Annotated in this window: 52 protein-coding genes and 1 tRNA gene (1 of these 53 cut by a window edge); 25 read left to right on the top strand and 28 right to left on the bottom strand. The window is 71.7% G+C overall.

The features are described from left to right. A protein-coding gene (locus ACIBEJ_RS41025; protein ID WP_397188363.1) for a MerR family transcriptional regulator crosses the window boundary here: on the bottom strand, window positions 1-208 show its 5' portion. Its footprint begins 161 nt before the window's first position; 208 of the gene's 369 nt are visible here — the first part of the coding sequence; it begins with the start codon at window positions 206-208; its stop codon lies off the left edge, out of view. Between the two features lie 69 nt (window positions 209-277). Between ACIBEJ_RS41025 and ACIBEJ_RS41020 the strand changes: the two genes are divergently transcribed. Then, entirely contained in the window at window positions 278-1,201 is a 924-nt protein-coding gene (locus ACIBEJ_RS41020; protein WP_397188362.1) for an aldo/keto reductase, read from the top strand. Here the strand turns inward: ACIBEJ_RS41020 and ACIBEJ_RS41015 are convergent. Further along, entirely contained in the window at window positions 1,198-3,063 is a 1,866-nt protein-coding gene (locus tag ACIBEJ_RS41015; RefSeq protein ID WP_397188361.1) for an ABC transporter ATP-binding protein, read from the bottom strand. The genes ACIBEJ_RS41020 and ACIBEJ_RS41015 overlap by 4 nt on opposite strands. 142 nt (window positions 3,064-3,205) lie before the next feature. Between ACIBEJ_RS41015 and ACIBEJ_RS41010 the strand changes: the two genes are divergently transcribed. The 7 genes from ACIBEJ_RS41010 (at window position 3,206) to ACIBEJ_RS40980 (ending at window position 12,902) form a co-directional block, all read left to right on the top strand. Next, complete coding sequence (locus ACIBEJ_RS41010) at window positions 3,206-5,614, top strand: LuxR C-terminal-related transcriptional regulator (RefSeq protein ID WP_397188360.1); 2,409 nt, start codon at window positions 3,206-3,208, stop codon at window positions 5,612-5,614. Between the two features lie 20 nt (window positions 5,615-5,634). Next, a complete protein-coding gene (locus ACIBEJ_RS41005; protein ID WP_397188359.1) occupies window positions 5,635-7,995 on the top strand; it encodes an ATP-binding protein in 2,361 nt (786 codons plus the stop codon). A gap of 391 nt (window positions 7,996-8,386) precedes the next feature. After that, window positions 8,387-9,166, top strand: coding sequence for an AMP-binding protein (locus ACIBEJ_RS41000; RefSeq protein ID WP_397188358.1), 780 nt, complete (start codon window positions 8,387-8,389; stop codon window positions 9,164-9,166). Window positions 9,167-9,275: 109 nt separating this feature from the next. Further along, window positions 9,276-10,574 (top strand): ABC transporter substrate-binding protein, encoded by a 1,299-nt coding sequence (locus ACIBEJ_RS40995; RefSeq protein ID WP_397188357.1) that lies wholly within the window; start codon window positions 9,276-9,278, stop codon window positions 10,572-10,574. 49 nt (window positions 10,575-10,623) lie between these two features. Next, window positions 10,624-11,505, top strand: a complete 882-nt coding sequence (locus tag ACIBEJ_RS40990) for a carbohydrate ABC transporter permease (protein WP_397188356.1) — start codon at window positions 10,624-10,626, stop codon at window positions 11,503-11,505. Continuing rightward, window positions 11,502-12,329 carry a carbohydrate ABC transporter permease gene (locus ACIBEJ_RS40985; protein WP_397188355.1) on the top strand — a complete coding sequence of 276 codons (828 nt, stop codon included), beginning with the start codon at window positions 11,502-11,504 and terminating at the stop codon, window positions 12,327-12,329. Before ACIBEJ_RS40990 ends, ACIBEJ_RS40985 begins: the two co-directional genes overlap by 4 nt. Before the next feature lie 33 nt (window positions 12,330-12,362). After that, window positions 12,363-12,902, top strand: coding sequence for a hypothetical protein (locus tag ACIBEJ_RS40980; RefSeq protein ID WP_397188354.1), 540 nt, complete (start codon window positions 12,363-12,365; stop codon window positions 12,900-12,902). Here ACIBEJ_RS40980 and ACIBEJ_RS40975 read toward each other — a convergent pair. From ACIBEJ_RS40975 to ACIBEJ_RS40935, 9 genes are all read right to left on the bottom strand, one after another. Then, a complete protein-coding gene (locus ACIBEJ_RS40975) occupies window positions 12,885-13,907 on the bottom strand; it encodes a 2-hydroxyacid dehydrogenase (protein ID WP_397188353.1) in 1,023 nt (340 codons plus the stop codon). The two genes, ACIBEJ_RS40980 and ACIBEJ_RS40975, sit on opposite strands and share 18 nt — an antisense overlap. Next, window positions 13,904-14,497 carry a histidine phosphatase family protein gene (locus ACIBEJ_RS40970; RefSeq protein ID WP_397188352.1) on the bottom strand — a complete coding sequence of 198 codons (594 nt, stop codon included), beginning with the start codon at window positions 14,495-14,497 and terminating at the stop codon, window positions 13,904-13,906. Before ACIBEJ_RS40970 ends, ACIBEJ_RS40975 begins: the two co-directional genes overlap by 4 nt. Next, window positions 14,494-15,984 (bottom strand): FGGY-family carbohydrate kinase, encoded by a 1,491-nt coding sequence (locus ACIBEJ_RS40965; RefSeq protein WP_397188351.1) that lies wholly within the window; start codon window positions 15,982-15,984, stop codon window positions 14,494-14,496. The genes ACIBEJ_RS40970 and ACIBEJ_RS40965 overlap by 4 nt, the downstream gene beginning before the upstream one ends. Further along, a complete protein-coding gene (locus ACIBEJ_RS40960; RefSeq protein ID WP_397188350.1) occupies window positions 15,981-17,432 on the bottom strand; it encodes an FGGY family carbohydrate kinase in 1,452 nt (483 codons plus the stop codon). Before ACIBEJ_RS40960 ends, ACIBEJ_RS40965 begins: the two co-directional genes overlap by 4 nt. Then, window positions 17,432-18,625, bottom strand: a complete 1,194-nt coding sequence (locus tag ACIBEJ_RS40955; RefSeq protein ID WP_397188349.1) for a sugar ABC transporter permease — start codon at window positions 18,623-18,625, stop codon at window positions 17,432-17,434. The genes ACIBEJ_RS40960 and ACIBEJ_RS40955 overlap by 1 nt, the downstream gene beginning before the upstream one ends. Next, complete coding sequence (locus tag ACIBEJ_RS40950; RefSeq protein WP_397188348.1) at window positions 18,622-19,377, bottom strand: ATP-binding cassette domain-containing protein; 756 nt, start codon at window positions 19,375-19,377, stop codon at window positions 18,622-18,624. The genes ACIBEJ_RS40955 and ACIBEJ_RS40950 overlap by 4 nt, the downstream gene beginning before the upstream one ends. A 2-nt stretch (window positions 19,378-19,379) precedes the next feature. Further along, window positions 19,380-20,429: a substrate-binding domain-containing protein gene (locus ACIBEJ_RS40945; protein ID WP_397188347.1), complete on the bottom strand. Its 1,050-nt coding sequence runs from the start codon at window positions 20,427-20,429 to the stop codon at window positions 19,380-19,382. A 68-nt stretch (window positions 20,430-20,497) separates the two neighbouring features. Next, a complete protein-coding gene (locus tag ACIBEJ_RS40940) occupies window positions 20,498-21,439 on the bottom strand; it encodes a sugar-binding transcriptional regulator (protein WP_397188346.1) in 942 nt (313 codons plus the stop codon). 43 nt (window positions 21,440-21,482) lie between these two features. Then, window positions 21,483-22,478, bottom strand: a complete 996-nt coding sequence (locus ACIBEJ_RS40935; protein WP_397188345.1) for an ArsR family transcriptional regulator — start codon at window positions 22,476-22,478, stop codon at window positions 21,483-21,485. A gap of 118 nt (window positions 22,479-22,596) precedes the next feature. Between ACIBEJ_RS40935 and ACIBEJ_RS40930 the strand changes: the two genes are divergently transcribed. After that, entirely contained in the window at window positions 22,597-23,796 is a 1,200-nt protein-coding gene (locus tag ACIBEJ_RS40930; protein WP_397188344.1) for an MFS transporter, read from the top strand. A gap of 57 nt (window positions 23,797-23,853) precedes the next feature. Here the strand turns inward: ACIBEJ_RS40930 and ACIBEJ_RS40925 are convergent, their stop codons facing one another. Beyond that, a complete protein-coding gene (locus ACIBEJ_RS40925) occupies window positions 23,854-24,843 on the bottom strand; it encodes a LacI family DNA-binding transcriptional regulator (RefSeq protein WP_397188343.1) in 990 nt (329 codons plus the stop codon). A gap of 69 nt (window positions 24,844-24,912) precedes the next feature. Between ACIBEJ_RS40925 and ACIBEJ_RS40920 the strand changes: the two genes are divergently transcribed. The 3 genes from ACIBEJ_RS40920 to ACIBEJ_RS40910 are packed head-to-tail and all read left to right on the top strand — an operon-like array spanning window position 24,913 to window position 27,860. Next, window positions 24,913-26,085 (top strand): MFS transporter, encoded by a 1,173-nt coding sequence (locus tag ACIBEJ_RS40920; protein WP_397188342.1) that lies wholly within the window; start codon window positions 24,913-24,915, stop codon window positions 26,083-26,085. A 3-nt stretch (window positions 26,086-26,088) separates the two neighbouring features. Next, on the top strand, window positions 26,089-26,751 hold the full coding sequence (locus ACIBEJ_RS40915) for a hypothetical protein (protein ID WP_397188341.1): 663 nt from the start codon (window positions 26,089-26,091) through the stop codon (window positions 26,749-26,751). Between the two features lie 20 nt (window positions 26,752-26,771). Further along, a complete protein-coding gene (locus ACIBEJ_RS40910) occupies window positions 26,772-27,860 on the top strand; it encodes a glycerophosphodiester phosphodiesterase (protein ID WP_397188340.1) in 1,089 nt (362 codons plus the stop codon). A gap of 7 nt (window positions 27,861-27,867) precedes the next feature. Here ACIBEJ_RS40910 and ACIBEJ_RS40905 read toward each other — a convergent pair whose 3' ends face one another. Both ACIBEJ_RS40905 and ACIBEJ_RS40900 read right to left on the bottom strand, forming a co-directional pair. Further along, a complete protein-coding gene (locus tag ACIBEJ_RS40905) occupies window positions 27,868-28,404 on the bottom strand; it encodes a cysteine dioxygenase (RefSeq protein ID WP_397188339.1) in 537 nt (178 codons plus the stop codon). Further along, window positions 28,401-29,261 (bottom strand): amidohydrolase family protein, encoded by an 861-nt coding sequence (locus ACIBEJ_RS40900; protein ID WP_397188338.1) that lies wholly within the window; start codon window positions 29,259-29,261, stop codon window positions 28,401-28,403. The genes ACIBEJ_RS40905 and ACIBEJ_RS40900 overlap by 4 nt, the downstream gene beginning before the upstream one ends. A gap of 162 nt (window positions 29,262-29,423) precedes the next feature. On the opposite strand from ACIBEJ_RS40900, the gene ACIBEJ_RS40895 reads away from it, so the two are divergent. Then, the gene (locus tag ACIBEJ_RS40895; RefSeq protein ID WP_397188337.1) at window positions 29,424-30,419 is read left to right on the top strand and encodes a LacI family DNA-binding transcriptional regulator; all 996 of its coding nucleotides are present in this window, start codon (window positions 29,424-29,426) and stop codon (window positions 30,417-30,419) included. 576 nt (window positions 30,420-30,995) lie between these two features. Here ACIBEJ_RS40895 and ACIBEJ_RS40890 read toward each other — a convergent pair. The 5 genes from ACIBEJ_RS40890 to ACIBEJ_RS40870 are packed head-to-tail and all read right to left on the bottom strand — an operon-like array spanning window position 30,996 to window position 35,701. Next, window positions 30,996-31,934: a glycosyltransferase family 2 protein gene (locus ACIBEJ_RS40890; protein ID WP_397188336.1), complete on the bottom strand. Its 939-nt coding sequence runs from the start codon at window positions 31,932-31,934 to the stop codon at window positions 30,996-30,998. Further along, a complete protein-coding gene (locus tag ACIBEJ_RS40885) occupies window positions 31,931-33,109 on the bottom strand; it encodes a hypothetical protein (protein WP_397188335.1) in 1,179 nt (392 codons plus the stop codon). The genes ACIBEJ_RS40890 and ACIBEJ_RS40885 overlap by 4 nt, the downstream gene beginning before the upstream one ends. Further along, complete coding sequence (locus ACIBEJ_RS40880) at window positions 33,106-33,822, bottom strand: hypothetical protein (RefSeq protein ID WP_397188334.1); 717 nt, start codon at window positions 33,820-33,822, stop codon at window positions 33,106-33,108. The genes ACIBEJ_RS40885 and ACIBEJ_RS40880 overlap by 4 nt, the downstream gene beginning before the upstream one ends. Then, the gene (locus ACIBEJ_RS40875; protein WP_397188333.1) at window positions 33,819-34,808 is read right to left on the bottom strand and encodes a hypothetical protein; all 990 of its coding nucleotides are present in this window, start codon (window positions 34,806-34,808) and stop codon (window positions 33,819-33,821) included. Before ACIBEJ_RS40875 ends, ACIBEJ_RS40880 begins: the two co-directional genes overlap by 4 nt. Then, window positions 34,805-35,701 carry a GNAT family N-acetyltransferase gene (locus ACIBEJ_RS40870; RefSeq protein WP_397188332.1) on the bottom strand — a complete coding sequence of 299 codons (897 nt, stop codon included), beginning with the start codon at window positions 35,699-35,701 and terminating at the stop codon, window positions 34,805-34,807. The genes ACIBEJ_RS40875 and ACIBEJ_RS40870 overlap by 4 nt, the downstream gene beginning before the upstream one ends. Window positions 35,702-35,975: 274 nt before the next feature. Between ACIBEJ_RS40870 and ACIBEJ_RS40865 the strand changes: the two genes are divergently transcribed. From ACIBEJ_RS40865 to ACIBEJ_RS40850, 4 genes are read left to right on the top strand one after another with little or no spacing between them, the layout of a single operon-like run. Beyond that, entirely contained in the window at window positions 35,976-36,893 is a 918-nt protein-coding gene (locus tag ACIBEJ_RS40865) for an NAD-dependent epimerase/dehydratase family protein (RefSeq protein WP_397188331.1), read from the top strand. After that, window positions 36,890-38,011: an ATP-grasp domain-containing protein gene (locus ACIBEJ_RS40860; protein WP_397188330.1), complete on the top strand. Its 1,122-nt coding sequence runs from the start codon at window positions 36,890-36,892 to the stop codon at window positions 38,009-38,011. The genes ACIBEJ_RS40865 and ACIBEJ_RS40860 overlap by 4 nt, the downstream gene beginning before the upstream one ends. After that, window positions 38,001-38,873, top strand: coding sequence for a hypothetical protein (locus ACIBEJ_RS40855; protein WP_397188329.1), 873 nt, complete (start codon window positions 38,001-38,003; stop codon window positions 38,871-38,873). Before ACIBEJ_RS40860 ends, ACIBEJ_RS40855 begins: the two co-directional genes overlap by 11 nt. Next, on the top strand, window positions 38,870-39,517 hold the full coding sequence (locus ACIBEJ_RS40850) for a hypothetical protein (RefSeq protein ID WP_397188328.1): 648 nt from the start codon (window positions 38,870-38,872) through the stop codon (window positions 39,515-39,517). Before ACIBEJ_RS40855 ends, ACIBEJ_RS40850 begins: the two co-directional genes overlap by 4 nt. Here the strand turns inward: ACIBEJ_RS40850 and ACIBEJ_RS40845 are convergent. Genes ACIBEJ_RS40845 through ACIBEJ_RS40835 form a run of 3 tightly spaced genes read right to left on the bottom strand, consistent with a single transcriptional unit; the run spans window position 39,485 to window position 42,370 of the window. After that, complete coding sequence (locus tag ACIBEJ_RS40845) at window positions 39,485-40,804, bottom strand: aromatic amino acid ammonia-lyase (protein WP_397188327.1); 1,320 nt, start codon at window positions 40,802-40,804, stop codon at window positions 39,485-39,487. The two genes, ACIBEJ_RS40850 and ACIBEJ_RS40845, sit on opposite strands and share 33 nt — an antisense overlap. 7 nt (window positions 40,805-40,811) lie before the next feature. Next, window positions 40,812-41,186 (bottom strand): phage holin family protein, encoded by a 375-nt coding sequence (locus tag ACIBEJ_RS40840; RefSeq protein ID WP_397188326.1) that lies wholly within the window; start codon window positions 41,184-41,186, stop codon window positions 40,812-40,814. Beyond that, a complete protein-coding gene (locus ACIBEJ_RS40835) occupies window positions 41,183-42,370 on the bottom strand; it encodes a cation:proton antiporter (RefSeq protein ID WP_397188325.1) in 1,188 nt (395 codons plus the stop codon). The genes ACIBEJ_RS40840 and ACIBEJ_RS40835 overlap by 4 nt, the downstream gene beginning before the upstream one ends. Window positions 42,371-42,473: 103 nt before the next feature. On the opposite strand from ACIBEJ_RS40835, the gene ACIBEJ_RS40830 reads away from it, so the two are divergent. Next, window positions 42,474-42,749: a hypothetical protein gene (locus ACIBEJ_RS40830; protein ID WP_397188324.1), complete on the top strand. Its 276-nt coding sequence runs from the start codon at window positions 42,474-42,476 to the stop codon at window positions 42,747-42,749. Window positions 42,750-42,753: 4 nt separating this feature from the next. Here ACIBEJ_RS40830 and ACIBEJ_RS40825 read toward each other — a convergent pair whose 3' ends face one another. Beyond that, window positions 42,754-43,524 (bottom strand): FAD:protein FMN transferase, encoded by a 771-nt coding sequence (locus tag ACIBEJ_RS40825; protein ID WP_397188323.1) that lies wholly within the window; start codon window positions 43,522-43,524, stop codon window positions 42,754-42,756. A 106-nt stretch (window positions 43,525-43,630) separates the two neighbouring features. Between ACIBEJ_RS40825 and ACIBEJ_RS40820 the strand changes: the two genes are divergently transcribed. The 3 genes from ACIBEJ_RS40820 to ACIBEJ_RS40810 all read left to right on the top strand — a co-directional run bounded on the left by ACIBEJ_RS40820 (window position 43,631) and on the right by ACIBEJ_RS40810 (window position 45,349). Then, window positions 43,631-44,023 (top strand): OsmC family protein, encoded by a 393-nt coding sequence (locus ACIBEJ_RS40820; protein WP_397188322.1) that lies wholly within the window; start codon window positions 43,631-43,633, stop codon window positions 44,021-44,023. A 289-nt stretch (window positions 44,024-44,312) separates the two neighbouring features. Beyond that, on the top strand, window positions 44,313-45,230 hold the full coding sequence (locus tag ACIBEJ_RS40815; RefSeq protein WP_397188321.1) for a nucleoside hydrolase: 918 nt from the start codon (window positions 44,313-44,315) through the stop codon (window positions 45,228-45,230). A gap of 45 nt (window positions 45,231-45,275) precedes the next feature. Further along, window positions 45,276-45,349, top strand: a tRNA-Lys gene (locus tag ACIBEJ_RS40810). A gap of 239 nt (window positions 45,350-45,588) precedes the next feature. Here ACIBEJ_RS40810 and ACIBEJ_RS40805 read toward each other — a convergent pair. Next, entirely contained in the window at window positions 45,589-46,533 is a 945-nt protein-coding gene (locus tag ACIBEJ_RS40805) for an aminoglycoside phosphotransferase family protein (RefSeq protein ID WP_397188320.1), read from the bottom strand. A gap of 79 nt (window positions 46,534-46,612) precedes the next feature. Between ACIBEJ_RS40805 and ACIBEJ_RS40800 the strand changes: the two genes are divergently transcribed. Beyond that, on the top strand, window positions 46,613-47,140 hold the full coding sequence (locus ACIBEJ_RS40800) for a hypothetical protein (RefSeq protein WP_397188319.1): 528 nt from the start codon (window positions 46,613-46,615) through the stop codon (window positions 47,138-47,140). Here the strand turns inward: ACIBEJ_RS40800 and ACIBEJ_RS40795 are convergent. Then, window positions 47,124-48,092 carry a hypothetical protein gene (locus tag ACIBEJ_RS40795; protein ID WP_397188318.1) on the bottom strand — a complete coding sequence of 323 codons (969 nt, stop codon included), beginning with the start codon at window positions 48,090-48,092 and terminating at the stop codon, window positions 47,124-47,126. The genes ACIBEJ_RS40800 and ACIBEJ_RS40795 overlap by 17 nt on opposite strands. A 51-nt stretch (window positions 48,093-48,143) precedes the next feature. After that, the gene (locus tag ACIBEJ_RS40790) at window positions 48,144-49,103 is read right to left on the bottom strand and encodes an alpha/beta hydrolase (RefSeq protein ID WP_397188317.1); all 960 of its coding nucleotides are present in this window, start codon (window positions 49,101-49,103) and stop codon (window positions 48,144-48,146) included. 165 nt (window positions 49,104-49,268) lie between these two features. Here ACIBEJ_RS40790 and ACIBEJ_RS40785 point away from each other — a divergent pair, with 165 nt between their 5' ends. Next, window positions 49,269-50,135, top strand: a complete 867-nt coding sequence (locus tag ACIBEJ_RS40785) for an SDR family NAD(P)-dependent oxidoreductase (RefSeq protein ID WP_397188316.1) — start codon at window positions 49,269-49,271, stop codon at window positions 50,133-50,135. A 92-nt stretch (window positions 50,136-50,227) separates the two neighbouring features. On the opposite strand, the gene ACIBEJ_RS40780 is transcribed toward ACIBEJ_RS40785, so the two are convergent. After that, on the bottom strand, window positions 50,228-51,217 hold the full coding sequence (locus tag ACIBEJ_RS40780) for an aldo/keto reductase (protein WP_397188315.1): 990 nt from the start codon (window positions 51,215-51,217) through the stop codon (window positions 50,228-50,230). A 70-nt stretch (window positions 51,218-51,287) separates the two neighbouring features. Beyond that, window positions 51,288-52,511, bottom strand: a complete 1,224-nt coding sequence (locus ACIBEJ_RS40775; protein ID WP_397188314.1) for a GNAT family N-acetyltransferase — start codon at window positions 52,509-52,511, stop codon at window positions 51,288-51,290. Between the two features lie 66 nt (window positions 52,512-52,577). Here ACIBEJ_RS40775 and ACIBEJ_RS40770 point away from each other — a divergent pair, with 66 nt between their 5' ends. Further along, a complete protein-coding gene (locus ACIBEJ_RS40770; protein ID WP_397188313.1) occupies window positions 52,578-55,316 on the top strand; it encodes an ATP-binding protein in 2,739 nt (912 codons plus the stop codon). A gap of 122 nt (window positions 55,317-55,438) precedes the next feature. Then, window positions 55,439-55,564, top strand: coding sequence for a hypothetical protein (locus ACIBEJ_RS40765; RefSeq protein ID WP_397188312.1), 126 nt, complete (start codon window positions 55,439-55,441; stop codon window positions 55,562-55,564). The last annotated feature ends 177 nt before the right edge of the window (window positions 55,565-55,741 follow it).

Genomic DNA, 55,741 nt, shown 5'->3' with positions numbered 1-55,741 from the left:
GCATCTCGGCGATGGGCATGCCGGTGTCGCGCAGGCAGCGGATCAGGTTCAGCCAGCCGAGGTCGCGCTGGGAGAAGCGGCGCTGGCCTGCGGAGTTGCGCTCGATGCCGGACAGCAGCCCGATCTTCTCGTAGTAACGCAACGTGTCGAGGCTGAAGCCGGTCTCCTCGACGACTTCCGAGGGTGTGTAGACGCTCACGCTCGCCATCGTCCCACCTGGAGTGCACTCCAGGTCAAACTTGACCTGGAGCGGGCTCCAGCGCCCAGAGTCGTCGCCATGAGAATCGCACTGGGCACGATCGGCTTCGGCACCGCCGTCGGCATGGACGACACCTTCGCGCTGCTCGACCGCTTCACCGAGGCCGGCGGCACGATGATCGACACGGCCAACAACTACCCCTTCTGGGTGGAGGGCCGCACGGGGGACGAGAGCGAGGCGGCCATCGGGGCGTGGCTGAGCGCGCGGAGTGCGCGGGACCGGGTGGTGCTGAGCACCAAGGCCGGCGCCCGGCCGACGGTCCCCGGCGATCGCACGCTCGACTCGATGGAGGGCCTGTCGGCGGCGGCGATCGCGAAGGCCGCCGAAGGCAGCCTCCGGAGATTGCGGACCGACTACATCGATGTGTATTGGTCGCACATCGACGATGCTTCCGTCCCGCTTGAGGAGTCTTTGGAGGCGTTCAACGCGCTGGCCAAGGACGGCAAGATCCGCGGCCTCGGAGCCAGCAACATGCGCGCCTGGCGGCTGGAGCGGGCCAGGAATTTGTCCGCGGCGCACGGCTGGATGCCGTACACCCACCTGCAGCTCCGCCATACCTACCTACGCCCGCGCCCGCTCACCCACCTGGCCGAAAGCGCCCACGTGCTGGTGACCGACGAGACGCTGGAGCACACGGCGGCCACCGGGGTCACGCTGTGGGCCTACAACACCCTCATGTCCGGCTCCTACACCGGACGCCCCGACCGCCCGCTGCCCGAGTCCTACGACCACCCGGGCACCACCCGCCGCCTCGCGGCGCTGAGCGAGGTGGCCGGCGAGCTGGGCGCCACCCCGAACCAGGTCGTGCTGGCCTGGCTGCTGGCCGACGGCCACGTGCCGATCGTCGGCGCGACCCGGATGGCCCAGCTTGAGGAGGCGATCGGCGCCACCGCGCTGACGCTCAGCCAGGACCAGAAGGACCGGCTCGACGCCGCCGTCTAGTCCCGGTAGGCCGACGACTGGAGGGTGTAGAGGTCGGCGTAGAGGCCGTTCAGCGCCATCAGGGCGGCGTGGGTGCCGGACTCCACCACCTTGCCGTGGTCGAGGACGTAGATGCGGTCGGCGTAGCGGACGCTGGCCAGCCGGTGGGTGATGAGCAGGACCGTGCGGCCGTCGGCGTGGTCGCGGATGCGCTCGAACAGGGCGTGCTCCGCGCGGGCGTCGAGGGCGGCCGTGGGCTCGTCGCAGATCAGCAGCGGGGCGTCGCGGTGGAAGCCGCGGGCCACGGCGATGCGCTGCCACTGGCCGCCCGACAGCTCCTGGCCGTCCTTGAAGCGCCGGTCGAGGAGGGTGCGGTAGCCGTGGGGGAGGTCGGCGATGACCGCGTCGGCCCCCGCCACCCTGGCCGCCGCCTCCAGCGCCTCCTCGCCCTTGTCGGTGCCCATGGTGATGTTGTAGCGGGCCATCAGGGGCCAGCGGGTGTGATCCTGGGCGATGACCGCGGTGCGCCCGCGCAGGGCGTCCGGCTCGACGTCGCGCAGGTCGACGTCGTCCCAGGTCACGCTGCCTGTGCCGGGTTCGTAGAGGCCGGAGAGGATCTTCGCCAGCGTGGTCTTGCCCGAGCCGTTCTCGCCCACGAGCGCGATGACCTCGCCCGCCCCGATCTCGACGGAGACGCCGCTCAGCGCCGGGGTGTCCGAGCCCGGGTAGGCGAAGGTGACGTCCTGGGCGCGGATGCGGGCGAAGGACTCGGGGGCCGCCGCCGGGCGGGGCTTGGCCAGGCGGCGTTCGGCGTCCTCGCAGAAGTTGAGGAAGTCGGTGAAGTAGAGGCCCTCCTCGTAGAGGCGGTTGGTGGCGTACATGAGGTTGCCCAGCGACGACTGGCCCTGGCGGATGGCCAGGACCGCGGTGCCCGCCACGGCCAGCGGGATGGAGCCGAGCGCGAGCAGCACCCCGAGCGCCACGTAGACCAGCCCGCTGCCGAGCCCGCCCAGCGCCTCGCCGACGACTCTGGTCAGCGTCTGGCGCTTGGCCAGGCGCAGCAGCACCTCCTGCTCGGCGCGGGCGACCGCGTCGTACATGCGCAGCAGGAAGCCGCGCATCGTGAACGAGCGGACCTCCGCGGCGGGCCGCCGGTCGGCGAGCAGCTCGGCGATGATCCATTTGCGGCGGTTGGCCGGGATGAGGGTGTAGAGGGTGGTGTAGCGCATGCGGGCGCTGCGCACCGCCGCCCAGGCGTCGGGCAGTACGGCCAGCAGCAGCAACGGCAGCAGCACCGGGTGCAGCACGCCCAGCACGCCGGCCACCGCCAGCAGCCCCACCAGGGCGGTGACCACGTCGATGGCCGAGGTGACCACCTCGTCGGCCATCGACACCCCGCGCATCCTGGCCCGCTGCAGCGCGTCGTGGAAGTCGGGGTCGTCGTAGGCGGCCAGCTCGACCCGGCTGGTCAGGCCGTAGAGCCGCTCCTCGGTCTGCCTGCTCACCTGCGGGTCGAGCCGCGACTGCGCCCACCCCGCCCCGGCCTGCACGGCCGTGCGCATCGCCGCCGCCCCCGCCACCAGGGCCAGGCTCGGCAGCGCGGCCATCACCCGGTCGGGCGTGGGACCCTCGCTGAACAGCGCCGTCAGCACCCCGGTCGTCGCCAGCAGCCCGAAGGCGGTGAACACCCCGCCGAGCAGGTTGAGCGTGATCGTGGCGACGGTGTCGCGCGGGCTGGCCCGCCAGGCCAGGCGCATGGCCTGGCCGATCAGCGAGGGCAGCCGCCTGGCGATGGTGAGGAATCCGGCCTCGGCCATCTGGTCGGTGTGGGCGTACCAGTCGGAGATGGTGATCTCGCCGATTTCCAGCGCGTCGTCGGCCATGAAAGCAGTGTGCGGCAGCGCACTGACAATCCGATCTGCCTCCAGGTCAGATAAGCCTGGTCTTGCTGGCCCCAAATTCTGCGTGACGGGTGTAACACTGTCGGTAGTGCTGTTGCCCGCCCCCCCGCGAGGAGTCACGACGGTGCCCACGAACCTTCCGACGGTTCCCAACGCGTTCATCGGCAGGGAGTCCGACCTGGATGAGCTGTTGCGCCTGCTGATGGCGGTGCGTGTCGTGACCTTGTGCGGCACCGGCGGCATCGGCAAGACGCGGTTGTGCCTCAGCGTGGCGCACGAGGCGGTCGAGGTGTTCAGCGACGGCGTCTGGCTGGTGGAGCTGGCCGACCTCGACGCCGGCGACCTGCTCGCCCAGCGCGTGGCCGCGGTGCTCGGCGTGCAGGTCCCGCCCGACGGCGACCCCGCGCAGGCGGTGGCCACGGCGGTCGGCGGCGGCAAGCAACTGCTCGTCCTGGACAACTGCGAGCACCTGATCGAGCACTGCGCCGAGCTGTGCACCTACCTGCTGGGCGCCTGCCCCGACCTGCGGGTGATGGCCACCAGCCGCGAGCCGCTGCGGGTGGTGGGCGAGACGGTCTGGCGGGTGCCGCCGCTGTCGCTGCTGCCGGTGGCGGGCCGGGGCAGCGACGCGGTCCGGCTGTTCGTCGACCGGTCGGTGGCCGGCGGCGGGCTGACCTGGACGGCGCAGGACGACGCCGCGGTCGGCGCGCTCTGCGCCGAGCTGGAGGGCATCCCGCTGGCGATCGAGCTGGCGGCGGCGATGACCAGGGTGCTGTCGGTGGAGCAGATCAGGTCACGGCTGTCCGACCGGTTCAAGCTGCTGACCAGCGGCTCGCGCTCCTCGCCCGCCCGCCAGCGCACGCTGCTGGCCACGGTCGAGTGGAGTTACCGGATGCTGAGCGCGCCGGCCCAGCTGCTGCTGCAGCGCCTGACCGCCTTCCGCGGCGGCTGGACCCTGGAGCTGGCCGAGCTGACCTGCCCGTGCCCGGGACTGGCCGCCGACGAGGTGCTGGTGACGATGGCCGAGCTGGTCGACAAGTCGCTGGTGCTGGCCGACGGCGAGGCGGGCGGCGAGATCCGCTACCGCATGCTCGACACGGTGCGCGACTACGGCAGGCAGCGGCTGCAGGAGTGCGGCGACGAGGAGGAGCTGAGGCAGCGGCACCTGGAGTGCATGTTCCTGATCTCCAAGCGGCTCGGCGACCTGATCGCGACCTGCGACCGGCGCCACTGGCCCGAGATCACCCGGCGGGCGCTGGTCATCGACGCCATGCAGCCCAACCTGTACGCGGGGCTGGGGTACGCCCGCCGTACCGGTCAGGTCGAGCGGGGCCTGCGCATGTGCACCGACCTGCAGTGGGTGATCATCGCGGGCGGCCGGTTCGACGAGGCGGCCAGGCACATCGACGAGCTGCTGCAGGACTCCGCCTCGGTCATGCCCGACCAGGTGGCGCACGCGCTGGCGCTCAGGTCGGTGGTCTGCTTCTTCGGCGGCGACGCCGTCGGCGTGGTCCGCTACGGCCGCGAGGCGGTGCGCCTGAGCAGGGCGAGCGGCCACCTGGTCAGCGAGGCGTTCGCGATCATCATGATGTGCGCGGTGGGCGCGGGCGACGAGGAGCTGACCCTCGACCGGGCCGCCGAGCTGGCGCGCAAGGCCGGCGACAGCTACGTGCGCTCGCTGGTGATCTACGTCAAGGCGCTGCACGCGCAGGGGGCAGGGCAGCTCAGGGAGGCGGCCAGGCTGTACGAGCAGATGATCGACAGCCACCGCGACGCCAACGACTGGGGGATGGCGCTGGCGGTGATCGGCCTGGCCCAGATCGCCCACTCCCGCGGCGACCTGGAGGCGGCGGCGCAGCACTACCAGTACGCGCAGGAGCTGCTCGACCCGATCGACCATCGGGGCGAGCGCATCCGCTGCCTGACCGGACTCGGGCGGATCGCCACGGAGCTGGGCGACTTCGAGACCGCGCGGCGCAGGCTGGCCGAGAGCCTGGCGCTCAGCTCCGGCCTCGGCCAGCGGGCGGTCGCGGTCGAGCTGATCGACGGCTTCGCCGACCTGGCCCTGCGCGAGGGCGAGCACGTGCGGGCCGTACGCCTGATGGCGGCGGCCTCGGCGCTGCGCGAGCGGATGGGCGGCGCGCTGCTGCTCACGATGAGCGGCGCGCGCGTCCAGGAGCTGCTCGCGCCTGCCAGGCGCGCGCTGGGCGAGACGATGGTGGCGCAACTGTGGGCGGAGGGCCGCACGCTGCCCTGGCACCAGGCCATCGACTACGCCGTACGCGGCGAGCCGCCCGCGCGCCGGCGCATGGGCATCCCCGTCCCGATCGCGCCCGACGGCACCCTGACCGAGCGCGAACGCGAGATCGCCGGCCTCATCGCCCGCGGCCTGTCGAACAGGAAACTGGCCGAGGAACTGGTCATCAGCCCGGCCACCGTGGCCAGGCACGTCAGCAACATCCTGGCGAAGCTCGGCTTCACCTCCAGGACCCAGGTGGCCACCTGGGCGATCGAGCATGGTATGAACGAGTAGTCGATGTCACACTCAGAGTGATGATTACCGCTTGGAACCTCCCCGCCGAGCCCAACTTGTTCGTCGGCCGCGAGTCGGACGTCGACGAGCTCGTCCAGCTCCTCGACGTGGCGCGCGTCGTGACGCTGTGCGGGGCGGGGGGCATCGGCAAGACGCGTCTGGCGATCCGCCTGGCGGCCAGGATGGCGCCGCGCTTCTCCGGCGGCGCGCGGCTGGCCGACCTGTCCGACCTGGGGGCCGACGAGAGCGTGTCCGACCACGTGGCGGCCGCCCTGGGGCTGGCCGCCGAGCCCGGCACGCCCCTGGGCGAGCGGATCGGCGAGCGCCGCGTGCTGGTCGTGCTCGACAACTGCGAGCAGCTCGTGGCCGAGTGCGCGGAGCTGTCGCGGCAACTGGTCGGCGCCTGCCCGGGGGTGACCGTGCTGGCCACCAGCAGGGAGCCGCTGCGGGTGCCGGGCGAGACGGTCTGGCGGGTGCCGCCGCTGTCGCTGGCCGGCGACCCCCGGCGCTCTGAGGCGGTGCGCCTCTTCCACGCCAGGGCGGCGGCGGTGCGTCCCGGCTTCGAGCTGAGCGACGACGAGCTGCCGCAGGTGGTGGGGCTGTGCCGGGCGCTGGACGGGCTGCCGCTGGCGATCGAGCTGGCCGCCGCCATGGTCAGGGCGCTGTCGCTGCGGCAGCTCGTCGAGCGCCTCGACGACCGCTTCCGCCTGCTGTCGGCCGGTGCGCGTACGGCTCCCGCCCGCCAGCGCACGCTGCGCGCGGCGGTCGACTGGAGCTACCGGCTGCTGTCGGAGCAGGAGCGGCTGCTGCTGCGCCGGCTGGCGGTCTTCCGCTCCTGCTGGACCCTCGACGTGGCCGAGTGGGTCTGCCAGGGCGAGGGGCTGCCGGAGGAGGACGTACTGCCCCGGCTGTGCGACCTGGTGGACAAGTCGCTGGTCGTGGTGGACGGCGAGATCGCCGGCGAGGCTCGCTACCGGCTGCTGGAGACCGTCAGGGAGTACGCGGTCGAGCAACTGGCGCAGACGGACGAGGAGGTCGAGCTGCGCCGGGCGCACCTGGCCGCGATGGCCCGGCTGGCGGTGGAGTTCAGGCAGGCGGTGGCGCCGGGCGCGCACACGTCCTGGGCGGTGATGGAGCGCTTCGGCAACCTCTTCGACGGCCTCAAGACCGAGATCGCGGCGGCGCTGGACTGGTCGATCGCGATCGGCCGCCAGGAGGTCGCGCTCAGGATGCTCACCGACATGCGCTACATGCTGGTGGCCAGTGGCCGCAACCTCGGCCTGGCCGGGCCCCTGGACCGCCTCCTGGCCACGCAGACCGGCGACCTCGGGCTGCTCGGGCAGGCGACGCTGCTGCGCGGGGAGCTGGCGGTACAGGGCGGCGACCTCACGACCGCGGCGCGGTGCGCGCGCTCGGGCCTCGGCATGTGCAGGTCGGTCGGCGACAGCTACGGCGAGGCCGTCGGCATGATCCTGTGCGCCCAGGCCACCGGCGACCAGGAGCCGCTGGAGCTGGCCCTGGCGGTGGCGGCCAAGAGCGGTGACGAGGTGCTGGCCTCGATCGCCCAGGGCACCAGGGCGGGCCTGGCCCTGCACGAGGGCCGCCTGCACGAGGCGCGGCGGGCCTTCGAGGAGGTGCTGGCGCTGTGCGAGCGGCTCGACAACCACTGGGGCCTGTCCAACGGCCACATCGGCCTGGCCCAGGTGGCGCGGCGGGTGGGCGACACCGCGACCGCCAAGCGCCACTACGAGAGCGGCCTGCGCCTGGTACGCCACGTCGACGCCCGCCAGCAGATCATCAGTTGCCTGGCCGGGCTCGGCAGGGTGGCGCTGGAGCAGGGCGACCTGCGCGAGGCGCGCGACCGGCTGACCGAGGCGCTTGAACTGAGCCGCGACGCCGGGCTGCGCACGGGCATCGCGCGCCGGCTGGAGGCGTGGGCCGGGCTGCTGGTGGCAGAGGGGGACGAACGGCGCGCGGTACTGCTGATCTCGGCCTCGGTGGCGCTGCGCGGACGCCGTCCCGAGGCGCGCGAGGAGGAGATCCTCGCGCCCGCCCGCCGCAGCCTCGGGGAGGCGCTCGTGGGGCAGTTGTGGGCGGAGGGGTCGGCGATGAGCGCGGACGACGCGGTGCGCTGCGCCCTCGACGGCACCCTGCCCGAGCGCACGGACGCGCCGGTGGTGCCCGTGGGCCAGGACAGCAGGCTGACGGCCAGGGAGTTGGAAGTGGCCGAGCTGGTCTCACGGGGACTCAGCAACAGGGGGATCGCCGACGAGCTGGTCATCAGCCCGGCGACGGCGGCCAGGCACGTGGCGAACATCCTGGCCAAGCTGGGGTTCTCCACACGTACACAGATCGCCGCCTGGGTCATCGAGCAGCGCTGAGCGCAACCTCTCTACACATCTTCCCGCACCGGCGGATACATCCTCGAATGGCCATCTCAGTGCATGTGCGGGGCTCCAGGTCGGCCTAGCGTTTGCCATGTGATCGGCCGACCGGCGCGAACCTCGGAACCCCGGCTCCCGGGGTGCCCACACCGGAGGCGCGCCCGGCCGATCCACCCGGGAGCGTCGCGTGCCCATCACGGATCAGGGCCTCCTCGGAGGGGTGGGGGTTTTGGTCCGGGGCACGCGACAGCGGGCTCGAGCCGCGCAGGGCTCGAGCCCGCCCCGCAACGGATTCGGTTGACGAAGTGTCGAGGAAGCGGTGAATGCACATCGGTATACATACATCGGTGGATGCTGTGGTACGCACGCCCGCCGTACCGTCCTAAGCATGAAGCCGATCGTCTCGTCTGCGGGCACCGTGACCAACGAGGTGTTCGGCCGGGCCTACGAACGAGGCGACCGGCCGGCGCTGGTGGATCTCCACGGCGGCCTCGTCTACAGCTACCGCAAGCTGGTCACCGAGGTGACCAGGGCGGCCTCCGGAATGGTGCGCAGAGGCGCCAGACGGGAACAGGTCGTCGGCGTGCACGTGAGCACGGCCTGCGCGCAGACGCTGGCCGTCCACACCGTGCTGGCGGCCGGTGGCGTCGCCGCGCCGCTCGACCCGCGCCTGTCGGGGGCGGAACTGGCCGAGCGGCTCTCGGAGTGCGACGCGCGGACGCTGATCACCACGCCGGACCTGGCGCCCCTGTCGCTGCGAGCGGTGGAGGAATCGCGGGTCCGGCAGGTGATCGCCTTCGGCCCCGTGGTGGACACGATCGACTTCGCGGACCTGCTCATGCTGGAACCGGCGCCTTTACCGTCGGTGGACTCCCGGCTGCAGGACGCGCTGGTGCTTCCGGGCGGGCGCCGCATGGCGCAGGCGGAGCTGCTGGCGCGGATGGCGGAGCTGGACGAGCAGGTGAAGCTGACCGAGTCCGACGTGGTCCTGGCCACCTGGAAACCGGATGACGGGTATGAGCTGATCGCGCTGGTCGGGCTGGCGGTCCTGAGCGGCGCGCTGGTCGTGGCGGCGGCCATGTCGGACGCCGCGGATCTGCCCGGCACCAAGCACGACTTCGGCGTCACGGTCGTGACCGGACCGGGCGGCGAGCTCGAACGTCTCTGAGCTGTTATCGCGCATGCCTTGACGTCGCCGCGGGCGAAGTGGGTTGATGGCCCTACTGACAACGTTGTCAACCTGAGTTCGTTCGGGGGTCTCGAAGGGACGGTGTGCGATGCGACGACGGTGGTTGGCAGCCGTCGCGATCACGATGGCTGGCCTGCTCGGAGTGACCGCCTGTGGCGGTGGGAACACGCCCGCAGGCCAGGCCACCGATGGCGCGACGAAGGCCGCGTCGAGTGACGTCGAGGTCTTCTCCTGGTGGACCGGGCCTGGGGAGGCCGACGGTCTGGCGGCGATGAGGAAGATATTTGAAACCCAGAACCCCAACCTGAAGTTCCTGGACGCCGCGGTCGCGGGTGGTTCCGGTGACAAGGCGAAGGCTCTGCTCCAGACCAAGCTCCAGGGCGGCGAGCCGCCGGACTCCTTCCAGGGGCACGCGGGCGCCGAGCTGCAGGGCTACATCAAGGCCGGGCAGCTTGAGGACCTCACCTCGCTCTACGACGAGCTGAAGCTCAAGGACGTCTTCCCGGCCCAGCTCGTCGAGCAGATCAGCGTGGACGGCAAGATCTACTCGGTGCCGGTGAACATCCACCGCTCCAACGTGCTGTGGTTCAACCCGGCGGTCCTGAAGGAGGCCGGGGTCGAGGGCGCGCCGAAGACGATCGAGGACTTCATCGCGGCCCTGGGCAAGGTCAAGGCCAAGGGCAAGATCCCGCTCTCGATCGGCTCGGAGTGGACGGTCACCCACCTGCTGGAGAACGTCATGCTCGGCTCGCTGGGCACCGACGGCTACAACGCGCTGTTCAAGCCGGGCGCCAACTGGGCCGCCCCCGAGGTGACGAAGGCGCTGGAGAGCTTCAAGACCATCATGTCGTTCGCGGGCGACCCGCAGGACGACTGGCAGCCCGCCGCCAAGCAGGTGGCCGACGGCCAGGCGGCCTTCAACATCATGGGCGACTGGGCCTACGGCTACTTCCACAACCCGCCGGACGGCGGCCTCGGCAAGACGTCGAAGACCGACTTCGACTGGGCGCCCGCGCCCGGTACCGAGGGCACCTACCTGTGGCTGTCGGACAGCTTCACCCTGCCCAAGGGCGCCAAGAACCGTGAGGGCGCGCTCGCGTGGCTCAAGGTGGCGGCCAGCAAGGAGGGCCAGGACGCCTTCAACCCGAAGAAGGGATCCATCCCCGCCCGCAAGGACGCCGACGCCGCGCTCTACACCGACTACCTCGGTGACGCGCTGAAGGACTGGTCGGGCAACAAGCTGGCCGGCTCCGTCCAGCACGGTGTGGCGGTCAGCCAGCCGTGGCTCACGGCGATCAACGAGCAGGTCGGCCTTTACCTGGGCAAGCAGGACGTGGCAGCGCTGCAGAAGGGTCTGGCCGACGCGGCCACGGCCAACGCGCAGTGACATCAGAGGGGGTACGGCCGGGCCGTACCCCCTTTGGAAAGGACTGGTTGTGAGACGGGCACGCACCTGGCTGCCTGGGCTCCTCCTCGTGGCGCCGTCCATCGTGGCGATCGGCGTGTTCGTGTACGGCATGCTCGGCTGGAATGTCCGGCTGGCCATGACCGACAAGCACAGCGAGGTGGCCGAGGGGAACTTCGTCGGGCTGAAGAACTTCATCGACATCTGGGACCTGGAGAGGTGGCACCTCTCGGTCAACCACGCGATCCTGTTCACGGTCGTGTTCGTGCTGGGCGCGCTGCTGCTCGGCTGGTTCCTGGCCTTCCTCATGGAGAAGGGCATCAGGGGCGAGGGCACGTTCCGGGCGATCTACCTGTTCCCGATGGCGATCTCGTTCGTGGCGACCGGCATCGTGTGGCGGTGGCTCATGAACTCGGGCACCGGGGAGCGGGCGGTCGGCCTGAACCGGTTGTTCGACACGATCGGGCTGCCGCAGTGGGCCTGGTTCCGTGACCAGGACTGGGGGATGGCCGCGATGGCGATCCCTGCCATCTGGCAGATGTCCGGATATGTCATGGCACTCTTCCTGGCGGGCTTCCGCGGCGTGCCCGAGGAGCTGCGCGAGGCCGCCCGGGTGGACGGCTGCACCGAGTGGGGCGTCTACCGGCACATCGTGCTGCCGCTGCTGCGGCCGGTCACGTTGTCGGCGCTGATCATCCTGGGGCACATCTCGCTCAAGGTCTTCGACCTGATCGTGGCGGTGTCCGGCAAGCAGATCATCACCGACGTGCCGGCGGTCTTCATGTGGGTGGCGGTCTTCGACTCCCACGACCCGGCCAAGGGCGCCACGATCGCGTCGTACATCGTGCTCAGCGTCGCGATCTTCGTGATCCCCTACCTCATCTGGACCGTACGGAAGGACAGGCGTTCATGAAGGCCGTGCGCCTGACCCTGCTGCTGGCCTTCGTGGTGGTCTTCCTCATCCCGATCTACGTGCTGCTGGCGACCAGCTTCAAGCCGCTCACCGAGGCCGACCCGTCGCAGGCGTGGGCGCTGCCGCAGACCTGGACGCTGGAGCCCTGGCGGGTGGCGTGGGAGAAGCTGGCGCCCGGCATCTGGAACAGCGTGCTGCTCGCCGTCCCCGGCTCGATCCTGTCGTGCGCGCTGGGCTCCATGAACGGCTACGTGCTGTCCAAGTGGCGCTTCCCCGGCGCGGACGTGCTGTTCACGCTGTTCCTGTTCGGCATGTTCATCCCCTACCAGGGCGTGATGATCCCGCTGGTCGAGCTGCTGGTGGGCCTCAACGACCTGTTCGGCGTCCAGGGCGTCTTCTACGGCGGCCTGCCCGGACTGATCCTCGCCCACGTCGTCTACGGCATCCCGATCTGCACCCTGATCTTCCGCAACTACTACGTCACCATCCCGGACGAGCTCATCGAGGCCTCCCGGGTGGACGGCGCGGGGCTGCTGCGCACGTACTGGTCGGTCGTGCTGCCCGTCTCCGGGCCGGCCATCGCGGTGGTGATCATCTGGCAGTTCACCTCGCTGTGGAACGACTTCCTGTTCGCCGTGTTCATCACCGGGCCCAGGAGCTGGCCGACGACCGTCATGCTCAACAACATCGCCGGTGCGCAGGCCACGCCGTACAGCCAGCAGATGGCCGCGGCGATCCTGGCCTCGATCCCGACGATGATCATCTACGTCCTGCTCGGCCGCTTCTTCATGCGCGGGCTGATGGCCGGCGCGCTCAAGGGCTGAACCAAGCGGTACGGCGGCGCCGTCATGGTGGGCATGAGACTGCTCATGGCCGGAGTGCTGGCGCTGTCGTGCCCCGCGCCGGTGACCGGCGTGCTCGACCTGCGGCCGCTGCGCCAGGTCGCCTACGACTACCAGCCGTACAGGACGCCGGAGGCCATGGCCCGCGGCCACGGCCGGGTCGCGGTGGCGGGCACCGCCGCCGGCTGGGTGGCCGGGCCGAAGAAGGACCAGGTCCTGCTGCGGATCCAGGTGACCGAGCGGTTCCGCGGCACGACGCGCCCGCACGTCTACTTCGAGACCTACCGCGGCTCCCGCGACGCGAAGGGCGCCTACGTCCACTCGCTGAGCGACTTCCGGCGGGCGGTGCCGAGGGGCGTGCGGCTGGTGCTCGTCGGCCGGGAGAAGACCGACCAGCCGGGCGTCTACGGCGTCCCGCCGCAGGGACTCATCCTGCAGCAGGTGACCACGAGGAGGCGCGAACTGGTCTACGCCCTCGACACCGTGCCCGCCTGGCAGTTCCCGTGCGGGATCGCCGGGCTGGCCGCCCGGCTGCGCTCAGCCAGGCTGACGTAGCTCGGGGTTGGCCAGGTGGGCCAGCGGCTCGCCGCGGGTGTAGCGGCCGACCTCCTCGGCGGCGATGCGCGCGGCGTTGGCGGCGGTCTCCTTGCTGCCGCCGGCCAGGTGCGGGGTCATCACCAGGTTCGGCGTGGTCAGCAGGCGCGAACCGGCCGGGATGGGCTCCTCGGGGAAGACGTCCAGCGCCGCGCCGAACAGGTGGCCGGACTCCAGCGCGTCGCACAGCGCGCCGTAGTCCAGCAGGGAGCCGCGGGCCGAGTTGACCACGACCGAGCCGCGCGGCAGCGCGGCCAGCTCGGCGGCGCCGATCATCCCGTCGGTCTCCGGGGTGGCGCGGGCGTGCAGCGACAGGAACCGCGAGCGGGCCAGCAGCTCGGGCAGCTCCACCGACTCCTCCAGCTCCACGTACGGGTCGTGCACCAGCACCTCGGCCCCGAACCCGCGCAGGATGCGGGCCACCCGGCTGCCGATCGCCCCGTAGCCGACCAGGCCGACCGTGCTGCCCTCCAGCTCCGGCCCGACGTGGTCGTACAGGTAGTAGTCGCCGCGCCAGACGCCCGAGGCCAGGTCGGCGTGCGTCTGCGGGATGCGGCGGGTGGCCGCGAGCAGCAGCGCGACCGTGTGCTCCGCGGTGGCCACCGCGTTGCGCCCCGGCGCGAACGTCACCGCGACCCCCGCCTTCGTGGCCGCGCTCAGGTTGGCGTTGACCGGCCCGCCGCGGGTCACGCAGAACAGCTTGAGATCCTTCGCCTCGGCCAGCACCCGCTCGGTCAGCGGCGCCATCTGGGTGACGCAGACCTCCACCCCGCGCAGCGCCTCGATCAGCGAGTCCTCCACGTCGGAGGCCTCCCGCACCTCGCCCACGGGGCCGAACGGCACCACCGGCCAGGGCAGCGTCAGCTCCCCGACCGAGAGCCCCGTGGGCACCTCGTGGTGCAGGGCCGTCACGAGCAGACGGTTCAGGACGAAGTGATCGCCGGCGGCGAGCACACGGACAGTCACGTGCGGCTCCAGGAAGTAGGGGCGTTGTAGCGGAGGATCGCGCCCTTGAGGTCGATCTCCGTGATCGCGCAGTTGTCCAGCCGGGGGAAGGCCCTTCTGTACGCGCCCAGCGGCAGCCCGACCAGCGCGCACAGCGCCAGCCTGATCGCGGTCGTATGGGCGACGACCAGCACCCGGCCGGCCGGGATCTCGCGCAGGCAGGCCAGGAAACGCTCCGCCGCCGCGGCCGGGTCCTCCCCGCCGGGCAGGGGGTTGGCGGCGGGGTCGGCCTCGAAGGCCGCGCGGGCCTCGGGGAAGCGTTCGCGCATCTCGGCCGCGGTCAGGCCGTCGCCCTGGCCGAAGTCGAGCTCGCGCAGCCGTTCGTCCACGTGCAGCGGCACCCCCGCGGCCGTCGCGCTGGCCGCCGCGGTGATCTTCGACCGGCTGAGCGTGGAGGCCCACACGGCGCTGAGCTCCGCTTTGGCCGCCCACGCGGCCAGCTCGCCCGCCTGCTCCTCGCCGCGCGGGGTCAGCGCGACGTCGCTGAGTCCCGCGTAGCGGTTGCCGTCGTGCCAGATGGTCTCGCCGTGCCTGGCCAGCAGCAGGGTCATGCTCGTGTCCTCTCCGTCGCGTGGCGGGCCACCCGCTCGTCGAGCCAGCCCCGGGCGCGCAGCTCCGCCACGAAGCGCAGATACGGCTCCGCGTCGCGCGGCCGCGGATCGACGACCTCCTTGGTCCTGGCCAGATCGGCGGAGGCGGCCAGGGCGGCCATGCCGAGGGCGGGCTCGGCGTTCTCGCGCAACGTCACCGGCCGGCCGAGCACGTCGGCGCGGAGCTGGTTGCCGTAGGCGCTCCTGGTGGCGCCGCCGGTCAGGATGATCTCGCCGTCCACGGGGGCGCCGAGCAGGTCGAGGTAGTCGAAGCAGAGCCGTTCCACGTAGGCCGCGCCGCGCAGGATCGCCATGTAGGTCTCGACGTCGTCGGCGGGCTCGCCGAGCGTGAAGGACCGGGCGCCGGGGGCGGCGAAGGGGAACCGCTCACCGGGCGAGACCAGCGGATAGATCACCGCCTGGCCGATCGTCTCGCGGGCGGTGGCCTGGTGGCTCAGTGCGGTCAGGTCGCGGCCGGGCAGTGCCGTGGACAGGACGCCGGTGCCGGTGCTGGAGGCGCCTCCTGGCAGCCAGGAGCCGTCGGGGGCGCGGTGGGAGTAGACGACGCCGAGCGGGTCGTGGATCAGGTCGCGGGTGACGCCCTTGAGCACGAGCGTGGTGCCGAGCACCGAGTTCCACGAGCCGACCCGGGTCGCGCCGGCGCCGAGCTGGGCCGCGCAGCCGTCGGTGGTGCCCGCCAGGATCGGCGTGCCCTCGGGCAGCCCGGTCTCCGCGGCGGCCCGCGCGCACACGCTCCCGAGCCGCGCCCCCGGCCGCACCACCGGGGGCAGCACCTCGCCCGGCACCCCGAGCGCGTCCATGACCGCCCCGGGCCACTCCTCGGCGATGAGGTCCACGCCGGTCTTCAGGGCGTTGCTCAGGTCGGTCGCGACCGGCTCACCCGCCAGCCGGCGGTTCACGTAGTCACTCTGGTGCGCCAGCCGGACGCCGGTCGGCCGCGCCGCCCGGCCGCCGCTCCGGCTCGCGGGCCGGACGTCGCCTCGCACGGGCGCGAGGCCGGAAGATGCCGAGCGCAGGAGCCACAGCAGCTTGGGCAGGGCCCAGTTGGCCTGCATCCGCTGGTACCCCAGCCGCGCCCACACCTGCGCGCCCACGTCGTTGACCCGGTCGAGCTCTCCGGCCGCCCGGCGGTCGTCGTACATGAGCGCCGGGGTCAGCGGCTCGCCGCCGGGGGCGGTGAGGAGGATCGTTCCAGAGGTGGCGTCCACGGCCACGCCGGCGATCCGGCCCGGGTCCACCCCGTCGAGCGCCTCCGCGCAGGCGGCGGCGAGCTGGTCCCACCACTGGCGCGGGTCCTGCTCGTGCCGGTCGCCGTCGCGGTGGCTGGTCAGCGGGCGCGCGGCCGTGCCGAGCACCTCGCCGTCCCCGGTGACGGCCATCGCGCGGACGCTCTGCGTCCCGAGATCGATCCCGACCCACACGCTCATGTACGCCCCCGCAGCTCCGCCAGCAGTGGCCAGGTGCCCGAGGTGGCCTCCCGCAAAGCCACGAAGTCCTGGAATTTCATGATTGACCCGGACGGGCGGACGGGGCGGCCGGGCCGTACGTGCTGGGCGGCGGCCTCGGCGGTCGTCGGCGCGGCACCGGTGGCGACCAGCCCCACCAGGAACGCGCCCCGCGCGCCCGCCTCCGCGTCGGCGGAGCGGAGCACGGGCAGCCCGGTCACGTCCGCGATCAGCCGCACCCACAGCGTGCTCGCCGCGCCGCCCCCGCAGACGCGCAGCTCGTGCGGTGCGCCGCCCGCGGCGGCCAGGCAGTCCGCGATCGCCAGGGCCAGCCCTTCGAGGACGGCTCTGGCGAGGTGTTCGCGCCCGTGCTCCAGCGACAGCCCGAGGAAGGAGCCTCTGGCCCGCGGGTCGACGAACGGCGAGCGTTCCCCGGCGGGCGAGAGGTAGGGCAGGAAGGCCAGTCCGCCGGCGCCGGAGCCGCCGCGGGCGGCGAGGTCGGCCAGTTCCGCGGGACCGCTGAGTCCCAGCAGGCGGCAGGCCCAGTGGATGACCTCGGTGCCCGCGAACGTGGGCATCGCCCGCAGGTAGGAGGAGCCGAGCGCGACGGTGATGCCGGCCGGCTCGCCGTCCAGCGACGGGCGGTCGACGACGAGCTCGGTGCACAGGGTGGTGCCCAGGATCGCGCAGGCCTGCCCGTCGGCCACCGCGCCCGCGCCGAGCGCGGTGGCGGCGATGTCGTAGGGCGCCAGCACGACCGGGGTGCCCTCGGGCAGGCCGGTCAGCGCGGCGGCGGCGCGGGTGAGCGGCTCTGCCCGGTCGGTCAGGCGCAGCTCGGGCAGCAGCCGTTCGGCGTGGCCGACGCCGTAGAGGGTGAGGAGCTCGGCGGAGTAGCGGCCGGCGAGCAGGTCGGTGAAGGCGGAGTAGTCGGTGGCCAGGTGGCCGGTGAGCTTGGCGAACAGCCAGCCGCCGCAGTTGAGCGCGGACGCGGAGCGGGCCAGGCGGTCCTGGTCGTGCGCGGCCAGCCAGGCGAGGATCGCGCTCGGCAGTCCGGAGGCGGGGGCGGAGCCGTTGACGCGGAAGGCCCGCTCGGCGACGCCGGTGCGGTTCCATTCGGAGACGATCCCGGCCGCCCTGGCGTCGTTCCAGAGGATGGCGGGGCCGGTGGGCTCGCCGGCCGGGCCGACCAGCCAGCAGCCGTCGCCCTGGGCGGTGAGCGCCAGGAAGTCAACCGTGCCGACCTCGGCCGCCACCTCGGCGACCGCGGCGGCGACCGCCGTCCAGACCGCGTTCATGTCCTGCTCGGCGTGGCCGGGCGCGGGCCGGGAGACGGCCACGGTACGGCGGGCCACGGCGACCTCGGCGCCGTCGGCGGAGTAGCCGACCGCCTTGATCACCGTGGTCCCGGCGTCGACGCAGATGGCGGCCATCACGCCCTGCCGTGGGAGGTGCGCGACTTGCGCGCGACCGAGTCCACGATCACGGCGAGCAGCAGGACGGCCCCGGTGACCATGAAGCGGATCGAGGAGTCCAGGTTGAGCAGCGTCAGCCCGCTGGAGATCGACTGGATGACGACGATGCCGAGCAGCGCGCCGAAGGCGGTGCCGCGCCCGCCGAACAGGCTGGTGCCGCCGATCACCGCGGCGGCGATCGCGTTGAGGTTGACGTCGCCGGTGCCGCTGCTCTGGTTGGCGGCGGCGAGCCTGGCGGCCATGAGGATGCCGCCGATCGCGGCGAACGTGCTGCACAGCACGAACACCGAGGTGTAGGTGGCCTTCACGTTGATGGCGGCGCGCCGGGCGGCCTCGACGTTGCCGCCCACGGCGTAGACGGACTTGCCCCACTTCGTCCGGGCGAGCAGGTAGTGCATGACCAGCACCATCGCCACGAACAGCACGAACATCCAGCCCACGCCGCGGGCCTGGTTGAGGTACCAGACGACGGCGCCGAGGCCGGCCAGCAGCGCCCCGCTGCGCAGGAGCAGCCCGGTCAGGCCGCGCGCTGGCAGTCCGGCGTCGCGCCTGGCGCGGGCGTGCAGGAACCCGGAGACGAACAGCCAGCCCGCGGCCACCGCCACGAACACGTAGGACAGCCACGGCGGCACGAAGCTGAGCTGGGCGAAGTTCACCAGGCCCGACTCGAAGGGCAGGTTGATGGCGCCCTTGCCGCGCAGCACCCACAGTTGCAGCCCGAGGAAGGCCAGCAGCCCGGCGAGCGTGATGACGAAGCTGGGGACGCCGAAGCGGTTGAACAACTGCGCGTACAGGTAGCCGATGAGCGCGCCCAGCGCCATCGCGGCCAGGATCGCGACCACGACCGGCAGGCCCTGGTTGACGAAGAGCACCGCCAGCACCGCGCCGGACAGGCCGCTGACCGAGCCGACCGACAGGTCGATCTGCCCGACCAGCAGTACGCACACGATGCCCAGCGCCATGATCCCGACCGGCGCCGAGTCCATGGTGAGGTCGACCAGGTTGCGGCTGGACAGGAAGACCGGGTTGAGCAACTGGAAGACCGTCCAGATGACGATCAGTCCCACGACGACCGGGATCACGCCCAGGTCGCCGCCGCGCACGCTCTCCACGGTGCCCTTGAGCCGGTCCCTCTGCAGGGTTGTGGTCATGAGCGGGCCGCCCTTCTGCTCACCACGTTGTCGCTCGCGCCGGTGATGGCGGCGACGATCTCCTCGGCCGAGACCTGGGCGGCGTCGAACACGCCGTTGTTGCGCCCGAGCCGCAGCACCGCGACGGTGTCGGCCACCGCCTTCACGTCGGCCATGTTGTGGCTGATCATGATGACGCCCAGGTCGTTCTCCCTGAGCCGCTCGACGAGGTTGAGCACCTCGGCGGTCTGGGCGACGCCCAGCGCGGCGGTCGGCTCGTCCAGGATGATCACCTTCGGCTCGCCGAGCAGCGAGCGGGCGATGGCCACGGTCTGGCGCTGGCCGCCGGAGAGCCCGGCGACCGGGGCGCGCAGGTTGGGGATCTTCGCCGACAACTGCTTGAGCAACTCGTGCGAGCGGGTCTCCATGGCCACGTCGTCCAGCCGGAGCGGGCGGATCTCCTGGCCGAGGAAGAGGTTCTCGATCACGTTGAGGTTCTCGCAGAGCGCCAGGTCCTGGAAGACGGTGGCGATGCCGAGCCGCTGGGCCGCCGCGGGGGTGGGGATCGTGGTCTGCCGGCCGTCGAAGGTGATCGTCCCGCCGTCCTGCGGATGGACGCCCGACAGGACCTTCACCAGCGTGGACTTTCCCGCTCCGTTGTCGCCGACCACCGCGACGACCTGGCCGGCGCGCACGTCCAGGTCGACGTCGGTGAGCGCGGCGACCGCGCCGAAGGTCTTGGTGATCCCGCGCAGGGAGAGGATCGGGGGCACGGTCACTTGATGCCCAGTTCGGCGCAGCCGGCCGCGTACTCGCCCTTGCAGGCGTCGGCCGCCTTCATCAGCCCGCTGTCGAAGAGAACCTCCTTGATGTTCTCCTTGGTGACCACGGTCGGCACGAACAGCTCGGAGGGCGTGTTGTAGAGCGTGGCCTTGCCCGCGGGCTTCTTGCCCTGCATGAACTCCCACGCCACCACCGCGGACGCCTCCGCCACGATCTTGATGGGCTTGGAGATCGTGTTGTACTGGTCGCCGGCGATGATGCGCTGGGCGGCGGCGAGCTCGGCGTCGTTGCCGGTGATCGGCGGCACCTTCGCGCCCGCGGCCTTGAACGCGGCGATCGCGCCGCCGCCGGTGCCGTCGTTGGCGGCCACCACGCCGGCGATCTCGTCGCGGAACTGGCTGATCTGGCCGGCCACCCACTGCTGGGCCTTCTCCGGCTGCCAGTCGGGGGTGTCGTACTCGGCCAGCAGCTTGAAGCCGCTCGGGTCGACCGCGCTGTGGATGCCCTTCTTGATCAGGCCGGCCGCGGCGTCCGTGGGGGAGCCGTTGACCTGGAGCAGGCCGCCCTTCGCGTTCTCCTTCTTGAGGTGGTCGACGAGCGACTGCGCGATCATCGAGCCGATCTTCTCGTTGTCGAAGGAGATGTAGTAGTCGGCGGGCGTGGCGGGGATGGGCCGGTCGTAGGCGATGACCGCGATCTGCTGCGACTGCGCGGACTTCACGATGGAGGCCGCGGCGGCCGAGTCGACCGGGTCCAGCACGATGGCCTTGACCCCTTGGGCCATGGCCGAGTTGGCCTGTTGCTGCTGCTTGGAGGCGTCGGAGTCGGCGTTCTGGTAGATCACCTCGCAGCTCGGGCAGAGCTGCTTCATCTTGGCCTTGAACATCGGGGCGTCGGCCAGCTCGTACCTGGTCGAGGCCAGGTCGGGCATGAGGAAGGCGACCTTAGCGCCTTCGGCGGCGCCCGTGTCCCCGGTGGTTGCGGCATTGCCGCACCCGGCGAGCAGCGCCACCGCCAATACGGCCGTCAGGGTTGTCTTCACGGCGACCTCCGTCCTGTGGTGCGCCTCACGCTAACGCGACCACAGAACAGATGTCCAGAGCAGAATTTCTACGAGATGGTAAGGATGCTCTGTGCGGTGGCCGCGTCGGTGACCAGCCGGTTGAAGTAGCCGCCCTTGGCTCCGGCCGCGATCGAGGCCGCCTTCTCCGCGCCCACCGCCACCGCGATCGCGTGGGGGATGCGCCGCAACTCCTCGGCGCTCGTGGCCACCAGCCGCTCGCTGCCGGCGTAGGCCACGGGCTCGCCGTCGCGGTCGTAGAAGCGCGAGCACACGTCGCCGACGGCCTGGTGCAGGCTGGGCGCCTCGCGCGGCACGAAGGCGGGCACGACCTGGCGCATCAGCGGCGCCGAGCCGACGCCCATGATGACGCACCTGGCCCGCGCCCACAGGTCCATGACCCGGCGCACGGACGGCTCGTGCTGCAGCGAGTAGAACAGCTCGGGTCCCGGCAGCGCCGGCGCGTACAGGTAGCTGGGCACGCCGCCGAGCCCCTCGGCCAGGATGCGCGTGGTCTCGTTGGTCTGGAACCAGGGCTGCGGCTCCTCCTGCCCGCCGACGGCGGGCGCGACCGTGACGCCCGGGTACCTGCCCAGCCCCTCGCGGGCGCACTCGTAGACGGTGCTGCCCGAGGAGACCAGCACCACGTCGCCCGGCTCCAGCCCGGTGTCGGCCAGCGCGCGGGAGAGGCCGGGCGCCAGCCACGGCCCGAGCTTCGGCCCGCTCACCTTGGGCACCAGGTAGACACGCTGGATGCCCAGGAACGCGGCCAGCTCGGCGGCCAGGTGCCCGTCCTCCAGCGTCTCGGGGCGGTGCACCCGGATCTCGACGATGCCCTGCTTGCGGGCCTCGGTCAGTAAACGGCTGACGGTGGCCCTGCTCACGCCCAGGCTGGCGGCGATCTCGGCCTGGGTGGCGTCCTCCAGGTAGTACTGCTTCGCGGCGGCGTACATCAGCTGGTGCGGGAAACGCGCTTCGGTCTCAGCATTCATGCGCGTGCTCCCCTGAACACTTGTGCTGAACGGTTGATCTCGACTATACCTGTCCCTGCACCAGGGCGTCGCCGAGCGCGGTGCGAGTGTAAAAGACCTTACGTCCGGTCCGTGTACCCGACACCAGTCCCGCCCGGCGCAGCGCCGCGAGGTGCCCGCCGGTCGTCCCCGCGCTGTGCCCGAACAGCGCCGCCAGGTGCGTGGTCGTCGCCGGAGTGGCCAGTTCGGCCAGGATGCGGGCGCGGGTGCGCCCGACGAGCCCGGCCAGCCCGCCCGGCGAGACGGCCCTGCCCGCCATGATCCCCCGCGCGGGATAGGTCAGCGCGTACGGCCACGCCTCGTCCAGATAGAGCCCCAGCCCCCTGGTGAACACCGACGGCAGGAAGAGCAGCCCCTTGCCGCCCAGCCGGTGCTGCCCGCCGTCGCCGCTCAGCCGTACCTCGATGTGCCCGGACGGGTCCCAGCGCACCTGGGAGCTGAGGTCGTCCAGCGCCGCCGCCCAGCCGTAGGTGGCCAGGCGCCCGGCCCGCTGCACGACGTCGCGCTCCAGCACCGCGTGGAAGAACGGCCAGCTCCTGGAGACGATCTCCGCCCACAGCGCCTCGTAGGCGTCGGCCAGCAGCCCGACCACGTCGGGGCCGGACAGCAGGTCGCGGATCGCCGGAGAAACGGCGGCCCGGCCCGCCGAGCGCCGCTGGGCCAGCGCCCGTTCGATCTCCGCGTGCGCCTGGGCCACCGGGGTCGCCCGCATGGCCGCCAGCTCCCGCTCGAACGGCACGTTCACGCCGGTCGGCGGCGGGGCCAGGAAGTCCACGTTGTCCGAGCCCTTGTTGCCGGAGATCACCGCCGCCGCGCGCAGCGCCGGGTGCCGCCGCTCCAGCTCCCGGTAGTGCTCGCGCCAGCGTCCCGTCCAGTTGACGTGGGCGCCGGCCGGGCTGCGGCCGTCCAGGACCCACTGCGCGTGCATCGTCTCGACCAGCGGCGAGATCGCGAACCTGCTGGCCACCACGTCCTGCGGGGTGACCTCCACCCTGTACACCTTTCGGTTATATCCGAAAGTTTGGCCCGTCCGGGGGCACGCGGCGCAGCATCGTGGAGACCGGCGGCTCCGACCCTCCCTCCGGAGCCGCCCTTCTTCTTGTCCAAAGGAGTCCGAGTTGTCCCAGACGAGCGAGCGGGGCGCCACCTTCGGCGAGGTCTTCGCCGTGAAGGAGTTCCGTGTGCTGTTCGGCAGCTTCGCGCTCCTGATCAGCGGCGACTCGATCAAGATGCTGGCGCTGTCGGTGCTGGTCTACGCCGAGAGCGGGTCGCCGGGGCTGTCGGCGGCGGCGTACATGGCGGGCTGGCTGCCCTACATCTTCGGCGGCATGTTCCTGCTGTCGCTGGCCGACCGGCTGCCGCCGCGGGCGCTGATGATCGCCGGGGAGCTGGTCAGGGTCGTGGTCTGCCTGCTGCTGGCCTTCGCCGGGCTGCCCGTTTGGGCGATGCTCGCCCTGGTGCTGGTGACCGGGCTGTTCTCGCCGGTGTTCGGGGCGGCGCGCAACGCGATGCTGCCGGACGTGCTGCCGGGTGACGCCTTCGTGCTGGCCAGGTCGCTGATGGGGGTGACCTCGGCCGGGGCCCAGATCGGCGGGCTGGCGCTGGGCGGGGCCTTCCTGGCGGTGACCGGGCCGCGCGGGGCGCTGGCGGTGACCGCGGGGCTGTCGCTGGTGGCGGCGGTGGTGTTGCGGGCGGGCCTGCCGTACACGAGGGCTCGGCAGGACGGGCAGCGCGGCGCGGTGCGCGCCACGCTGCGGGTGAACAGGCAACTGCTCGCCGACCGTCGGGTACGCGGGCTGCTGCTGGCCGGATGGCTGCCGGTTCTGTGCCTGGCGGGGCCGGAGGCGATGGTCGTGCCGTACATGGGCGGGCAGGGGGAGGCGGGCGTGGTGCTGGCCGCGGCGGCGCTCGGCATGGCGGTGGGGGAGTTCACCGTGGGGCGCTTCGCCGCGCCCGCCACCAGGGAACGGCTGTCGCTGCCGCTCGCGGTGCTGCTCGGGGTGCCCTGGTTGTTCTTCGCCCTGGAGCCGGGGACGGTGTGGGCGGCGGTGCTGTCGGCGTGCGCGGCGGCCGGGCTGGCCTACCAGCTCGGCCTCCAGCGGCGCTTCCTGGAGGCGGTGCCCGAGCACGTGCGCGGGCAGGCGTTCGGGCTGCAATCGGCGGGCCTGATGACCGGGCAGGCGGCGGGGGCGGCGATCGTGGGCGGCGTGGGCGAGGTGACCGGCCCGTCCACGGCCATGGTGATCGGCGGCGCGGCCGGGGTCGTGGTGGCGCTGGCCCTGTTCAGGCAGCTCAGGGGGACGGCTTCGGGCGGTTGACCGGGGACGGCTTCGGGCGGTTGACCGGGGACGGCTTCGGGCGGTTGACGGGAGGGCTCAGGCGGTTGAGGGGGACAGTTCGCCCGATCCGCGGGCGATGAGCCGCACCGGGAGCTGGCGGTGCTGCGCCGGGCCGCGGTCGCCGGCCAGGCGGCGGAACAGCAGCTCGGAGGCGACCCGGCCGAGCCCCGCCGGATCCTGGGCGACCACGGTGACGCCGGGCGACAGGAGGTCGGCCAGCTCGAAGTCGTCGAAGCCGACCAGCGCGAGCGGCCGCCCGCGCAGCGCCCGCAGCGCGGTGACGGTCAGCCGGCCGTTGCCGGTGAACACCGCGGTCGGCGGGTCGGGCAGCCCGAGCATGCGCTCCAGGTCGGCGCCGGTGCCGGCCAGGTCGGGGGCGCGCATGGAGACCAGCGCGGGGTCGGACAGCTCGCCGAGCGCCTCGTGGTAGCCCTTCAGGCGTTCCGCCGCGGTGAAGATGGACGGGCTGTCGCCCAGGAAGGCGATGCGGCGGTGCCCGGACCGCCGCAGGTGCGCGACGGCCAGCCGGGCGCCGCCCGCGTTGTCGCAGAGCACGGTGTCCACGTCGATCCCGGGTCCGGGCGGCCGGTCGACGAAGACCGCGGGCGTGCCGGCGTCGAGTTCGGGCCGCAGGTAGGAGTGGTCGTCGCCGGCAGGCACCACGATCAGCCCGTCCACGCGGCGCGCGCAGAACGTGCGGACCAGCTCCCGCTCGCGCTCCGGGTTCTCCCCCGAGGAGCCGCTGAGCAGCAGGCAGCCGTGGGCGATGGCGACCTGCTCGACGGCGCGGCCGAGTCCCGAATAGAAGGGGTCGGAGATGTCCTCGATGACCAGGCCGACCGTGGAGGTGCGGCCCTGGCGCAGGACTCTGGCGCTCTCGTTGCGGCTGTAGCCGAGCGCGTCGATGGCCGCCCGCACCCGCTCGGCGGTGGCCGGGTTCACGCCTGGCTCGCCGTTGACCACCCGCGATACGGTCTTCAACGCGACACCGGCGGCCGAGGCGACGTCCTTCATCGTCGGTCTCACGATGCGATCATTTCTCAAGCGGCACCCCTAGACAACGTTGTCAGGAGGTTATGCGAGAGTAGATCCCCTATGTCGTTCAGGTCTGCACTGCTCGTCGCCGGATTCGTGCTCGCCGCGCTGAACCTGCGGCCGGCCATCGCGGGCGTCTCCCCGCTGCTGGACGAGATCATGACCGACGTCGGCCTCACCCCGGCGGGCGGCGGCGCGATCACCACCGTCATGATCGTCTGCCTGGGCGTCTTCGGCCCGCTCGCGCCCCTCCTGTCGCGCCGGATCGGCCTCGACCGCACGCTGCTGGCCGGGCTGCTCGTGCTCGCGCTCGGCGTGGTCCTGCGCACGCTCGACGGCGCCCCCGCCCTCTACGCCGGCGCCGCGATCGCCGCCACCGCCATCGCGGTCATGAACGTCGTCATGCCCGGCCTCGTCAAGCAGCACTTCCCCGGCCGCGTCAACCTCTTCACCGGCCTCTACAGCGCCTGCGCGAGCGCGGGCGCGGCGGCGGCCTCCGCGCTCATGATCCCCCTGGAAAGGGCGACGGGGTACGGCTGGCGCGGCGTCTCCGCCATGATCGCGCTGCCCGCGCTGGCCGGAGCACTGCTGTGGCTGCCGCAGGCGCTGGGCAGGCAGGCCCCCGCGGGCAACGGCCCCCGCCCCTTCCGCGCCGTCCTCCGCAGCCCGATCACCTGGTACGTGACCGGCCTCATGGGCCTGCAGTCGCTCACCTTCTACGTGGTCCTGGCCTGGCTGCCGACCATCTTCCTGGAGGCCGGGCTCCCCGCCGACCAGGCCGGATACCTGCTGAGCATGACGACGCTCGTGCAGGTGGGCGCGACGTTCGCGGTGCCCGTGCTGGCGGGCCGGCGGCGCTCGCAGGCGGGGTACGTGGCCGCCGCCGTGCTGCTCACCATGGCCGGATACCTCGGGCTGCTGCTGGCCCCGGTCACCCTGCCCTGGCTGTGGATGATCGTGCTGGGCGTGGGCCAGGGGGCGGCGTTCGGGCTGGCGCTGCTGCTGATCACGGTGCGGGCGCCCGACCCCGAGGCCGTGACGGCGCTGTCGGCGGTGGCCCAGTCGGCCGGGTACGTGCTGGCCGCGGTCGGGCCGGTGCTGTTCGGGGCGCTGCGGCAGGTCTCGGGCGGATGGACTGTTCCGCTGGGTGTGGGTATGGCGATCCTGATGGTTCAGCTCGTGGTGGGGTGGCTCGCCGGTCGGCCTGCTACTTTAGGTAAGGCTAACCTATAGGGCTTGGGGGGTTCGGTGCTGACGGAGGTGCTTCAGCGCGTCGCGGCGGACCGGGGCGGGGTCCTCGGGGTGGATCCCGGGCTGGAGATCGAACCCGACGAGAGCTGGACCGCGGTCTCGGAGCTGGTGCGGGAGCCGTACACGCTGATGGGGGAGCTGGTCGAGCGGACGGCGGGGCGCTGGAACGCGCCGCGCCACGTCGGCGCGGCGCTGCTGTGGAAGACCTACGGGTACTGGCACATGTTCCCGATGGCGCTGGGGTGGGCGCTGGACGGGCGCATCCCGGTCATGAGATTTCGGGACACGTACTTCAAGGTCTCCGACGCCGGGGTCACCATCGGGGCCTCGCGGGTGACGTGGGAGAGCGGCGCGGCGGCCATCGCCGGCGCGGTGGCCGAGTCGCAGGCGCCGCTGGTCAAGGTGCTCAGCCGGATGGCCAGGGTCGGCGAGCGCACGCTGTGGGGCTCCACCGCCGAGGCCGTCGCGCACCCGCTCACCCAGGTCGTCAAGGGCGACTACATGACGCTGCTGCGCGAGATCGGCAAGCCGGTGGACGGGCTGCTCACGCCCTCCGGCGACGGGTACTTCCGCAAGACCTGCTGCCTGTGGATCACGCTGCCGGATGTTGATCCGTGTTCCACCTGTTGTGTTCTCGCGCGTAACTAAGCAGGTTTACTCTGCGCGGCATGATGGAGCGCAGAGTATTGGGCAGATTATTGGGCAAGGTGCTGGCCGGTGTTACGGTCGCCGTCGTGCTGATCTCATCGGAGCCCGTGGCGGCTCACTCGCCGAAGGAGCCGGTCGTCATCGGGCACCGGGGCGCCAGCGCCCACCGCCCCGAGCACACCCTCCTGTCCTACGAGGCCGCGATCGCGATGGGCGCCGACTACATCGAGCCCGACCTCGTGTCCACCAAGGACGGCGTGCTCGTGGCCCGGCACGAGAACGAGATCGGCGGCACCACCGACGTCGCCGCCCACACCGAGTTCGCCGGCCGCCGCACCACCAAGACGATCGACGGCCGCGCGGTGACCGGGTGGTTCACCGAGGACTTCACGCTGGCCGAGCTCAAGACCCTGCGCGCCAAGGAACGCATCCCCGACCTGCGGCCCGACAACGCCGCCTTCGACGGTCTGGCCGAGATCCCCACGTTCGAAGAGGTCGTCCAGCTCGCCCAGCGGCACCGCGTGGGCGTCTATCCCGAGACCAAGCACCCGACCTACTTCGACTCCATCGGCCTGTCCCTGGAGGAACCTCTCCTGGAGATCCTCGGCCGGTACCGGGTGCGCAAGGCGTACATCCAGTCGTTCGAGACCGCCAACCTGCGCGAGATGCGCTCCAAGACCCGGCTGCCGCTGATCCAGCTCATCACCTTCGGCGGCAAGCCGTACGACTGGACGGCCTCGGGCGACCCGCGCACCTACGACGACATGGTGAAGCCGCAGGGCCTGCGCGAGGTGGCCTCCTACGCCGACGGCATCGGCGTGGACACGCGCCGCATCCTCCCGGTGGGTCCCGACGGCCGCCTGCAGCCGCCCACCACGCTGGTGAAGGACGCGCACCGGGCCCGCCTGGACGTGCACATCTGGACGATCCGCAACGAGAACTCCCAGCTCCCCCTGGACCACCGCCTCGGCAACCCGGCCAGCCCCGTCTACGCGCGGGCGACCGGCGACGTGATGGGCTTCCTGGCCAAGCTGCTGGCACTGGGCATCGACGGCGCGTTCTGCGACGACCCCGCCATGGGCAGGGCCGTCGTCAGCGGGCGCCGCTGAGCGCGGGTCAGGCCACCTCGGCCGCGGTGTCGAGCGGCCGCAGTTCGTCGGCGTAGCTGACCGACGTGCGGCGCATCACGCCGCCGTCGTCGATCGAGTACTGGCCGAGGCGCCACAGCGGCGGCGAGTAGGCGTGGATCGAGACGCTGTGCGAGGTGGCGCCGTTGAGACGGTGGATGTGGTCGGGGCCGAACGAGAACGACTGGCCCTCGCCCACCACCGTCTCCAGGTGCTCGCCGCCGATGCGCGGGTTGCACTCCAGCAGCGCGCCCTGCACCACGTGCACGGCGCCGGAGCTGATGTCGTGGTCGTGCCAGCCGGTGTCGTCCTCCGGCCGCCAGCACAGAAGCCACACGTCCACGTAGGCGTCGCGGTAGAGCGAGGCGTAGTGGCGGCCGCCGTCCTGCGGGAAGTCGACGAGCTCCTGCCATCCGGCGGGGTTGGCGGCCAGGTCGTCGACCAGCTCCCGCAGCTCGCGCCGGTCGAGGGCGCGCTCGGGAAGCCGGGTGCAGGTTCCCCCGTCCTTGATCTGGGACTCGCTCATGTGCGGTTCTCCTTTCTGCCGAGTAGACGACGGGGGTTGGTCACGCGGATGGCGTGGGCCGCGGCGCTGCCGAGGCCGGGGTCGGGGGCCGTGGCGTAGGGGGCGTCGGAGCCGTTGACGACGACGTCGATGCCGAGTTCCCTGACGATCGCGTCGATCGCGCGCGGGCCGTAGCTGGAGGTCTCCACGAAGAAGCCGGGGTCGACCAGGCCGCGGTTCTGGCCGCCCCTGGCGATGAGGCGTTCGGAGTGCAGCGGGGCCAGGCCGGCGAGCAGGGTGAAGCAGACGCGCAGGCTCGGGTGGCGCGGACGCACCACGGCGTGGAAGTGGTACCAGGCCGCGTGCATCTGCTGCACGTACGGCACGACGGCCGGCCACCACGACGGGCGTCCCGGGCTGCCCGCGGCGGGTCCGGGATGGACCAGCAGGGGCAGGTCACGCTCCACCAGGACGTCGAGCAACTCGTCCAGGGGCTCCTCGGTGGCCGGGATCTGCAGCCCGGCGAACCCGCGGTCGAGATCCTTGGCCAGGCGGTCCGGGTCGGGCTCGCTGTGACAGGTCGCGGCCCAGGCGCCGAAGCGCTCCGGCAGCTCCAGCGCGCCCTCGTGGTAGGCGTCGAGCAGCGGCCAGGACTCCTCGGGCGGCAGCGACTCGATGCCGAGCGGGCTGGACAGCGACACCAGCGCCAGCTCGCCGGTCTCGCGGGTGGCGGGGTCGTGGTCGGCGGGGTTCACCTCGTAGGGGGGCTCGCCGTCCAGGACGAGCGTCCAGCCGTCCAGGTACGGCGCGGCCGTACGCGCACGCAGCGCCTCCACGAACGAACGCGTCCACAGGTGCTGATGCACATCGATGCTCACGGCCACACCTCCCTCTATTTCCTACTGATAATATAGGTAAACGCTCCCGCCTCGGAAGCCGGAGTTGTGAAGCGATTCACTGATACGGTTCAGTGAACCGCTTCACCTATGGTCCTGTCAACGGTGCGTCTTTCTGTCGGCCGTACGCAATAGGCTGGCTTGGTGCCCCGCAAGAGAGCGACCATCAAGGAAGTGGCCCAGGCCACAGGCCTGTCACCGGCCGCCGTCTCCTATGCGCTGCGCGGCATGCAGGTCTCCGAGGAGACGATGGAGCGGGTGCGGGCGGCCGCCGCGGAGCTGGGCTACGAGGCCGACCCCATCGCCCGCGCCCTGGCCAGCGGACGCACCGGGATGATCGGCGTGCTCTGCGGGTCACTCGAAGACCTGTGGCAGCAGTCGCTGGCCGTCGGCGTCAGCAGGGGGCTGCGGGAGAAGGACCGCTACGCGCTGATCCTCGACGCGGTCGGCGACCCGGCCCGCGAGCGCGCCCTCGCCCAGCAACTACGCGACCAGCGCGTCGACGGGCTCATCGTGCAGCCGGTCGACCCCGCCGCGGCCTTCTGGCCCGAGCTGTGCGAGTCGCTGCCGGTGGTCTCGATCGGCGACTCGCTGGAGGGCACCGCGGGCGAGGTCGTCTTCGACAACCGGCGCGGCATGACGCTGGCCCTGGAGCACCTCAAGGGGCTCGGCCACCGCCGCGTGGCCGTCCTCACGCCGACCCGCACCAGCACCCCCGACCGGCCCGCCGACGTCCACGTCACCGCCGAGGCCGAGCGGCTGGGGCTCGACCTGGAGGTCACCACCGCGTCCCACGAGCTGGCGGGGGCCACCGACGTGGCCCGCCGCATCCTGGAGTCGGACCGGCCGAGCGCCGTCTTCTGCTTCTCCGACTCCATCGCCTACGGGGTCTACGCGGCCGCGGCCGAGCTGGGGCTGTCCATCCCGGGCGACGTCTCCGTCATGGGTTACGACGACCACCCGATGTCCGGCCTGCTCACGCCGGGGCTGACCACGGTGGACTGGAACATCGCGGGCATCGTCAGGGCGGCGGTCCGGCTGTCGGTGGCCGCGGTGGACGGGGGTCCCAAGCGCCGCCGCGTCGTCCAGCAGCCCACGCTCCGCGAACGCGGCTCCACCCGAGACCTCCCCACCCCCTAACCCACCACCCCAGGATCACCACCCCCCAACCCGCCCCCCAGGATCACCACCCCCTTATCCCGCCCTCCCAGGGTCACCACCCCCTTAACCCGCCACCTTTTGGCCGCCCGCCACCTTCTGGCCCGCCACCTTTTGGCCTGCCACTTTTTGGCCCGCCATCCCGGGGCTACCACCGACCGCACCGGGTGTCCGCCCGCTGCCACAGCCCGCACGGGCCGCCTCGCCCCGCCTGGCTTGTGCGCCGGACGCTTGTTTCGCGCCACTCCGCGCGTGCCGCCGCGACATCCCGCCTATGGCGCCGCACCTCTCCTCCCGCCGCCTCCTCGGCGCGTCTCCGTGTCCCAGTTGCCTGGCGAGGCCCGAAGGCGCGCTGCCAGAGGGCGTTCACGCGGGGCGTTCTGACCAGGCGCTCCGAAGGGGCGGTCAGGCGGAGGGGTGCTGGAGGGGTTGGTCAGGCGGAGGCGGTTACGCGGAGCGGTGCTGGAGGGGTTGGTTAGGCGGAGGCGGTTACGCGGAGCGGTGCCGGAGGGGTTGGTTAGGCGGAGGCGGTTACGCGGAGGGGTTCTGGAGGGGCGGTCAGGTGGGGGTGGTTAGGCCGGGGGTGTGGGGGGTGGGCTTGGGTGGCGGTGGGCAGGGGGCGCCTTGGGTGAGGGTGTCGGCGTCGCGTAGGGGCACGTTGGCCTCGCGTACGTAATAGAGGGGGCGCTGGGGCGCGATCCGGTGCACGTAGCGGCCGACCACCGCCAGCCCCGCCAGCGTCACCGCCGACAACGCGAGGTGCGCCCCGGTCAGCCCCAGCGCCGCCACCACGAGCCCGACCGCCGCCAGCAGGTACAGCAGGTTGAGCGGCCGCCACGAGAACCCGAAGAACAGCTCGAACGCATGCCCCGCCAACCGCCCCAGCCGCAGCTTGGACCGTCCCGCGCCACGCTCGCGGTGCGTGACGCTCACCGCCGCGTGCCGCGCCCCCACCAGAGGTACGGCAGGCATGAACCACGGCAGGCGCAGATCACTGATCGTCCTGGCCACCGGCGTCCGGACCAGCCGGAACGTGGAGGCCCCCCGAGGCATGCCGATCCTGAACACCGCCCTGGCCGCCCAGTGCAGCCCGAGCGAGCCGATCTTGCGCACGAGCGGGTCGTGCCGGTCGACCCGGTGCCCGAAGACCACGTCGTACCCCTCGGCGGCCTTGGCGAGCAGCGGCCAGATCTGGGACGGCGGCACCTGCAGGTCGGCGTCGCACTGCACGGTCCACGGCTGGGCGGCGTAGGAGAACCCGGCGGCCATGACCGCGTCGATGCCGAAGTTGCGGGTGAAGGACAGGTAGCGCACCCGGGGGTCGGCCTCGGCCAGGGCGCGCATCCGGGCGAGCGAGTCGTCGGAGCTGCCGTCGTCCACGAAGAGGATCTCCAGGTCCTCGATCGCGGACAGTTCCGCGGCCAGCTCCCGGTAGGCCACCTCCACCTGGGCGCCCTCGTTGAAGCACGGCACCAGCACGGTCAGGCCGGTCGTCACTGCGATCTCCTCAGGACCAGGCCGAGGACGAGCGGGTTCGCCCCCAGCGCGTACACGGCCCCGGCCGCCCCGGCCAGGGGGATGGTCACCGCGCCGAGCACGGCGACGGCGGCCAGCGCGGCGACCACGGCCTTGGCGTTGGCCCTCGGGTCGGTGTGCTCGACGACGAACGTGGCCCCGCTGGCCAGCGCCTGCACGGGGAGCAGGGTGAGCGCGAGCACGCCGAGCGCGAGCGGGCCGTGGATGTGCTGGAGCAGGGCGACTCCGGCGACGGCCAGCCAGAGCGCCCCGGTCAGGGCGGCCAGCCCGGCCATGCGCCGCCCCAGCACCCGGGCTCCGGCCGCGCCGCCGCCCGCCACCCTGAGCGACAGTTGCGGCTGGTAGATGCGCTGCAGCGTGTAGAGCACGGACAGGGCGAAGCCCCAGGCGAGGGTGACGAAGTAGAGGTCGCCGCTCTGGCCGGCGTGGGGGCTGAGCGCGAGCTCGACGAAGAGCGTGCCGATCATGGCGTTGTTCATGACGTCGGCCGCGCCCATGAGCACGATCGTCCCGGCCAGCACGCGGCGCAGCCCCGGACGCGGGCGTCTCGCGCGCGGCAGGCCGGGCAGCAGCGACAGGTTGAGCGCGGTGACCAGTGCCAGCAGCCCGGCCAGGTAGCCGGTCGGGCCGACGCCGGCGAAGAAGGCCAGCGCCGCCATCGCGCCCATGCCGAGGCCGAGCACGGCGAAGTGGGCGGTGTCGCGGGCGTAGCGGCCGAGCGCGCGGTGCAGGGCGACGCCGAGCATGCCGCAGCCGAGCGCCACGTAGTAGGCGATGCCCAGCAGGTAGAGCGTGACCAGGTGTCCTGGCGCGACGGCCAGGGCCACGACGGCGGCGGCCGTGGCCGGGAGCGGTACGTAGGCGACGAGGGCGCGGAGCATGCCGGCGAGCTGGTCCCGGGTACGGCGGGCCCGCGGGATCAGCTTGAGCGCGGCCTTCTCGGTACCCGACTGGACGACCATGCACAGCCAGCCGACGGCCCCCATGACCGCGGCGTACGCGGCGAAGTCGGCGCGGCTCCAGGCCAGGGCCAGCAGGGCGGCGGAGCCGTACAGCATGAGGCGGAAGGTGGCGCGGCCGGCGATCAGCGTCGTCAGCCGCGTCAGCCCGATGCGGTGGGTTGCGGTCGCGGTCATCCGGCGTCCAGGTCGGCGAGCACCCGGTCGAGCAGGGGGCGGCTGCCGTCGCGCAGGTAGGCGCGCAGGGCCGCGTCGACCTGTTCGGGGCCGAAGCGGTCGAGCACGCCGGGCAGCGAGGGGCCCTTCTCGACGCCGAACAGGGCGCAGAAGAAGGTCCTGACCTGGGCGGCGTCGAAGGTGTCCGGCAGGGGGATGAGGGCGCGCACGTGTTCGGCGTCAGGATCGGACGGTGGCGCGGCCGTCCAGGTGGACGGGCGGCCGGGGCCCGCCAGCCAGGCGCGGACGTGCGACAGGCGCTCGGCGGCGGAGGGGTCGAGGCGTTTCCCGGCGAGGGCGAGGTCGTAGCAGGTGGCGTGCAGGGCCGCGCAGACCTTGGGAAAGGGCGGCGGCTTGGCGGGCAGCAGGTCCAGGGGGATCTCGCTGATCTCCTCGACGTGGGCGCGGACCGCCTCGTCGGTCCTGGCCTTGGCCACCAGCGCGTCGAACTCCTTGTACCAGCGCGCCAGCGTCTCCCGGTCGAGGGGCGAGCGGTCGTCGTTGTCGCGGACCCAGCGGATCATGCGCGCGGGCAGGTACGGCACGAGCGGATCGCCCTCCACCGGCCGGGGCGCCGAGGGCACCGCCCGGTAGACGGCGCCGCAGGCCCGGCACGAGTACCGGCGGCGGCCGAGCGGGACGGGGTGCGGATCACCGCACTGCAGGCATCTCACAGCGGCACCGCCACCGCGGAGGAGGGCACCAGTTCCGCGCCCAGCCCGCTCTTCACCTCGGCCTGTCCCTTGCCTAGCACCAGGCCGCGCTTGCCGGCGCCGATCGCCCACTCGACCATGCGGACGTAGCCGTCGAAGTACAGGTGCTTGCGCCCGCCGTTCTCGGGCGGGAGCGCGCCCCAGCTCAGGCAGATGGGCCAGGCCGGGTGGTCGAGGATGAGGGAGAGCCCGAGCAGCCGCCGCCGGTGGCGGTAGGTCAGGGCGACGCTCTCGCCGCCGCCGATGAGCGCCTCCAGGTAGGGCAGCGGCAGCGGCGCGGCGGGCAGGATCTTGCTGCGGTGCTTGAGGTCGTTCTCGGCGCGCAGTCTGGCCGCCTCCTCGGCGCCGACCAGTTCGGCGGCGGGGCCGATGCGGACCGACAGCTCGGCGGAGAACGTCCTGGCCCGCCTGCGCAGGGAGTCGCGGCGGCGGGGGTCGAGCTGGGAATACCACTCGTCCAGGCCGGACCAGGGGAGGGCGAGCTTGGCCAGGGGAGCGGTCGGCAGGTTCACCCTGATCGGGCCGGGCAGCAGGCTGCCCTCGTCGGCCGAGACCTCGCGCCAGACCATGCCGCGCCAGCCGGGGCCCAGTTCCCGGCGCAGCCCGCGGGCGTAGGCGCGCAGCAGGTCGCGGTCCGGCTCGTCGCGGAACCACCAGCCCTTCTGGGAGCGGTTGCCGGGCGCGTGGACGTCGAGGACGCCCGCCGGTCCGCGTTCTCCGGCGTAGACGCCGCGCCGCAGCCTGGGGGTGCGCAACGAGGCCGAGGCGGCGCCGACCGCCTTGCCGTCCCGGCGCAGGACGGCCAGCACCACCGGCGCCTGGGCGCCCCAGGCGTAGGCGCGCAGCAGGTCGTAGCGCCAGGTCACCCACTGGCCCGCGGCCAGGCGCAACTCCTCCCAGTCGGCGGGTTCGGGATCGTGACGGGGATCCAGGAACTCCAGGCTCATCCGACCGCCCACCTGGGTACGGCCACGACCTTCATGGGCAGGTGGGCGAAGCCCAGCGAGCGTTTCACGTCGAGGAAGCCCCGGCCCGCGAACAGGCTCTTGGCGCCCGCGGCCGACGCGTGGGCGACGATCCGGGCGTAGCTGTCGAAGTAGAGGTCTTTCCTGCCGCCCTGCTCGGGTGGCAGCGCGGCCCAGGGGCCGTACGCGGGGGCGACGGGGTGGTCGTAGACCATGGCGAAGGCCAGCAGTCTCCCGTCGTGGTGGTAGCTGAGCGTCCACACGTCCTCGCGGCCGAGCAGCGCGGCGAAGTACGCGGGCGACAGCGGCAGGCGCGGGTCGAAGGAGGAGGACAGGCGGGCGGCGTGGCGTTCGTCGAGCGCGGCCAGTTCGGCCGGGTCGAGGTCCCGGCGGGCGCTGCCCTCGCGCACGTTCAGCTCGCCGTCCTGGGCGATGCGCTTGATCTGCCGCCGCAGCGTGGAGCGGCGGTTACGGCTGAGCGTGCCGATCCAGCCGTCCACGGTGGACCAGGCCAGGCTCAGCTCGGTGGTGCCGGGGGACTGCCTGACGACGGCGCCGCGCCGGGCGACCAGCGGCAGCGCGGGTTCGGTGACCATGCGGTAGACGACGCCGGCCAGCCGCCAGCCGAGCTCGGCCACGGCGGCGCGTTCAAAAGTCCTGATGAGCTCGCGCCCGTCGGCGCCCTCGGGCAGGCACCAGGTCGGCGCGTTGGAGTGAGCCGGTAATCGCACGTCGAGGAAGAGCGGCGCGCGAGGGGAACGCGTGGTCCGCAGGCCGCGGCAGACCGCGCCGACGGCGCCGGTGACCCGATCGCCGTCGCGGAAGACGCCCAGCAGGGGCCGGGCCCACGAACCGGCAAAGGAATTACGGATCACTTCATAGGACCAAATAGCGGTCAACCCCTCGCGAACCCGGAAATCTTCCCAGCCGTCCGGCTCTGGGTCAATATCCGGGCGCGACAGTTCAATTTTCACTCATGTCCCTGATTCATCCGAAAAATTACGAATTTGCAACGAAATGACTCGGAGTCATAGATGGCAGTATATGTCTGATTTGATCATGGCCGCGCGCCTCACCTGGACGCGTGTACCTACCGCCCGCGCACAAACCAGCGCGGCGTTCGAGCAGGGGAATGCCATGAAAGTAGGGGTGACGGGAGGTAATGGCTTCATCGGCCGTTACGTCTGTGAGGAGTTAGCCGCCAGAGGTCATACTCCGATCGTCTTCGACCATCAGGATCGCGGCTCCGGCCCGTTCGAGGTCATGCTCGGTGACATCAGGGATGCCACGGCGATGACCGAGCTGGCCGCCCACGCCGATGCGGTCATCCACCTGGCCGCCGTGCTCGGCACCCAGGAGACGATCACCAACCCGCGGCCCGCCGCAGAGACCAACCTCATGGGCGGTCTCAACTTCCTGGAGGCCGTGGCCCAGTATGGCCTCCCCGGCGTCTACATCTGCGTGGGCAACCACTGGATGGACAACAGCTATTCGATCTCCAAGACCGCCGTGGAGCGCTTCGCGCGCATGTTCAACGCCCACCGCGGCACCAGCGTCAACCTAGTGAGGGTCGTCAACGCCTACGGGCCCCGTCAGATGGCGGCGCCACCGTTCGCCGCCGGCAAGGTACGCAAGATCACCCCCGCCGTGATCTGCCGCGTCCTGTCCGGAATGCCGGTCGAGCTGTACGGCGGCGGCACCCAGATCTCCGACATGGTGTGGGTCGGCGACGTGGCCAGGGGACTGGTCGCCGCGCTGGAGACCGCCGCGGCCAAGCCGCCGCTCGGCCACGTGGTCGAGGTCGGCCCCGCCGAGTCGACCAGCATCCGCGCCGTCGCCGAGACGATCATCGACATGTGCGCGGAGCGCGGCTACGACCGCGTCCCGATCGTGGACCTGCCCATGCGTCCGGGCGAGACCCCGGACACCGCCGTCACCGCGAACCCCGAGACGCTGCGTCCCGTCGGCATCGACCCCGCCAGCCTGGTTTCCCTGCAAGAGGGCATGGCCAAGACGGTCGACTGGTTCATCGAGAACCGCGGCACCCACTGGAACACCCCGAAGTGAAGCACCTCGTGATCCTCGGCGGCTCGGACGGCACGGTCAGTGCCTTCCGGGCCGCCCGGCGGCTGGGCCTGTCCACGATCTGCGTGGACATGCGGGCCGACGCCCCCGGCGTGGCCGAAGCCGACGAGTTCCTGCACCTCAGCACCCGCGACGTGGCGGCGGTCGCGGCCGCGCTGCGCGGGCGCGCGGACCTGGCGGGCCTGCTCGCCCCCGGCAGCGACATCAACCTCCCGTCGCTGGTCGAGCTGGCCGGCCTGCTCGGCCTGCCGTGCGGGCTCACGGAGGAGACCCTGCGGGTCTCGACGGACAAGGCCGCCTTCCGCGAGACGTGCCTGCGCCTCGGCCTGCCGAGCCCCCGTTACTCCACCGACCCAGAGGTACGGCCGGCGCTGCCGGTCATCGTCAAGCCGGTCGACTCCGGCAGCTCGCGCGGCATCACGATCGTCGGCGCGCAGGAGGAGCTCGCACCGGCGGTCGAGCACGCGCGGGCACTCTCCCCGACCGGCCGGATCATCGTCGAACAGCTCCTGACCGGCCAGGACCTCTGCGCCGAGGCCATGCTCCAGGACGGCACGATCGCCCTGCTCGGCCTGAGCCGCCGGGTCACGGAACCTCCCGGCGTGGTGGCGATCGGGCACGACATGGAGCCGGGCGACGACGTCCTCGCCAAGGAGGTCGTCCGGCAACTGGAGCTCGTCTGCGCCGAGGTCGGCTACACCGACGGCCCGCTCAACGTGGACCTGTTCGTCGAGGGCGGCGTGGTCACGCTGATCGAGATGGGCGCCCGCATCGGCGGCAACGGACTGGGCGAGGCCCTCGGCCTGATGTACGGCGTGGACACGGTCGAGGCCACGGTCCGCCTGGCCGTCGGCGAACGCCCCGACCTCACGCCCGCCCGCTGCGGGACCGCCTCGGTACGCGTGCTGCGCGCGCCCCGGGCGGGCACCCTGCGCCGGATCGAGGGCCTCGAGTCGCTGCCCGGCAGCGCCGAGATCGTCGTGGTCGCCCGGCCCGGCGACCCTGTCGTGCCCTACACCGAGTGCCGGGCCAAGCTCGGCTACGTCGTCGACCACACGGCCCCGGACCTGGACGCGCTGGTCAGGGTCGATGTCGACTAGGTTCTCCGCCACGGCGTGGGAGCGGTCCTACCGGCGCACCGTCCGGCTCGCCTTCTCCCGCGTGCCCTTCTACCGCGACCAGTGGGTACGTGCGGGCCGGGCGCTCGACGAGCCCCTGCCCACGCCCACCGGGGAGCTGGCCGGGCAGTTGCACCGCCTGTGCCCGTTCGGCGAGCCGTACGATCCGGGGGCCGAACCGAGCCTGTGGATCGGCCCGCCGGGCGGCCTCCGCGCGGCGCTGACGACGGCCCTCGGCGCGGCGGGTGCGGCGGGTTTCTCGGGCGCGGCAGGTGCGGCAGGCGTTTCGGGCGCGGCGGGTGTGGCGGGTTTCTCGGGTGCAGCGCGCTTGGGCGGGCTTGGGCGGGTTCCGGTGCTGGAGGTGCGCCGGTCGGTGCTGGATCGGCGGCGGCTGGGTGCGGGCGGCCCGCCGTACGGCGTGCTGCTGGAGCCGGGCGCCACGGTCGTGCACGAGCGCAGGCGGCGTGAGCTCAACGCGCCCGCGCTCGCACTCGCCACCCGCGCCGGCCGCGCGGTCGTGGTGGGGGAGCGGGCGGCGGTGGCCTCGTTCCTGCCCGAACTGGAGGGCGTCGAGGTGAGGGTGCTGGAGCGGGTCACGCTCGCCGGCGCCGCGGAGGGCGTGCTGGTCCACGATCCCCACCTCGGCTACTACGCGGCCCGCGCCCGCTGCGGCCGGGTCCATCTGCTGTGGCGGCGCTTCCACGCCCGGCCGGAGGGCGGCGGGCTCGCCGTCTCCGCGCTGGGCCGGCGCCGTCCGGTGCTCGTCGCCGTGGTCCCGGAGGGCGGCGGCGAGATCGGCCGCTGCCCCGGCCACGGCACCCCGATCCTTGGAGTCTCAACGTGATCAGAGCCAACCGGGTGACGCTGCTCGCGGGCGCCCTTGCGGTGGCGCTGGCGGGAATCGTCCGCTTCGTCCTGCCGTACGAGCAGGAGATCACCTCGCTGTGGGCCTTCCTCGTGAAGCTCACGCCGCAGCTCGCCGCCATCGTGGCGGTCGCCTGGCTGGACGTGGAGTGGGCGCGGCGGCTGAGGCTGCACCTGTTCGCCGTCCCGGCCGTGTTCCTGGCCTTCCTGCTGTACTTCGTGCCGAAGACCTTCATCGCCGCCATGGACATCGAGGACGGATCCGGCGGCTTCGAGGACCTCTACCTGCACGTCGTGGTCTTCGTGCCGTTCCTGATCGTGGGGCTGCTGCTGGCCTACCGGCTCGGCGGCGGCACGCGCGAAGGCGTGCTGCGCACGGGCCTGGCGATGTCGATCCTGCACGTGTCCGGACTGGAGGACCTCGTGGCGGTCTCCATGAACCGCCGCCTCGACGGCATCCCCGAGGTGTGGGCGTGGGCCGACCACATCACCGTGCGGATCGGCCACCCGGCCACCAAGTACGAGGCGTACGCGTTCATCGCCGCGCACGTGGTCGCGGCCCTGCTGGTGCTGTTCGTGCCGCGCCGGTGGCTACGACGCGGCTCCGGCCGCGCGCAGGAGTAGCCGGGCCTCGTCCAGGTCGCCGTCCAGCGGGCGGTCGGGCTCGGGGCCGCGGCGGGCGCGTACGGCCGCCACGCGCTCGCAGGCCAGCACGATCTCCAGCGGCTCGGCGCAGCGCAGCGCGTGGCGGGCCGCCTGGGTGGCGAAGCCGGCGTGGTCCTCCGTGCCGCGGGAGATCACGGCGTTGCCGGTGGTCACCGGCGTCGCCAGGTGGCGCAGCTCGGCCAGCGCGTCCTGGGCCACGTACTCCAGGATCATCAGGCCCGAGGAGCCCGGCCGGTCGGCGAGGAACGGCAGCGCGCCGGTGTAGCCGGGCTCCATCAGCGTCGCCAGCCGGGCGGTGCTGAGCTGCGCCGTCTGCACGAGCGCCGCGCGCAGCGTGTCCAGGGCCAGCGCCACGGGCGCCGAGTGGAAGTTGCCGTTGTGCCAGGCCAGCGAGCGGTCGATGAGCGGGTTCTCGGCGGCGGCGTTGAGGTCCACCTCCACCGTCGCCGCCGCACGCTCCAGCGCGTCGAACGCGCCGCCGTGCACCTGGGCGAAGGCGCGGTAGCCGTACGGGTCCTGCACGCGGGCGGCGAGCTCGCCGTTGAGCAGGCCGCGCAGCCGCGCGGCCACCACCGCCTGCCCCTGGTGCGGCCTTGCTTCCTGTACGGCTGCCGCCAGCGGCTCCGCCGAGGCCCCGACCGCGGTGAAGGAGAGCGCGGCCACGTCGACGGCGGCAGCGAGCAGCCCGCGCAGCCGGTGGCAGGCCAGCGCCGCGTCGGCCAGCGTCAGCGCGCCCGAGCTGATGAACGGCAGCCCGTCCGAGCTCGCCAGCGCGAAGCGCGGGCCGTCTCCGCCCCGCCACTCCTGCTCGCCCAGCAGGCACAGGGCGGTGGTGGCCAGCGCCGTCAGGTCGCCGGTGCCGATGGCCCCGTAGGCGCGTACCGGGGGAGTGACGCCCGCGTTGATCGCCTCGGCGAGCACCGGCAGCACCGCGGGGTCGATCCCCGAGCCGCCGGCGAGAAGCTGGTTCAGGCGTACGGCCAGCATTCCCCTGGCCCGCTCCGCCTCGATCAGCGGGCCCGCGCCGCCCGCGTGGCTGCGCAGCAGGTCGAGTCCGGACGCGGCCACCTCGACGTCCTTGTTCGCGCCGACGCCGGTGCTCTGCCCGTAGACCGGCCCGGTCAGCGCCTGGGCGGTGGCCCACGCGGCCCGGGCGCGATCGGTGGAGCCGATCGTCACCCGGACGCCGGCGGTGGCCACGGCCGAGACCCGCGCGCAGGTCAGGCCGGCGCCGTGGAGTTCCATGGGGTGATCAGTCGTTGTCGGGGATGATCAGGCCGAGCAGCCAGCTCACGACGCTGATGATGACCGAGCCGATGAGCGCGGTGACGAAGCCGTCCACGTGGAAGGGCACGTCGAGCTGCCCGGCGATCCAGCTCGTGAGCAGCAGCATCGCCGCGTTGATCACGAGGAGGAAGAGCCCCAGCGTCAGCACGATCACCGCGCAACCCAGCATTTTCACGATGGGCTTCACGATCGCGTTGATCAGGCCGAAGATGAGGGCGACGACGAGCAGCGTGCCCCAGTACTTGGCCGTGGTGTCGGTGTTGACCGTGATGCCGTCGAGCAGTTGGGTGGCGACCCACAGGGCGACCGCGGCCGCCAGGGTTCTCAAGATGAATATCACGCTGATAGATCCTCGCACTCCTTGAGGGCTGACCGGTAGAGGCGCAGCGCCAGCAGGGGATAGATCATGACGCTGAGCACGCCGGCGGTGACCATGGCGGCGGCGTGCGCGGAGCTGATCGCGCCCTCCGCGACGCCGGTGTTGGTGATCACCACGATCAGGGGGAGCCCGGCCGCGGCGAACAGCGCCAGCGCCCGGTTCTCGCCGCGCCGCAGGCCGGGGTCGCGCCGGTGCAGCAGGTACGTGGGCAGCCCGCGCACCAGCAGGAACGCCAGCAGGAAGACCGGGATGAGCAGCAGGCTGTGCGGGTCGGTGAACAGCGCCTTCAGGTCGAGGTTGGCGCCGCTGACCACGAAGAAGAACGGGATGAGGAAGCCGAAGCCGATCGCGTCGAGCTTGGAGGAGACCACATGCTCCTCGGCCTCGGGGCCGGAGGCGACGGCCAGCCGTACCACGATGCCCGCCGCGAACGCGCCGAGCAGGACGTCCAGGCCGAACGCCGACGCGGCGGCGATCATCGCGATCAGCACCAACATGACGATGCGCACGGCGAGCTGGCCGCTGCTGCCCATGGTCGCCGTGACCAGCCGCGCCAGCAGCGGGTGCCGCGGCCGGGCGGCCATGGCCGCCGCGACGATCGCGATCGCGGCGAACAGCGCGATGACCGCGATCGTGTGCCACGCCTCGTCCTCGGAGAAGACGAAGGCCATCGCCACGATCGGGCCGAACTCCCCGAGCGCCCCGATCCCCAGCACCCGGCTGCCGAACGGCGTGGGCAGCGCGCCCGCGTCGCGCACCATCGGCAGGATCGTGCCGAGCGCGGTCGTGCACAGCGCCAGCCCGATCACCTGGGCGGCCAGCGTGAACCCGTTCGTCGCCAGCGCCACGAGCAGCGCGAGCGCCAGCGAGGCGAACCAGCCGTAGATCGCCAGCCGGATCGGCCGGCCCTTGATCCGGGCGAACTCGATCTCGTAGCCGGCCATGAACATCAGCATGGAGAGCCCGAACTGCGAGAGCGTCTCGACGAAGCCGTCGATCCTGATCCAGCCGAGCAGCACCGGCCCGCACAGCACGCCGAACAGGATCTCCAGCACCACGTTCGGAACCCGGACGAACCGGTTGAGCGCATGGGCGACGATCGGCGAGATCGCGGCGGCCAGGGCGATGATCAGGACAGTGATCATGCACGCTATGTGCCCACAGGTCACTCCATGTAGTCACTCGCCGGACTGTTGGCGTTATGCAGGGCACAGGACGGGGAAGAGCGGTGGAGGGGAAGGGAGCGAGATGGACGCGAAGGAACTGGAGTCGTTGCCGGCCAGCGAACTGCACGAGCGTGCGGTCCGCTACGCGGTGCGCCACGGGGACCTGGGGTTTCTCTGGAACCTGCTCAAGGTGATCCCGGCGGCCGAGGCGGCCAGCGGTCACGACCAGGAGACCGCCAACGACCTCAGCCGCGTCTCGGCCCTGCTCAGCGACGCGCTCGCCGCGGGCGAAGGCGAGCTGGGCGAGGCACTTAAACCGGTCTATATCGACTACCTCACCCAGCATCCGGAGGCTTGAGCCCTCAACCGGCGAGCTGAGACGGCGTGCCGTACAGGGCGAAACCGGGCGTGCTCACCGAGCGTCCGGCGCGCGTGACAAGCATCACCTCGTACGGCTCCGCCGCCGCGAGATCCTGCGCGAAGCGGCGGGCCCTGGCCGGGCCCATCGCGTACATGGCGGTGGCGAACGCGTCGGCCGTGGCCAGATCGGGGCCGAGCACCGTCACCGAGCTCAGCCCGTGCTGGGCCTCGCCGGTGCGCGGGTCGACCACGCGCGTGTGTCCCGAGGTGGAGATGGCCAGGTCGTTGGCGAACACCATGCGGCGCACCGCGTTGGTGCGCGGGTCGCGGATGCCCACGCGCCACGGGCGGCCCGGCAGCGAGGAGCCGCGCACCCTGATGTCCGTGCCGGCGGTGATCCGGTGGTCCACCGCACCCGCGCCGGCCAGCGCCCGCGACAGCCGTTCGACCGCCCAGCCCTTGATGTAACCCGACACGTCCAGAGCCCCGCCGATCCGCGAGTCGAACCACCCGTCCGTCGCCTCGGACATCTCATCACACCGGTGCAGCACCTCGATCAACTCCGGCACCTGCTCGATCGTCCTGCCCGCGTTGAGCCGGCCGATCTGGCTCTCCTCGTCGAAGGGATCGAACGTCCGGTCCACCCAGCGCAGCCAGGCGAAGGCGTTGTCCAACATGGGAACCAGCTCACGCTGGGGCAATGCCGTACGGATGTCCACATTGACGGAGGTGTTCAGAACCGTCTCCGTGCGTGCGGATCCAGGGAACGTCATGTGGGGCTCCTCTCTCGGGAGGACACATTTGCATAACGGGCGTATGGCGGAGCTAAGCGCTTTGCCGGTGCCTGAAGGTCGCGTACGCGTGAGTAGGGTCGGAGCCATGGCAAACGTGCGTGTTGAGCGGACAGATGACGGCGGGTTCCGGGCGACCAACGCCCGCGGGGCCGAGGTGCGGATCGGCGGCGGGGACGAGGACGGTGTCTTCACCCCCGTGGAACTCCTGCTCGCGGCGGTGGGCGGATGCAACATCGTCACCGTCGAGCCGCTCACGGCCCAGCGGGGGCACCAGCTCATCCGGCTGGCGATGACCGTCGAGGCGGAGAAGGTCCAGCCCAACCTGCTGGGGCCGGTGACCGTGACCTATGACGTGGAGGTGCCGTCGGAGAAGGCGGACGAGGTGTACCGGGCGGTGGCCCATCGGGTGCACGAGAAGTACTGCACGGTGAGCCGGTCGCTGTCGGAAGGCACCGAGGTCCGTTTGGAGCTTCCCTAGCCCTTTTGGGGAGACATTCGACCCCTATATGACGCGTCCGTTGCATTCGCGTCTGTAGTGTCGAAGCAGGTCAAGAGTCCTGCGACTGACTAGCAGACCTTTACCGATGCGGACGCGGAGGGGGACCGTCGTCTGCAGTGCGGGACCGCCGGTGCTTCGGGGGAAGGTACCGGCCTGGACCGCCATATATCGGGGCCGGGGCAGCTTTGGGGGAAGCTGCTCCGGCCCCGATTCATGTCTGGGGTACTGCCGTGATTTTTACCGACAAACACCCATACGCTGGGTTTTTGTGACAGTTTCCATGCTGATTGACTGCGATCCCGGCATCGACGACGCGCTGGCGCTGGCCCTGGCGGCCGGATCCACCCTCGACCTGCGCGGCATCACCACAGTGGGCGGCAACGTCGGCCTGGACCTGACGACCGCCAACGCCCTGGCCCTGCGCGAGTTCCTGGACCTAGGCGACGTCCCCGTGGTCCCCGGCTGCTCCGGCGCCCTGGTCCGCGGCCCCATGGACGCGGCCCATGTCCACGGCGCCGGCGGCTTGGGCGACGCCGTACTCCCTCAGGCCGTCCGAGGCGCGGGAGAGGGCCACGCGGCCGACTTCATCATCTCCACTCTCCAGGACCACCCCGGCGAGATCACCCTCGTGGCCACCGGCCCCCTCACCAACATCGCCCTGGCCGTCCGCCGCGAACCCAGAATCGTCGACTGGGTACGCGACTTCGTGATCATGGGCGGCTCGTACACCCGCGGCAATCACAACCCCGCCGCCGAGTTCAACATCCTCACCGACCCCGAGGCCGCCGCCATCGCCTTCAACGCAGGCTGGACCGTCACCCAGATCGGCCTGGACGTCACATTGACCGCCCGCCTGACCCTCCCCATCCTCAACAGAATGCGAGACCTGGGCCGCCTGTCCTCCTTGATCCTCCCCAGCGTCCAGTACTACTCCCCGGTCACCGAGGAATCCGGCCCCGCCCTGCACGACGCGGTAGCCGTAGCCCACGTCATCGACCCCACACTCCTGACCCTGACCCCAGCAGAGGTCCAAGTGGAAACGGCCGGCCACTACACCACCGGCATGACCGTAACCGACTTCTCTTCCCCGGCCCCCAACACCCTGGTGGCCACCCACCTGGACGTGGACCGCTTCTGGCAGTTGATGATCGATGCGTACGGCAGGCTGGCTGGGCGACTTGGGTGATGTGCGTGGTGGTCTTGGTGGCTGCTACAGTTACGTGTGTCGCAAGCGCCGCTAGCTCAGTTGGTTAGAGCAGCTGACTCTTAATCAGCGGGTCCGGGGTTCGAGTCCCTGGCGGCGCACCGACCGAGACCCCAGTTCAGTAAGCTGAACTGGGGTTTCCTCGTTCCCGGAGTATCTCCGCCTGCCCCCGGAGTCACCAAGGTGGGCCATGGTCGCCACATCTCCACGTGCCATGGCCACTCAGTCTCTCGGTCGCTCTTCGGCACGGTTACCGATCAGCCGCAGCATCCGTCACACCGAACCGCATGTACTCCTTGGCGAACGGTTCGTCCACCGGACGACCCCTCCCGCGCCAGGCTTACGGCCGAAGGCGGGTGAATGCCGCCAGACGTCGACGGTGGTAATCGAGGTCTTCTTCGTCCTGTTCCACGCCTTGTGCCGCCGCCTGTGTGAAATAGACGCTCTCGCGTCGCAGCCGATGCCGCATCAGTTGCACCAGGGACTCATCGTCGAGGCTTTCGGCTGTCCCTCCGGATCGTCGGTAGGTTTGGGCGAATTGGCGGGGTTGTGCGAGGTTCTCGCTGAAGTCGGGCGTGAACTCCATCGCGGCGCCGGCGACCTCCACCTCGGGCGGGGCCACCAGCGCCTCGTCCCAGTCCAGTACGCCGATGATCCGGGTCGGGTCGTCGTGTGCGGTGAGCAGGTTGCCACGGTAGTAGTCGCCGTGCAGCGGGTGCCACAGGCGGGACCTTGTCGTGAAGTCGGACAGCCAGTTGTCCAGTTGCGGGTCATGCAGTTCTGGGTCGTCGTACGCGGCCTGCCCGACATCCAGAAGACTTGGCCGGGGCCGAGGCGGCAGTTCCACCTTGGCCAGCGCCCGATGTAGGCGGGCCAGTAGGCGCGCCGCGGCCAGAGCAGATTCCAGGTTGTCCTTTGGCACCCAGACCCCATCTACGTAGGGCCAGAGTGACACCGTTCTGCCCTCGATTCGCATTACCGTCGCGCCGTCGGCTCTCCCGGGCAGCGGCAGTGGTACGACCGCTTCGGTGCAGCCGCCGGCTCGCGCCGCCCCCGCGACCCGGTGACACCACTCCGCCTCCGCCAGGTCCTTCGCGTACGCGCTGATGCGGACCACCTTGTCGCCGACGCGCCACGCGGCGGACTCCTCACCGCCATGGAGGCGGGTCGCCGGCCCGCTGAGGCGGCATGCTCGTCGTACCGCCGCCGTCAGCGGAACCTCCGCATAGACCACGCCTGCTTCCCCGCCTTCCGTCACGAATGCCCCGTGGTCATCCGACCACATCGTGCGCTACTTGGCAGACCAGAGGGGCTTGTGGTCCTGGGAGTGGGAATGTCGGTGGGGTGCGGTTGAATGCGGGGCTGTGACCGTCTACGAGGTGGCTGCTCGATTCCCGGAGATCGCTGATCTGCGTTTTCGAAGCAAGGCGCTCGCGATGCTGGATGCCGTCATGACCGACGAGTTTCCCTACTTCCGGTTCGATGCTCGCTGGGGTGACGGGTGGGAGATGGCGTCGATGGACAACGGTTCCGGAGACGCGTTCTCGATCGTCTTTGCCGGGGAGGGGGCGCTTGTTCGGGGGTTTGACCATGAGTCGGTGTTGAGCCCTTTTGTGGCCGATCCGGTTGCGGTGTGGCCGGGGGTGACGGGTCGGGCGGCTTTGCGTCGCGACGAGTTGCACGAGGCCATCGACGAGATCGGGTATCCCGATGACGCCGGACCGGAGCGGGAAGGTCGCGGCTTCTGCTTGACGACTCGGACGAAGGCGTGGCCGCCCAAGCGGCGGTGCAGGCCCACAGGACGCAGGCTTACAGGACGTAGGACCGCAGGGCCACAGGACCGCAGGCCCATAGGACCGCAGGCTCACCGGGCTGTCAGGGAGTGGAGGTGAGGCGGAGGAGGAGGGCGGCGGCTATGTAGCGGGCGTGGCCGGTGATGGTGCGGGGGTCGTAGCCGAGCTCTCTGGTCAGCGACTCGTGTTTCGCCTGCATGGTCGAGTGGTGCATGCCGAGCGTGGCCGCGGCCGAGCGTACGCTGTCGGACTCCACGAGTACGCGGGCGATGTCGGCTGACCGGGGGTCCAGGCGGGACAGGGTCAGGACGTCGGGGTGGGGGTGGCGGGGGTCGTAGGACTTGGCGAGGATGAGCAGTGCGCCTATGTCGGTCGCGTCTACCACCGGTGTCCTGGGCTCAGTGAGGCGGTGGGCGACGATGGCGCCGTCCCACGACTCCGACGCCTGGTCGGCGCGGCACCACGGGCCTATGCCTGCGGGCTCCGGGATCGTGAGGGCGCCGGTCAGGTCCAGGGTGGCGCGCAGGATTCCGTATCGGGTCGGGACGGCGGTGGACGGGGCGTTCATGGCGGGCGTGTCCGTGGGGGTCGCGATCAGCCGGATCCGCGTGCCGGGCTGGATGCGGAGTCTGGCCAGTGCCTTGGCGCGTTCGTCGATCGGGGTCGCGGAGTCCAGGGCGGTTTCGAGGGCGCCCTCCGGGTCGCGGCGGGCCTCGGTGAGGTCGACCGCGAGGGCGAGCCGTTCGAGGATCATCTCGTCGTTGGCGTGGAGAGGTCCGGAGCGTTCGAGCCAGACCGAGCCGTTGCGGGTCTGGCGCTTCAGCGAGTGGGGGGCCTGCTCCGTCGTCACGCGCAGGCCCTGGGGGCTGTGGCGGACGATTCGGCCGCGGCGCTCGACTCCGGCCACGACGCCGGAGAGCGCGGCGGCGCCGCGCAGCAGGCCGTCGAGTCCGGCGCCTCCGGCGATCAGCGTGTCGAAGTACGAGACGACCTTGAGCGTCTCGCTCGCGTCCGGATCCAGGGCGGTGAGCCGTCCGACGAGATTCTGCATGTCAGCCCCCTCGCGTGTGACGTCGAACCTACGTTCACGGCGGGGTGGATGTCACCTGGACAGGGTTCTGGCCACCCAGGCGTTCCGTGCCGCGATCATCGCCTGCGCGAGCGCGCTGTGCGGCGCGATCATGTCGAAGCCGTGGAATCCGCCCGGCCACACGTGCAGTTCCGCCTGTACGCCCGCGTGCCAGAGCGCCGTCGCGTAGCTCACGTCCTCGTCGCGGAAGACCTCGGCGGAGCCGCAGTCGATGAACGCGGGCGGCAGCCCGGTCAGGTCGGTCGCGCGGGCGGGAGCGGCGTAGATCGAGACGTTCCCGGTGCCGCGGCGATCGCCCAGGAGCGCGGTCCAGCCCATCACGTTGCTCGCGCGGTCCCAGATGCCGACCCCGGCCATCTGGGCCGAGGACACGGTCTGGTCGCGGTCGTCGAGCATGGGGTAAATGAGCACCTGCCCGGCCAGTTCGGGGCCGCCGCGGTCGCGGGCGAGCAGCGCCGTACCGGCTGCGAGGCCGCCGCCCGCGCTCGCGCCCGCGATGATGAGACGGCTGGCGTCGATGCCCAGCTCGGCGGCGTGCTCGGCGGTCCAGAGGAGCCCGGCGTAGCAGTCCTCCACGGGGTACGGGTCGGGGAACTCGGGGGCCAGCCGGTACTCGACCGTCACCATCACGGCGTCGTGGTCGACGACCCAGGGCAGGGTCTCCGGCAGGCCGGAGAAGCGGTCACCGGCCACCATGCCGCCGCCGTGGGTGTGGTAGATGCCCGGTCCGAAGCCCTCGTGATCCGATCGGGCGATCACGGAGACGAGGATCTCCGCGCCCTCGAAGCCGGGGATCGTGACATCGCGCCGCGTGAGGCCCAGGGCCGCGAAGTCGACGGTGTTGATCGGGGCGGCCTGGCGGATCTGCGGGATCGACTCCAGCGTCATGACCGGCGAGAGCTGGCCGGCGATCACCGTGAGGACCGCGTCGAGTTCGGGATCGAACGGCGGCCGCGGAATGGCACCGGACATGAGGACTCCTCCCACTTGGCTACAGCACCATCATCGATCGGCGACCCCGGCTGCGAACCCGCCGAACGCCGCAGACAACGGCCACTTTCACCGCCATTTGGCCGGGGACCGGGCACCGCTTGACCTGCGAATCTGGGGCGAAACGCCTACGGAATGGAGTAAGCCATGGTCTGGCCGTCGGGAGAGACCGCGTTCGTCACCGGAGCGGCATCGGGGATCGGGCTCGGCATCGCGCGGGCGCTCGTGGCCTCGGGCGCGGGCGTGGCGCTCGCCGACATCGACGGCGAGCGGCTCGCGGAGATCGCGCGGGAGCTGACGGCGGCGGGCGGGAAGGTGACGACCGTCGAGCTCGACGTGAGCGACCCCGGGCAGTGGGAGGCGGCGGCCGACCGGGCCGAGGCGGCGCTCGGGCCCGTCTCGCTGCTGTTCAACAACGCCGGAGTCAGCGGGGGCGGCAGGATCGAGGAGACCTCGCTCGACGTCTGGCGGTGGATCCAGAAGATCAACATCGAGGCGCAGTTCATCGGGGTGTCGGCCTTCCTGCCCCGGTTCCGGGCGCGGGGCGGCCGGGCGCACGTCACCAACACCGCCTCGATGGCGGGGCTGGTCCCGATGGTGACCCAGGGCGCGTACGTCGCCTCGAAGTTCGCCAGCCTCGGGTTCTCCATGGTGCTGCGCGACGAGCTGCGGGGCACGGACATCGGGGTCTCGGTGCTGTGCCCGGGGACCGTGGCCACGCGGCTGGGGGTGACGGCGGCGGAAGGGGAGGCCAAGCTCCTCGGGCGGGCGGCCGACGTCGAGCTGGTCGAGCGCAACAGCGCGCTGCTGGCGGCCGGCGCCGATCCGGACCGGGTCGGCGAGCAGGTGGTCGAGGCGGTGCGGCGGCGGGACTTCCTGATCGTCACCCACCGCGAGTGGGCGCCGCTCGTGGAGAAGGTGCACGCGGAGCAGACGCGCGCGTTCGGCGCGTTCGACGGACGGCACGGCGTGGACGCGACCGCGCGCATGCTGGCCTCGGGAGCGACTCTCTAAGGGCTAGGGGCTGTCTCAAAGTCGATCAACGGGCCGCCGACGCCAATCCCCAGTGGTCAGCCCCGGCACGCCCGCACCGTGACTCGATCGACTCACGGTCCGGCGTGCACCACGGCGCGTTCGTCCAGCAGGCCCGCCTCGCACAGATCGGACCATAGCCCCGCGGGGATCGGCGCCGAGAACGCCTCCCTGTTGCGCAGCACCTCATCCTGCGAGCGCATGCCCACGACGACGCCCGCCACCACCGGGTGCAGCAGGGGAAAGGCCATCGCGGCCTGCGGGACGCTCACGCCGTGCTCCGCGCACACGTCCGCGATTGTGTTGACCCGTTCCAGCAGCTCAGGGGTGGCGGGTCCGTAGTCGTACCGCGCTCCCTCGGCGGGCCTGTCGGTGGCCAGCAGACCGGAGTTGAAGACGGAGGCGGCAACGACGGAGACGCCGCGTGCGGCGCATGCGGGCAGCAGCTCGTCCAAGGCCGTGTGGTCCAGCAGGGTGTAGCGACCCGACAGCATGACGACGTCCGCGTCGGTCTCCCGCACCAGACGGGCCAGCTTGCCAGGGTGGTACATGCCCGCGCCCACGGCGGCGACCACACCCTGGGCGCGCAGCTCGGCCAGCGCCGGATAGCCCTCGCGCAGGGCAGCCTCGAAGTGCTGTTCGGCGTCGTGCAGATACAGCACGTCGATCCGGTCGAGGCCCATGCGGGTCAGCGAGTCCTCGACACTGCGCAGGACGCCATCGCGGGAGAAGTCCCAGACCCGGCGATGGGTGGCCGGGACGGCGAAGCTCTCGTCCATCCGCCCTCGCGGGTCCTGCGGGATCAGCAGCCGGCCGACCTTCGTCGACAGCGTGAAGTCCGCCCGCGGCCGGCCGCGCAGCAGCTCGCCGATGCGGCGCTCGGAGTGCCCGATGCCATAGTGCGGCGAGGTGTCGAAGTAGCGGATTCCCGAGTCCCAGGCGGCCTCCAGCGTCTGCGCCGCGGTGTCGTCGTCCAGGGGATCGAACAGGCCGCCCAGAGGCCCGCCGCCGAAGCCCAGTTCGGTGACCGTCGTGGTGCTGCGTCCGAGCCGATGCGTACGCATGTGGTGTGTCTCCTTCGTCAGCGGTTCCGGCATCCGGCCGGAGGCGTGTTGCGCAAGACTCCGCGCCAGGTCAGAAGGCAGGGAAAGCCCAGCCTGAGGGGTGGAAGGGCTCGCGTTCCCAGCGGAAGGCGAGCGAGGCGGCAGCGATCGCACCCGGGCGGAATTCCTCGACGCGCCCCGCCGCCGCCAGGGAGCTCAGGGACGTGCCACCCAGGTAGGCCGCGCCCAGCTCGGCCGCCGTCAGGCGCAGGTCCGGCCGTGCCCGGGTGCGTTCGCAGGTGACGGTGTCGCCATCGGCCAGCAGCCGGTAGCGACCGGCGTTCCACGGACAGAACGGATCCTGGACCTCCAGCACCAGATCCAGGGGCGTCGCGTAGCGGCGGATCGTGAGCGCGCGGCCGACGTCCGCCAGGCGGACCCACAGATTGTCGATCAGGGTGGTGCGAGCCGCGCGCGGGTCGCTGAGCAGGTGCTTGAGGGGCTCGTCGAGGGCGCCGTCGTAGACGATCCCGGTGTGCGCGTCGAGGTCGATGAGAAAGCGCCACAAAGCGGCGTACGACTGCCTGGTGGTGGCCGCGAGCTCGACGACGTGCACGAGGTCACGCTTGGAGCGATAGAGAGCGTAGCCGGTGACCTCGCCGCCCGCCTCCAGATGGACCGCGAAGCGCAGGGCCGTCCCGCCGTCGCGGGCCCGCTCGCCGTCGGCCAGCCGGGCCTCCCAGAACCTCCCCGTACGGTCCACCCAGCCCACGGAGGTACGGCGGGCGGTGTCGTAGACCTTCTCCAGCAGCGGCTGCGCCCTCTCGCGGGAGAGCAGCCTGATCGTGCCGTCGCCGAGTTCGGTGCCGGGGCGCATGGCCATGAGCCGCTTCTCGCCGCGGACCTCGGCCACGTGGCTGGCGATGCCGTACCCGAAGCGTCCGTAGATCGTGGCTTCGGCGGCGTTGAGCGCGGCGATCGGCTCGCCGCCCGATTCGTGCAGGTCGGTGAGTTGTCTGCGCATCATCGCGGTGAGGATGCCGCGGCGCCGGTGCGTGGGCAGGACCGCGACGAGCGTGATGCCGGCGACGGGCGTCGTCCCGCCCGGGACGGTCATGACCCGGCCGTAGATCGACCCGCCTCCGACGATCTCCGTACCGTCGTAGGCTGCGAGGGTGCGACCGGGCTCGATGGAGACGGCGGCGTTCCGTAGGCCGCCATCGACCCAGTCCTGGCCGTAGGTCGTGGTGATCATGCGCGCCCACGCGTCGAGCTCGTCGGCACCGATGGTACGCAGCGGGTAGGTGGCTGTCATGGGTTCGAGCCTGGCCGGGTAAACAGGCCCGACACATCTAGCGATCTGGGTATTTATGCTGGTGCCGTGGTGGCGGAGCGCGTGGTCAGTCCCAGGTTCGTCGGCCGGGCCGAGGAACTCGCGGCCCTGGCAGCGGCCCTGGACACGGCGGTCGAGCAGGGGCCCGCGGTGGCGCTGGTGGCCGGGGAAGCGGGGATCGGCAAGTCGCGACTGCTGGCCGAGTTCGCGCGCACGCTGGGGCCGGAGGTGCGGGTGGTCGCGGGTGCCTGCGCGGAACTGGGCAGCGACGGCCTGCCGTACGCGCCGTTCGTGACGGTGCTGCGCAGGCTGATCCGGGTCGAAGGGACACTGCCGGGCCCCTACCGCCAACTGGCGCGCTGGTTCCCGGAGCTCGGCGAGGCGGGTGGCGGGGAAGGCGGCAAGCACCGGCTGTTCGAGGAGGTCCTGTCCCTGATCGAGCGGGTGGCCGCGGACCAGCCGCTGGTTGTCTTGATCGAGGACCTGCACTGGGCCGACGCCGCCACTCGCGAGTTGCTGAGTTTCCTGGCCAGGAACGTGACCCAGGCAGGCGTGCTCCTGGTGATCACCCACCGGCCCGTGCAAACGCCGCTGTCCGAGCTGTCCCGCCACCCGCGCGTGACCACGCTGCGCCTGGAACGCCTGGACCGGGAAGAGGTAGGGCGCCAGCTGGCCGCGATCCTCGGCGACGAGCCGGACGCGGCCGTGGCACGCCGCGTCCACGAACGCAGTGCGGGCAACCCGCTATTTGTCGAGGCGCTCGCCCGCGCCGGTGAGCGAACCCCGGACAGCCTGCGTGACCTGCTGCTGCACGGACCGCGCTCGCTGCCGGGCCCCGCTCGCGAGCTGACCCGCCTGGCCTCGGCGGCGGGCGGGCGGGTCAGCCACCGGCTGCTGGCGCAGGTGGCCGGGCAGGACGGGCCCGACCTGGACACCCTGCTGCGCGAGCTCGTCGACCGCGGCCTGCTCGTCACCACGGGCGACGGCTACGACTTCCGCCACGCCTTGATCCGGCAGGCCGTGTACGAGGACCTGCTGCCCGGCGAGCGGGCCCGCCTGCACGCCCGCTACGCCGATGCCCTGCGCGATGTCGGGGCCCACGCCGAACTGGCCGCGCACGCCTACGCCGCCGGGAACCGCAGGCAGGCCCTGCGCGCCGCCTACCTGGCCGCAGACCAGGCACACGGGTCCTACGCCTACGAAGAGCAGGTGCGCCTGCTCGACCAAGTCCTCGAACTCTGGGACCCCCACGCGGGGCTGGACGTCGACAGGATCGACATCCTCACAAGCGCGGCTGAGGCCTGCATGCTGAGCGGCGACTACGCACGCGGCATCGACTACGCCACCACGGGGCTGAGCGCGATCGACGAACGGCGCGAGCCCGAACGCGCCGCCCAGTTGCTGGAGCTGCGGGGCAGACTGCGGCACCGGTTGAACGCGAACGGCGTCGCCGACTGGGAACGAGCCCTCGAACTCCTGCCCGCCGACCCCGGCAGCATCCAGCGGGGGCGGCTGCTCGGGGTGCTGGCCATGGGCCTGCTGCCCGAGGTGGGCAAGGCACGCGAGGCGTTCGAGGAGGCGCTCGCCGTCGGCCGGCGCACCGGCGACCCCACGGTCACCATCCGCGGACTGCTGGGAGTCGGATCCATGACAGGCGACCTCGGCCTGCTGGCGCAGGCCCGCACGCTCGCCGACCGGCTCGACGGCCACGACCTGCTCATGACCATCCCGATGTACGAGGCCACGGTGTACACCAGGACCGGCGACCAGGAGCGCGCCATCGAAGCGGCCCGCGACGGCATGCGCCACGCCCGCAGGTACGGGCTGGGCCGCAGCCGGGGCGCCGAGCTCGCGCGCTACGCCGGGTACGCGCTGATCCTGGCCGGGCGGTGGGACGAAGCGGCCGCCATCCTGCGTGAGAGCATCACGGAGAATCCGCCACCGCTGTCGCGGCAGATCCTGCTCGTCCTCGACGGCTACCTGTCCCTGCTGCGCGGGGATGTGGCCGCGGCAGCCGCCGCCGCGGCGGCCGTGGAGCACGCCGACAGCGGAAGCCTGTTCCCCCGCCATCAGCTGTTCTGCCTGCTCGCCGTCGCCCAGGGCAACCCGGAACAAGCCGATCGGCTCCTGGAGCGGGCACTGGCCGACCCGGAGTTCACCCGCGTCTACAGCAGCGACGCTCGTCCGGTCCTGGTCGCCGGCGCGCTGGCACAACGGGCCCGACTCGACCACGACACCGGCGATGACGTGCGGGGGCAGGTCGCCGAACGTCATGCCGAACTCATCGCGGCCGACGCGACGCTCGGGGTCGACGGGCCATTCGACCGCGCCTGGCAGATCATGCTGCACGCCCTGATCGAGGACACCGGCTGGGACGAGGCGGCCGCGGCCTGGCGGGAGCTGAGGCAGCCGTACGAACTGGCGCTGAGCCTGTACCACGGCGCGCGGGCGGCGCTGGCCGCGGGCGACAAGCCCGGCGCGACCACCCGACGAAGGCAAGCCGCCCGGCTGGCCGAGGACCTGGGCGCCGCGCCGCTCTCCCGGGAGATCGCCCTGCTTGGACGACCCCGACCGGCTCAGGACGGGCTCACCGAACGCGAGCACCAGGTGCTCAGGTTGATCGCCGAGGGCTTGAGCAACCGGCAGATCGCCTCTCAGCTGCACATCTCGCCGAGCACGGCAGGCGTGCACGTCTCTCACATCCTGACGAAACTGGGCGCGGCAACTCGCACCGAGGCGGCGGCCATCGCCTTCCGCGAAGGGTTGACAGGGCCTTTCTCTTCTTAGCGTGACGTCTCCCACACATCGCCAACGCCCGTTCGCGGTGGCCCAAGCGACAGGATGAGGCATCCACTTCGGGTACGCCAGGCGACGACAAGCTGCGTGTCGACTACCGCGACCGCTCAGCGGTGGAGCGTGGCATCAACCGGCTCAAGCGGCACCGCGCGATTGCCACCCGGTTCGGCAAACTCGCTGTTCGCTACGTAGCGACCATCCACATTGCCGCGATCAACGACTGGCTCACCACCCTTTGAAACAGGCCCTAAAGGGTGTTGCAGAAGTCGGTGTGTCGGCAGGTCAGGGCTGGATTCGTGGTTGCCGGGATCAGGTCGACAGGGCGAGATTGTGCAGGTGGGCGACGGCTTGAACGGCGTGATGCAGGCCGGTGCCTCGCTGCCGGCAGTCGCGCAAGATCTTGTAGTTCTTCATCC

It is taken from the genome of Nonomuraea sp. NPDC050790 (genome assembly GCF_044456745.1).
In the GTDB taxonomy this organism is placed as follows: domain Bacteria; phylum Actinomycetota; class Actinomycetes; order Streptosporangiales; family Streptosporangiaceae; genus Nonomuraea.
This window is presented reverse-complemented; position numbering and strand designations above follow the sequence as displayed.

Excerpts from the sequence above, each read along its gene's own strand:
- ACIBEJ_RS40960 (WP_397188350.1), bottom strand. The coding sequence starts at position 17,432 with ATGGCCGCCATCTGCGTCGACGCCGGGACCACGGTGATCAAGGCGGTC.
- ACIBEJ_RS40980 (WP_397188354.1), top strand. The coding sequence starts at position 12,363 with ATGAGACTGCTCATGGCCGGAGTGCTGGCGCTGTCGTGCCCCGCGCCG.
- ACIBEJ_RS40940 (WP_397188346.1), bottom strand. The coding sequence starts at position 21,439 with ATGAATGCTGAGACCGAAGCGCGTTTCCCGCACCAGCTGATGTACGCC.
- ACIBEJ_RS40985 (WP_397188355.1), top strand. The coding sequence starts at position 11,502 with ATGAAGGCCGTGCGCCTGACCCTGCTGCTGGCCTTCGTGGTGGTCTTC.
- ACIBEJ_RS40775 (WP_397188314.1), bottom strand. The coding sequence starts at position 52,511 with ATGACAGCCACCTACCCGCTGCGTACCATCGGTGCCGACGAGCTCGAC.
- ACIBEJ_RS40805 (WP_397188320.1), bottom strand. The coding sequence starts at position 46,533 with ATGTGGTCGGATGACCACGGGGCATTCGTGACGGAAGGCGGGGAAGCA.
- ACIBEJ_RS40955 (WP_397188349.1), bottom strand. The coding sequence starts at position 18,625 with ATGACCACAACCCTGCAGAGGGACCGGCTCAAGGGCACCGTGGAGAGC.
- ACIBEJ_RS40825 (WP_397188323.1), bottom strand. The coding sequence starts at position 43,524 with ATGACGTTCCCTGGATCCGCACGCACGGAGACGGTTCTGAACACCTCC.
- ACIBEJ_RS40875 (WP_397188333.1), bottom strand. The coding sequence starts at position 34,808 with ATGAGCCTGGAGTTCCTGGATCCCCGTCACGATCCCGAACCCGCCGAC.
- ACIBEJ_RS40910 (WP_397188340.1), top strand. The coding sequence starts at position 26,772 with ATGATGGAGCGCAGAGTATTGGGCAGATTATTGGGCAAGGTGCTGGCC.
- ACIBEJ_RS41020 (WP_397188362.1), top strand. The coding sequence starts at position 278 with ATGAGAATCGCACTGGGCACGATCGGCTTCGGCACCGCCGTCGGCATG.
- ACIBEJ_RS40835 (WP_397188325.1), bottom strand. The coding sequence starts at position 42,370 with ATGATCACTGTCCTGATCATCGCCCTGGCCGCCGCGATCTCGCCGATC.
- ACIBEJ_RS40795 (WP_397188318.1), bottom strand. The coding sequence starts at position 48,092 with ATGCAGAATCTCGTCGGACGGCTCACCGCCCTGGATCCGGACGCGAGC.
- ACIBEJ_RS40920 (WP_397188342.1), top strand. The coding sequence starts at position 24,913 with ATGTCGTTCAGGTCTGCACTGCTCGTCGCCGGATTCGTGCTCGCCGCG.
- ACIBEJ_RS41000 (WP_397188358.1), top strand. The coding sequence starts at position 8,387 with ATGAAGCCGATCGTCTCGTCTGCGGGCACCGTGACCAACGAGGTGTTC.
- ACIBEJ_RS40820 (WP_397188322.1), top strand. The coding sequence starts at position 43,631 with ATGGCAAACGTGCGTGTTGAGCGGACAGATGACGGCGGGTTCCGGGCG.
- ACIBEJ_RS40965 (WP_397188351.1), bottom strand. The coding sequence starts at position 15,984 with ATGAGCGTGTGGGTCGGGATCGATCTCGGGACGCAGAGCGTCCGCGCG.
- ACIBEJ_RS40845 (WP_397188327.1), bottom strand. The coding sequence starts at position 40,804 with ATGGAACTCCACGGCGCCGGCCTGACCTGCGCGCGGGTCTCGGCCGTG.
- ACIBEJ_RS40995 (WP_397188357.1), top strand. The coding sequence starts at position 9,276 with ATGCGACGACGGTGGTTGGCAGCCGTCGCGATCACGATGGCTGGCCTG.
- ACIBEJ_RS40855 (WP_397188329.1), top strand. The coding sequence starts at position 38,001 with ATGTCGACTAGGTTCTCCGCCACGGCGTGGGAGCGGTCCTACCGGCGC.
- ACIBEJ_RS41005 (WP_397188359.1), top strand. The coding sequence starts at position 5,635 with ATGATTACCGCTTGGAACCTCCCCGCCGAGCCCAACTTGTTCGTCGGC.
- ACIBEJ_RS40780 (WP_397188315.1), bottom strand. The coding sequence starts at position 51,217 with ATGCGTACGCATCGGCTCGGACGCAGCACCACGACGGTCACCGAACTG.
- ACIBEJ_RS41015 (WP_397188361.1), bottom strand. The coding sequence starts at position 3,063 with ATGGCCGACGACGCGCTGGAAATCGGCGAGATCACCATCTCCGACTGG.
- ACIBEJ_RS40905 (WP_397188339.1), bottom strand. The coding sequence starts at position 28,404 with ATGAGCGAGTCCCAGATCAAGGACGGGGGAACCTGCACCCGGCTTCCC.
- ACIBEJ_RS40970 (WP_397188352.1), bottom strand. The coding sequence starts at position 14,497 with ATGACCCTGCTGCTGGCCAGGCACGGCGAGACCATCTGGCACGACGGC.
- ACIBEJ_RS40830 (WP_397188324.1), top strand. The coding sequence starts at position 42,474 with ATGGACGCGAAGGAACTGGAGTCGTTGCCGGCCAGCGAACTGCACGAG.
- ACIBEJ_RS40785 (WP_397188316.1), top strand. The coding sequence starts at position 49,269 with ATGGTCTGGCCGTCGGGAGAGACCGCGTTCGTCACCGGAGCGGCATCG.
- ACIBEJ_RS40790 (WP_397188317.1), bottom strand. The coding sequence starts at position 49,103 with ATGTCCGGTGCCATTCCGCGGCCGCCGTTCGATCCCGAACTCGACGCG.
- ACIBEJ_RS40885 (WP_397188335.1), bottom strand. The coding sequence starts at position 33,109 with ATGACCGCGACCGCAACCCACCGCATCGGGCTGACGCGGCTGACGACG.